Here is a 57,671-nt window from a genome sequence, read left to right as displayed (position 1 = left end):
ATCTTTATCAATCAAATCAAGAAGGAATAAATGATTGTCTGTCTTACCAGAAACCACTTTATAACCACGCTCTTGTAGCACTGCGACCATCGCTTGTGCATTTTTAACAACTTGCGTTTGGTACGCTTTGAACTCTGGCTCTAATGCTTCTTTAAATGCAACCGCTTTAGCCGCGATAACGTGGCACAGAGGTCCACCTTGGCCACCAGGGAATACTGCACTATTTAGTTTCTTGTAAATGTCTTCATCACCACAAGCTGAAACAATCAACCCGCCACGAGGACCCGCAAGTGTTTTATGCGTTGTCGTTGTTACAACATGAGCGTGAGGTACCGGGTTAGGGTAAACGCCCGCAGCAACCAAACCCGCTACGTGTGCCATATCAACTAATAAGTATGCACCCACTTTGTCAGCAATTTCACGGAACTTAGCCCAATCAACAATACCTGAGTATGCTGAGAAACCACCAATGATCATTTTTGGTTTGTGCTCTAGTGCTAATGCTTCTACTTGTGCGTAATCAATTTCGCCTGTCTCTTCATTTAGGCCGTACTGAATTGCATTGTAAGTTTTACCTGAGAAGTTCACATGTGAACCGTGTGTAAGGTGGCCACCATGCGCAAGGCTCATACCTAAAACAGTATCATGTGGCTGAAGTAATGCTTGAAAAACTGCAGCATTTGCTTGAGAACCCGCATGCGGTTGCACGTTTGCGTAATCTGCACCAAAAAGTTCACATGCGCGGTCAATTGCTAGTTGCTCAACAACATCTACGTGCTCACAACCGCCATAATAACGCTTGCCTGGGTAACCTTCAGCATATTTATTTGTAAGCTGTGACCCCTGAGCCTCTAGCACACGTGGGCTACAGTAGTTTTCAGATGCGATTAGTTCGATATGCTCTTCTTGACGAGTCGTTTCTGACTGGATCGCTTGATGTAATTCAGGGTCAAAATCTGCAATATTCATGTTACGTTCTAACATGGTTTCTCCTAGGTGCACGTATGATTAAGTTTATCGTCTGCAATTGTACGCAATTTATGGTCAGTTGCCTACGAAATCTGCGTGAGCATATTTAAGCAGGGATTGAATTTATTTCACAGTCTTTGTGGGATGATATTTTTTTATTTAAACATAAAATTTATTTATGAAATAACTGAATTACATTTGAAATTAAAATATGCATGCGCACGATTGGCGGTATTCTGCGCATGCATAAGTCAAAACTAAAAAGCCACAATTTACACTAATTTGTCGAATATACGCTGCTTAAGCTCCGCATAATTGGCATTAACTGTTTCCGCTAAGCAGGGCTTGACCAACGCATCAGACAACACTTTTGGCATGTCAAGCTGTTGTTGTAAAACGGTTTCTACAGACTCCTTAAACTTCGCCGGATGCGCCGTCGCCAAGAAAATGCCCGTTTCATCTGCTTTACTATTTATAGCAAGTCCTTCATAGGCTATGGCTGTATGCGGTTCAGCAACATACCCGGTTGAATTGATTTGTTGCATCACTTCACGGGTACGAGCCTCAGAGACAGAACTTGAATAAAAGTAATCTTTATCAAAGATTCCATTTTTAATCATACTTTCAACCCGAGGCCAATTATTAGGTTTACTCACATCCATTGCATTAGATAATGACTCTAATGTCGCATTAGGGTCCCAGTTTCCAGATTGTAAATACCGTGGAACAGTATCGTTTTGGTTGGTTGTCGCACTGAGTTTTTTCACCGGTAGACCGATTGCCGCAGCAATCATCGCGGCACACACATTACCAAAGTTACCACTGGGAACTGAAATGTGTACATTGTTGCGTTTGTCCTGAGGGACTTGTGCAAACGCCTCAAAATAATAGCAAACCTGCGCCAATAGACGGCTAATATTAATTGAGTTAGCAGAATTTAGTCCTAACTTTTCTTTTACCTCTTCATCTAGAAATGCTTGTTTAACAATAGCTTGACAATCATCAAAGCTACCTTCAACTGCATAGCAATGAATATTTTTTCCTAGCGTTGTAAACAACTTTTGCTGCGCCAGAGAAATCTTACCCTTAGGGTAAAGTATAACGACATCAACATTTTCTTTTTCATAAAATGCATGCGCGACAGCCGCACCTGTATCGCCGCTGGTGGCTGTCAATATAGTGACCCGCTCACCTTGACTGAATAAACTAATACACTCAGACATAAAACGCCCACCAAAGTCTTTAAATGCCAAAGTGGGGCCATGAAACAATTCCAGGCAATATTTATTTTCTTCAACTTGAACAAGTGGCGCTGGAAAGTTAAACGCACGCGTTACCATGTCATTAATAGTATCTTCTGGTAACTCATCCCCGATTAAATGTTGTAAAATCTTGCCGCTGCGCTGTGTAAAAGGAAGCGCCAGCAATGCCTCAATATCAGAGAGCTTGTGAAGCTCCGCTGGAAAAAACACACCCTGCTTACGGCCAAGCCCTACTTTAACCGCCTCTGTAAACGACACCTGTTGCTCTGGGTCCATTAAATTTACTAAATTCATATTAATTCCTTAGGCAAGTTCTCGTGTGCCTTGATTATCAAACTTACAGATATGGCTAAAGCCATTTTCGTTTACGTAGTGCTTGCTTAGCCAATCTTGGCAGCGTGTCGCAATCTCATATGATGTGCACAGCGCAAAAAGTGTTGGACCCGCACCAGAAATACTTACTACGTCAGCCCCTAGCTCTGGCAAACTAACCGCTGCATCTGCGTAGCCTTGTATTAAAGGCGCACGACTCGGTTCAGCTATCGCGTCTTGCATCAGCTCTACCGCATCGTTAAAACGCTGTTGTTGTAGTAAAGTAGTGTATGCTGCTAGTCGCTGTGCGAACTCGACACTTTGGCTAAGATCTAAAGACTCGGGTAACACAGCTCTGGCCTGTGCGGTATTCAATGCGAATCCAGGAAAAGCAACCACAATATGCCAATTTGGATCTGTCGGTAATGCGATAGCTCTGTCGGGCACTATCTCAGACGTCAATTGCAAGCCACCTAAATAACAAGGTGTAATATTGTCATAATGGCGCGCACCACTTACCTTTGCTTCGAAGTCCGCCATCAATTCTATCATTTGTACTTGAGACAACTGTGTTCCACTGTATGCATCAAGTGCAGCAAATGTTGCTACGACCGAACACGCACTCGACCCAAGGCCTGAGCCGATAGGCAAACGCTTTTCAAGAGTCAGTGCAACACAGGGCATATCCGCTTTTACATGAGACCTAAAATGTGCCAAACATTGATAAGCTAAATTATGTTCCTGATCACTGGGTAGTTTATGAGCATATTCGCCAATACACTTAAAGGTATCTTGTTCAGCTTCTTCAATATAAACAACATCTCCAAGTAACTGCTCGTCCAAAGGCGCAATTGCTGCACCTAACGAATCAAACCCAACGCAAAAATTGCCAATTGATGCTGGTGCAAAAAACTTTCTCATCGATTCTTCCTTACCTAGATAAAGTCTTCAATATGTCGGCAAAAACACCCGCTGCTGTCACTTCTGCACCAGCACCATAACCTCGGATAACAAATGGTTTTGGTTGGTAATACTGGCTTAAAATAGCCAAGGCGTTTTCTCCATCACGAATATCAAACAATGCATGCTGCGTATCAACCGCTTCAATACCTACTCTACACTTGCCATTTACAATGCTGCCGACATAACGGAGCTTTTTCCCTTCACTTGCCGCGCTCTGCACTCTATCTGCAAAGGTTGCGTCCAGCTCAGGTAAACGTGCCATAAATTCATCAACATTTGTTCCTTTGGCAAAGTCATCGGGCACCACAGACTCCACCTCAATGTCATCTAGCTCTAGATCAAGTCCAGCCTCGCGCGCAATGATTAGTAGCTTGCGCGCTACGTCAGTGCCGGACAAATCATCTCTGGGATCAGGCTCAGTAAAGCCATTTTGTTTGGCTTGTGCAGTCGCTTGCGACAAGGACAATCCGTCTTCAATGGCACCAAACATATAAGAAAGCGATCCAGATAGAATGCCACTGAATGATAACAGTTCATCACCAGCGCCAAACAAAAGCTGTAAGTTATCTAGTACAGGCAACCCTGCACCGACATTTGTTTCATAGAGGAACTTCCTACCAGAATTAACAGCTGCTTGTTTTAGCTCTCGGTAATAAGCCATATCGCCAGTGTTGGCTTTTTTATTCGCTGCTACGACATGGAATCCAGCTTGCAGAAATTGACTATATTGATCAGCGAGAAGCTGAGAAGAGCTACAGTCTACAATCACAGGGTTGATTAAATGATTGGATTTTACAAAGTGCTCTAGTCTATCGATGGAGAAAGAGACTTCAGAAGATTCAAGCAGGGCCTGCCAATCGTCAGATTGAATGCCCTCTGCAGACAACAAGCATTTTTTGGAGTTTGCAACACCGTATAAGTTTAACTTAATATTTCTATTAGCAAGCCACTCTTGTTGCTTTTTCAATTGTTGAACAAGCTCGGTACCTACCAGCCCACACCCCAATAAAAATACATCAATAGACGGTACATGTGTAAAGAAGTTTTCATGGCAAACCTTCATCGCATCTTTACAAAGCTCACCAGACACAACAGCAGAAATCGCGCTTTCAGTTGAATCTTGCGCTATCGCTACAATGTTCACTTGGGCTTGAGCCAAAGACGCAAAAAATTTAGCCGCGAGACCTTTATGCGAGCGCATGTTGTCGCCCACAAGCGTGACAATGGCAAGGTCTTTTTGAACTTCAATGGGCTCTATCAGGCCCGCTTTCGTTTCAAGTTCGAATGCAGACTGTAAAGCCTGCATCGCCAGTGGCAAGTCTTGCTCATACACACAGAAACTAATACTAAACTCGCAAGAGGATTGTGTGATCAGTACAATAGATACGTTGTCATTTGCGAGTGCCGAAAATACCCGTGCAGCCATCCCTACTTTGCCTTTCATGCCTGGGCCTGCGACCGTTAACATCGCTAACTTATCCAAACTAGAAAGCGCCTTCACTGGCGAATCATTATCGCTGTGAGCAGAAATCATTGAACCGGGGACATCCGGATCGTGCGTATTTTTAATTTCACAAGGTACATTTGCTTTGGCGCACGGTAAGATCGTTTTAGGATGCAGCACTTTTGCACCAAAGTACGCCAACTCCATTGCTTCTTTATAAGACAGTTTCGATACTTTCGTTGCCTTTTTGATAAGACGAGGATCTGCGCTATAAACGCCATCCACATCTGTCCATATTTGGCAGATCTCTGCATTAATGCTCGCCGCGATTACGGCAGCAGAGTAATCTGAACCATTTCGGCCCAACGTTGTAAGTTCGCCTAATTCATTACTACCTGTAAACCCGGCTATGATGTATATTCCAGAACCGTTTGCCTCTATTTGTTGAGCAAGCGCAACTTTTGTCTGTTCCAGTTGCACTTCTGAATCTAAGTATTGCGATTGCGTTTTAATGCATTGGGTCGCATCTAGTGCGCGTGCATTTTGGCTTTTCAACATGTTCACCATTAATGCAACGCTGATACGCTCTCCAAAACTGATTATAAATGCGTTAACTGCCTCGGGGCATTGCTTCAGTAATTTCACGCCAGCTAATTTGTCTTTTAATGACCCTAAATCAGGCCAACCAGCCAACGAACCGAATTTTGATTCAACGACTTCCTTTAGACTCAAACAACGAGACTCAAAAGCAGCCCAAAGCGGCTCATAATCTGCGCCTTTAGCCGCGCAGTCAGCTAAATCGACTAGCTGATCTGTCATGCCCCCCGGTGCTGAAAGTACGACAACTGCATTATCATTACTGTAATTTGATACTAGAGACTGTACTCGCTGCAGACAATCAAAGTCTGCTAAAGAGGACCCCCCAAACTTTAAAACTCGCATACTGTGTTTTTCCTCATTCCTAAAACGAAAAAAGGCCTGTGCTCTCGGTGAGCACAGGCCTTTATTAATACGCACGGACCTATGCCACTATCCAGTATGGATGGTGGTCGTAATAATAATTGTCACGTTACGTGTAATTTGGTTCATTGCTTCTTTGATTAACCTAATTCAAAATTGATTAAAAATTGCTTACCTAAACTAGACTGCCTGATCATTAGGCAATCTGTCAAGCAACAAGAAGTAAATTAAATATGCAAAAAGTTCAAGATACGTACTAGGAAAGGGAGAAGCTATCTAACGAATGCCGTATTCGCTCAATAAAGAGAGTAACTGTTCTGATTTGACGGGCTTTTCTAAAAACTTAATTGCACCAAGCTCTGCCACTTTAGTTTTCATTTGGGCTTGAATATCTGCTGAAATGACCACGACAAAAGTCTCTATTTTGTGAACTTTAATCGCTTCGAGTACACCCACACCATCAAGCTCTGGCATGGTGAGATCTAAACACAGCAGATCAATTTGCGATTTTTGCAATATTTCAACTGCCTCTCGACCATTTTTAGCCTGACACACATCTACATCAAGGTTTGATGTGAGACAGCGTACCACTTGCTTACGGGCAACAGTAGAATCGTCGCACACTAACACAGAATAGCTCATAAGAAGGTAAATCTTTATTGTTCTAGTAACAAATAAACGTTATTGTTGTTCTAATCTTATAACACAATAATCAACATCCAGTAAGTTTTTTATCTCTTCTTGTATGTTGTAAAGATAGCAAGATAAACATTTATTTTTAGCCATTTATTGGCTAACTTTAAGTTTAACACGCGCGCATTTATTTGGTTGTCAGGAGCTAAGAATACTCCATGCTACAAAAAAGTCTGTCGAAAAAACTGCTTACAAATGTTCTGTCAGTTTACTTCCTACTAACGTTTGTGGTGACTTGTGGACAAGTTGTCGCAGAATACGTAAATACCAAAGACTATATTCGCAATGAGCTGACCATGCTGCAAAAAACCTTCAGTCGCAGCTTGACTCGTGCCATTTGGGAACTCAATACCAAACAAACTGTTACCACAGCAGAGGGCCTTTTAGCTATCCCAATGATAGAGGGGATCATCGTCCGAGATGACAGTGGAGAAATCATCTCACAGCTCGGTCGCTCGCTGAATATCCACGAGCTATATAGTCAACAACTCGTGCAAGAAGAAGCCCTTATTGAGGATACCCCATCCGGCCTCTTTGGTTATACCTTTCCACTCATATTTGAATTTTCCGGCAGAGCTACGCAAGTTGGTGATGTGACGCTGTTCTCAAGTAGAGAAGTCGTCTTTAGTCGAATAATGATCTCAATTTACTTTTTAATTGGTAATGCGATGGTGAAAACCACCTTCTTGATCATCCTGTTTCTGCTTGCTTTTAGAAAACTACTGACCGAGCCGCTCACGGATCTCACCGAGCAAATCGAAGACTTCGAAGTGGACAATGTGGATGGCCACAAGATAGAAATTGATACCACCGAACGCAACGAATTGAAAGTTATGGAGGAAGCGTTCAATAAACTAATAGATAAAGTGGCTGAATACCGTAAGCAACTAGATCAAACCCAAAAAGAGCTCATAATCAGTAATGAAAAGCTCGATCAGCACAATATCCAGCTTGAACAAGAAGTCGCCCGAAAAACCTCAAATTTAAGTCAGGCTATGATGGACCTGCAACAACAAAAATACGAGTTAGAAAAACAAAAACTCACTTTGACAGAAGAAATTGACTTACGACGTCAAACGGAAGAAGAGTTGCTAACCAAACAAAACGAGCTTGAGAAGTATGTTGAAGAACTCAATATGGCCCAAGAACGCTTAGTTGGCTCAGAAAAAATGGCTGCGCTCGGTGGCTTAGTTGCCGGTATAACACACGACATCAATACACCAGTTGGCATAGGAGTAACCGCCACATCGTTCTTGCAAGAGCGTTTAGATCAACTAGAGGCAGCCTACAAAGAGAAAACTCTGTCGCCCAAGGCACTCGAAGAATTTATGCATGAAGCAAAACAAAGCACGAGCTTGTTAACCAACAATTTAGCACGTGCATCAGAGCTGGTGGCTAGCTTCAAGCAAATAGCAGTGGATCAAGCCAGTGAAGCTGTCAGAACCATAAACTTTAACCAATATCTCGGTGAAGTATTACGTTCCTTACACCCCAAACTGAAAAAAACAGCCCATGAAGTTAACATTGATTGCCCTGCGGACTTAACTTTAAATCTCCCAGCTGGTGCAATCAGCCAAATATTTACAAACTTAATCATGAATTCCCTGATCCATGGCTTTGAGGGTATAAATAAGGGCGTCATAGATATTCAAATTACCGATGACAATGATGATGTAAAAATTGTTTACAAAGACAACGGTAAAGGTGTGTCACCCGCTCAGTTAGAAAAGCTATTTGATCCATTCTTCACAACCAAGCGCGACCAGGGGGGAAGTGGCCTCGGTACACACATCACCTTTAACCTCGTTAAGCAGACGCTAAATGGCGACATTGAAGTCAGCTCTGAGGAAGGAAAAGGGCTGACCTACTACATTCGCTTTCCAAAAGAGATGCAGGCACAGCAGGCTATGTTTAGTTAACACACTTTAGGTGAGTCTTAAATATGAGGCTCACCGCATTCATTCCTTTTGAAATTTTCAAATAAGTCAATTTAACCATTTTAGTCTTTGCTCGCGACATTAGAGATTTGCTATGATGCAATTCGTTTTTTCACACTCGGATTTTAAATGATATGTGGTTCAGCAACCTAATCTGTTACCGTTTTAAGCAAGATGTTTCGTACACACAAGAAGACTTTGAAAAAGCACTAGAGCAAGATATTTTTCGCTCTTGTGGCAGCCAAGATATGAGCACATTTGGCTGGGTAAACGCATTAGGCAAACATGGACAGACTTTGTCTCACTTTTCACAGAACAGTATTCTACTGTGCGCAAAGCGTGAAGAAAAAGTATTACCTGCAGCTGTTATTAACGATATGGTCGCTGAAAAAGTTGAGCAGATTGAACGCGAAGAAAACCGTCCAGTTAAAAAGAAAGAAAAAGACGAGTTGAAAGAAAATATTCTCGCAACTTTACTACCTCAAGCATTCAAGAAATCGAGCCTACAATTCGCTTTTATCGATCAAGAAAGTGGCTGGGTAATCGTGAACAGTGCAAGCTTTAACAAAGCTGAAGAAATGATGGCATTACTACGTAAGTCATTGGGTACATTGCCAATCGTACCGGCATTTGCCAACTATGATTTAGATGTATTTCTCACAGACTGGTTAACTAAATTCGAGGCTCCTGAAGGCTTTGCCATTGGTAATGACGCAGAATTGCAAGACGCTGCTGATGAAGGCGCACAAGTTAAACTCAAACAGCATGACCTTGCAAGTGACGAAATTAAACTGCATCTAGAGAATGGTAAACGAGTCACCAAACTCGCGCTAGACTGGCGTGAGCGTGTGCAATTCTTATTGCAGAACGATGGGTCAATCAAACGAGTCAGTTACAACGACGCGTTAAAAGAGCAAAATGCAGATATTCCAAAAGAAGACTTAGCGATTAAACTCGACGCTGACTTTATTTTGGTTTCAGAAGAAGTCAAAGAGCTATTGGAAGATTTAACCAAAGAGCTCGGTGATAAAGACGACTTATAAAAAAAGGGCCTATTGGCCCTTTTCTCAATTTACTTTGACTACGCAAACATGGATTTCACGTCCGCGAGCAACTCAAGGTAAGCATCATCTGTAAACGTGTCGATTGAGCGCAGTACGCCCTTTTCTTCATAAACTCCCAATGCAGCAGCTTTGTCTGACACCTGCAAAATGCCCTCTACAATGGCACCAGCACGAATAAAGTCCACATAGCAAACATGTTCTGGTTTGTAGTTGGGGTTAGCCCAACTTTCAGCAACTTCAACAAACTCATCGGTGAAGCCCCACTCGCGCATTATCGCCCCACCAATTCTGCCTGCGAGTTTTTGTATCGCGTGTGCCAAAAAGCTTGGATTTGCAAACACTTCTGGGTGCTTCTCTGCTTCCGTTAAAATGGGTAGTACACCAATATTAAAGACCAACGACGCCAACGTAATCGTATCTTTGTTCAATGACGTATGTTTGTTAATCCGCAAGTAAAACTCCATGGTCGAAATTGCCTGACATGCCACTTTCAGCGTTTTTTGCCAAGCCTTATCCATGTAAGTTTTTATTAACTTATTATTTGAGACAAACAATTGCTCCATAGCCATCGCTGTTGCTATGTTTTTTATTTGCCGTAAACCTATTCGTGTAACCGCTTGATTGAGCGTGTTCACTTTAATCGACCGTCCCATAAAGCCGCTGTTTGCCACTTTAATCATACGTGCGGCAAGTGCAGGGTCATGCGAGATCACATCCGCCATTTGAAGTAAGTTTACCTCAGGATCATCAGCAGCTTGGCGGACTCGCACTGCAACTTCAGGTAAAGTCGGTAAGACAAGTGTATCGTTATTAATTTTATCGACAAGAATGGTAAGTAATGCGTTTTCTGTAGACATATGGTCAAGTCCTTTAAATTCGCCACTTAGCTATGGCCTTATAATTTTTAGCTCATTTAAGTATCGTCTAACTTCTCGATAAAGTTAAGAAAAGTATAAAAATTATTCTTACAAAAAATTATAAAATAATACTTTGCCTCAACTGTTTGCTCAAAACGCCTTTTTTCAGCATCATAGAGCCTCACAATCATAATAACTAAAAACTCAAGGGTAAATGATGAAACTTTCTAAACTATCCAGTGCGATTTTAGTCGCCTCAGGCTTGCTTGTAAGTGCTTGCTCACAGCAAACAGAAGAGTCAACAAAAAGTCAGCAAACATCGGCAGATAGCGTAAGTTATACACTGCAGAACATAGATAAACAGCGCTTAGATATTTATACCGAAGTCACACTAACAAGCGACTTAAGTCACCTTAATGACAATCAAAAGAAAATGATTGGGATCCTAATAGATGCCTCGAAAATTATGGATGATTTATTCTGGAAACAAGCTTTTGGTGAGGACAAAGCAGCGTTTTTGTCGCGGATCGAAGACCCTGATGTACGCCGCTTTGCGGATATTAACTATGGCCCTTGGGACCGTTTAGATGGCGATAAAGTATTTCTCAGTACTTTTAGTGAAAAAGCACCGGGTGCCCAATTTTATCCAGATAACATAACCAAAGCTGAGCTCAATAATGCTGATTTCAAAGACAAGCAAGGCTTATACTCGATGGTCAAGCGAGATCAGCAAGGTAACTTGTATAGCAAAGCTTATGCCTCAGAGTTTAGAACCGAGCTAGACGAGGCTGCAAAATTACTGCGTCAGGCAAGTAACCTAGCCGTTGATAAAGACTTTGCAAACTACCTAAACATGCGCGCTGATGCGCTGTTAAATAACAGCTATCAGCCGTCAGACTTCGCTTGGATGGACATGAAGAATAACCCAATCGATGTAGTGATAGGGCCAATTGAAACTTATGAAGATCAGCTGTTTGGTTACCGTAGCGCTTTTGAATCATATGTCTTAGTTAAAGATCTTGCCTGGAGTGAGCGTCTAGCAAAATTTGCTGCGTTTTTACCAGAGCTGCAAACAGGCTTACCCGTTGACCAAATGTATAAGCAAGAAGTACCGGGGTCTGATGCCGATCTCAATGCATATGATGTCGTTTACTATGCAGGTCATTCGAATGCAGGCAGTAAAACCATTGCAATTAATCTACCAAATGATGAGCAGGTTCAACTAGAAAAAGGCACTCGTAGGTTGCAACTCAAAAATGCGATGCGCGCGAAGTTTGACAAAATTTTGGTGCCTATCGCAGATCAATTAATTGTGCCTGAGCAGCGCAAGCACATTACCTTCGACGCTTTTTTTGCCAATACAATGTTTCATGAAGTCGCCCATGGCTTAGGTATCAAAAATACCATTACTGGAAAAGGCACTGTAAGGCAGTCACTTCAAGAGCACGCCAGTGCCATAGAAGAAGGAAAAGCCGACATTCTTGGTCTGTACATGGTCGAGCAGTTGCTGAAAAAAGGAGAGATTACCGAAGGCACACTGGAGGACTACTACGTCACATTTATGGCAGGTATTTTCCGTTCAGTGCGCTTTGGCGCTTCTAGCGCACACGGTAAGGCCAACATGATCCGTTTTAATTTCTTTAAACAAGAAGGTGCGTTTTCTAAAAATGCACAAGGGCTATATCAAGTTGATATGGAAAAAATGGGTGCTGCAATGGCGAAACTATCTAACCTAATTCTGACTTTACAAGGTGATGGTGATTACCAAAAAGTCGATCAGCTCATCGCCACCCATGGTGATATCAAAGCTGAGTTACAAGCAGATTTAACTAAGCTTGCTCAGGCGAACATTCCTGTGGATGTCACCTTTAAGCAAGGTAAAGCGGTGCTTGGACTTTAACTTCTCGAGGGCGCTACAAAGCTAGCGCCTTTTTTAGCTCCGCCAATTGTGCTTCTGTATAAGCCTTGGCTGGGTTTACACCCCATACAGGCTTAGGCCATGCCGCATCATCCTCAAAACGTGCGATATGATGAACATGTAGTTGAGGTACCATATTACCCAGAGCAGCTACATTTAGCTTATCTGGGGTGAATACAGACATTAGCAGTTCGCTTAACTGCTTCGACTCTTGCCAAAACTGAGTTTGCTGCTGCTCGTCAAGGTCGATAATCTCTCTCAGCCCAGGCACTGTTGGCACCAAAATAAACCATGGATACTGACTATCATTCATAAGTAAAACTTTACAAAGGGGCCAATTAGCCAGCTCTATGCAATCTCGTTGTAATTCTGGGGCCAATTCAAAAGTCATCATTAAACACTCCAAAGAGAAAAGCAGATACCAATGATATCTGCTTTTGAATTAAAAGTAGTGACTGAATGTGTTTTCAGACACTAGATTTTGCTTACCTTATAAGCAGTAGCGAGCGAATAAGCTACTTACTGTTGCTGCCGTTGGTTTACCATGTTGCCAATCGCCCCCTTCAACACCACTACCTGCAATGTCCATGTGAACGTATGGTATCGGCTGTTCAGAGTCACAACCATGTTTGTCTAAACCGCCAACGATGGCTAAAAATGCCATTGGGAACTGGTGACCACGTGCGGTTACCGCTGAAGGCGCATTATTGCTAGATAACACATCATCAGCCAAAGTGCGTGGTTTAACAAAGTCATAATCTTCACGGCGACTGCGTGACACTTCAGCACAATCAGCCCATAGATCACCTTGGTCAGCGATTAAACGAGATACGGAATTTGCACGTGCCGGTCCATTTTCAACATATGCGCTATAAGGACCCATTGCGCGTGCGGCATGGCCCGTCAGTGTCGCCACGGTAAATAGCTCAGGGTTAATTTCAGATTTAGCGAGGTCTTTTACTTCGCTTAATAGGTCACCCATTGCCAAGCGCCCTTCCGCATCAGTATTACCGATACGCACGCGAACCCCTTCACGTGTCTCTATGATCTCATCTGGTACAAAACAATCTGAACCAATCGAGTTTCTCACTACAGCCAAGTAGGCAATCACTTTGACACCTTTAGGTTGATACTGGGCAACTGCTTTCATAAAACCTGCCACTGAAGCTGCGCCGCCCTTGTCACGGCTCATACCAGCCATAAAACCACCCACTTTAAGGTCAGCACCACCAGTGTCATATACAAGGCCTTTACCGACAAACATTAACGTGCGCTCCACGTCACCCTCTGGCACGTATTCCATTTTAACAACACGAGGGTGATGACGCTCAACAGCGTAAGATGCACGCGCAACAGTGCCAAGCATCGGGTAGTCTTTATCGATTGTGGCCCTGTCAGAAATCACTTCAACGCTTACCGAGGTACCTGCAAATAATTCAACACAATAATCAGCAAAACGAGGAGGTGCCATACGCTCCGGCTCAGTACCGCATAAATCGCGTGCTGCATATTGGCCTGCTGCAATCGCATTTAACTGTGAACAAAGTGCTTCGTCTGCACCAACCAAAAACGCGTGTTCTACCGGCTCTATCTGCGCACCACGATACTCTCGCGCTTCAAGTGGTTGCCAAAGCATTTGACAAGCACCTAAAAAGGCTACCTGTAGTGCATTTGCATAGCGAGTCTCTTGCGGTACACCAGCAAGCACAATAACAGGTTTAACAGCGCCCGCCGCTTTAGCTTGCGCAATACCAGCTTGGCCTGCTTCAAAAAAGCGACGTACATCGTCGAAGTCTCTATTTAATGGACCGGTGGGTGCCACAATTAAACGCTTTCCAGGAACACCTTCGGCAAGTAAAACATTCGCTTGGTTACTGAGTCTTGCGTCAACAGCCAGATAAGGTGCTACAGCTTCATTAAGCTGCTTATCACCTAAGTCAGCTACATTTGAAGCGATCACAATCACGGCATCCGCGTCATTTTGCTGCCAGCTAGATGCTGGCAGAGCGAGAGGAAAAGACATAAAAAAGGCCCTTTTTCTTATAATGAAAGGGCCGATTATCGGTTATTTATCTCAAAGAACCAAGTTAGACACTGGATTCTTTGCTGTCCGGTGCGCTTTGCGGTGTATTTTTCAGTTTACTTACCACACTCCAAGCTTCAAGCATAACTAGTACACTCACAACAAGTACCACAATATCTAACCCAACGAGTAACCAATTACCTTTTTCATAGTACTCACCTAATTTAATTAATCCCGCAAAGAAGGCCATCAAAATCACAAAAATCATGGGAATGAGCGTAAACTTCGCAGGCCGGCCTAATTTGATGAGATAGACTGAAATAACCAGCAAAGTTAAGCTGGCCAAAATTTGGTTAGTAGAACCGAACAACGGCCAGATGATCATACCGCCGCTACCAGAGGCGCCACCAGCCCCAAACGCCAGTAGTAAACAACACCCCACAGCAACCAAAGTTGCAATAATGCCATTTTTAAGGACTGGCAATTTGTATATATCACCCCACTCTTGAATGATATAACGCTGGAGTCGAACACCAGAGTCCATGGTTGTGCCGGCGAATAATACAACCATTACAGCCAATAGTGTGGAAGCAATTTCAGCGGATAGCCCCCAGCCTGTGCTAATTAAATTGGAACCGCCTTGGATGAATGCCCCCACAGAGCCTGCGCCTAAGTGGCTGTATATTTCATGCCACTCTTCAGGCGAAACAGCCAGCATAACACCACTCACAGCGACCAAAGTGATCAATGCCAAAGATCCCTCGCCTACTGCGCCAAGGTAGCCAACAAAGCGACCATCGGTCTCTTTGTTCAACTGCTTGGAGCTAGTACCAGACGAGACAATGCCATGAAAGCCCGATACTGCGCCACAGGCAATAGTGACAAATAAAAGTGGAATGATACTCGGTGTATCAATGGCTGTTTGAGTGTTAAAGGCAGGCGCTGTGATATCTGGCATAACGACAAATACCGCACCGTAAAGCAGTACCAAGCCTACTAACAGCTGCATACCATTAATAAAATCACGGGGTTGAAGTAACATCCAGACAGGTAATAATGACGCAATAGCGGCATAAACAAAGAGTATTAAAATCCAACTCGCTTTATCAGTTAAGCCAAACACTTCACTCGGCAAAGCGATGGGCATGTCACTACCGGCGTAGATGGTCGCATACAAGATAATGACCCCTACCAAACACAGTGGAACCAAGGGTACTTTGCGTTTAAGCAGCTGACCAATAATCAGCGCAACAACAATGGCAGCCCAAGCTGCAAAAACAGCATTGGGGTTTGCGACAAAAGAGTTGGCAATGACCACGCCAAATACCGCATTCACCATCAATAATACCAAAAACACCACAATCATAAATAACGCGCGAGTACGTTTGCCTATGACGCTCTCAGACAGTGCGCCCATTGACTTACCTTTGTGGCGAGCACTGGCCCACAGAGCTCCCATATCATGTACACCGGCAAAGAATATAGTGCCAATTACGACCCAAAGTACGGCGGGGACCCAGCCCCAATAAACAGCTATCGCAGGACCAACAATAGGCGCCGCACCAGCAACAGAGGTAAAATGATGCCCCCACAACACCACTTTATTGGTAGGTACATAATCAACACCATCATTGAATTCGTGGGCAGGTGTGACAAAGTCGTCATCCATTTTGAAGATTTTTGTGGCAATAAACTTGGAATATACAAACCAGCCAAATAGCATACCCAAGATACCAAACAACACTATCATAATAGATTGCATGGGATGTCCTCTGTGTTATTTTTGTATTAACATCACTTTAACACGGATAAACATAAAAGCAGTTATATTTTAGTCGCAGTGTACCATTTCTATAGTTATTAAATGCTTGTAATTCGGCTGTAATCAATTGAACAGTCCCATTTGCACCTGATTGCTTGGCGAATCTCCCAAACCAATTTGTACACCTACAAGCCTCACTGGTTTACTTCCGTGTCGAGCCACCGCTTGCTCTAGTAAAGTGCACAATATATCTTGGTCAATTTCATGACATTGGCACTCTTTAGTAGTTTGAGTAAAGTCGTAAAACTTTACCTTCACACCCAATTTAGTAAATTCTCGTTCAGCTTGATAAGCAGCGCTACGGCGGGTTAGTTCAGGAATAAGTTTGTCACACAAAATGGACTTTAATTGGCTGAGGTCTTGAATATCCTTTTCAAACGTGGTTTCAACTCCGACGGACTTGCGTACTCGCTCCGTTTCGACGCCCCGTTCATCTATGCCCTGGCAGCGGCGCCACAATACCCTGCCAAACTTACCGAAACGATTTGCCAATTCATCTAAGCTCAGAGCTTTAACGTCTTTACCGTGCACCAAACCACAAGCCAGTAGCTTTTCATGGGTAACCTTGCCAACCCCGGGGATTTTTTTCAGTGGCAATGAGTCGATAAATTCATCTACTTGAGACGGCGTGATAACACACTGACCATTTGGCTTATTTTCATCGCTGGCAATTTTGGCGAGAAACTTTATTGGCGCAATGCCGGCAGACGCGGTAAGGCCGGTTTGGTGGTAGATCTCAGCTCTTATCTGTTGGGCAATTAGAGTCGCGCTTCCCTGACACGCATCGCAATCAGTCACATCCAAATACGCTTCATCCAGCGAAAGCGGTTCGATTAAGTCAGTATACTTTGCAAAAATCGCACGGATCTGTTGCGACACTTCTTTATAAACTTGCATCCGCCCCGGAACGATTATCAACTGAGGACATAATTGTTTGGCTTTGTAGTTAGACATAGCGGAGCGCACGCCATACTCGCGCGCAATGTAATTCGCAGTAGATAACACTCCGCGATGACTACGGCCGCCAATGGCCATTGGAACATTCGCCAGAGATGGGTTATCGCGCATTTCCACCGCAGCGTAAAAACAATCCATATCAATATGAATAAACTTTCTCACAGGTGCGCTCAACAAATAAAACTGTTTATATATACAGTATAGTGACAGTTCAAGGTACGTTTGTCCAGCTCTGTGCGTAATGTTAGCATTGCGCCAAATTTAGCCCTGTACAAATGCAAATTTATGAGTCCCTAAAGATTGTTCGATACAAAGCTCTGCAGATCACCTTGAAATGCTCTACACTGCTGTTAGAACATTTTTGTATGTAGCGCAATTACATTGCTGCATCACCAGTTTTAACCTGTCCACCTTTGCAAGGAGTATGTATGAAGTACAGCCAACTAGGCCACACGTCAATTGAGATTTCGCGTGTCTGTTTGGGGAGTATGACTTGGGGGTTGCAAAACAATCAGCACGATGCTGACGAACAAATAAACTATGCGCTAAGTCAAGGGATCAACTTTATCGATACTGCTGAAATGTATGCGGTACCACCGTCGCCACAAACCTACGGTAAAACAGAACAAATAATCGGCGATTGGATAAAGCGTCATTCTGAGAAACGTCAAGATATTGTATTAGCAACTAAAATTGCTGGTGCTGGGCTTGATTGGATAAGAAATGGACAACCTATTAACAAACAAGCTGTAATAGATGCTGTTGATCACTCTCTGGAGAGACTAAACACCGACTACATCGACGTATATCAATTACACTGGCCCAATAGGACCTCACCTCATTTTGGCAAACATTGGCACGGTATGTTGGACTTACATGCCGTGAGCAAAGCGCAACAACTTGAAGAAATGGCAGACATTTTAGAGGGGATAAAAACGTGTATCACCGCAGGAAAGATTAGGCATTGGGGGCTGTCGAATGAAACGCCCTGGGGCTTAAATACCTATCTGAACCTCTGCCACCTGCAAGGTTTGGAAAGGCCAGTTTCGATTCAAAATGAATTCAACTTGCTCCATGAAAAAGATTGGCCCTATTTACTGGAGAATTGCGTAAATGAAGACATTGCCTACCTCCCGTGGTCTCCGCTCGCAGGAGGACTACTCACTGGCAAATATTTGGGGGGCGCAAGACCTGCTGGCAGCCGCTGGACTTTGATGCAACGACACGGGCTATTCAGAGATACCCAGTATTCTCAGCAAGCCACTGCTGCATACCAAGAAATTGCCCATGAGCACCATTTAACGACCGCACAGTTAGCCCTTGCGTGGTGCGATCAGGTTGATGGGGTAGCGTCAACAATAATCGGTGCAACCAGTATGAGTCAGCTGAAAGAAAACATTACTGCTTTTGACAAGCCTTTACCACCGGAAGCACTTGCAGAAATAGACACCATTCTAAAAACCTACCCAGTGCCTTTTTAGGACTCAATCGCATGTAGGTGTGATAGTATCATCACCCTGCATGTATTCGATATTTCAGTAATTTATGAGACAACTCAATTTATCTCCAGCTCAGCCTTTGTCAGGCTCGTGCTTTGAAAGACTGGCTGCCCGAGCAATTGTCCTGCGCGGTAATGACATTCTATTACTTTACACGGCTAGGTATGATGATTACACGCTCCCAGGAGGCGGCGTAGACAACGGCGAAGACATGGAAGACGCCCTAGCAAGAGAGCTCTTAGAAGAAACCGGTGCAAAATCCGTTACCAATATTAAGCCATTTGGGGTTTATGAAGAATATCAGCATTGGTACAAGCCTGATTTTGACAACGTAAAAATCGTTTCACATTGCTATTTAGTTGAAATCTGTGGTGAATTCACCACACCACAAATGGAGTCTTATGAACAAGCCAATGGCATGCGCCCTGTGTGGTTACCAATCAAAGACGCAATCGCACACAATCGCAGTGCTTTGGCAAATAGCGATAAAAAAGGTCAATCATTACAAAGAGAAACCATTATTTTAGAAGCCATCGCAGATGAGTTTGGATTGAACTAACCCGAATATTTTTGGTCTTAAGCACTGCCCCATGCCACCATTGATTGGTTGATAATAATAACACCGGGAAAGGGAAGCCAGTGCATAAAACACTATCAACGATATTACTATCTATCACAGCCCATTTATTGTTGCTGTTTTTACTGAGTAAACAGGTAGTAATATCACCCCAACCGTCCCCAGCTCCCGCAATGAAGACTTATCTTGTTTTTGAGGATAGCGAGCCTGAACGCCAAACCACAACAGTACGAACAGCACCACCCCATTCTGACGTGCGATCTAAACCCCAAGAATCTAAACAGGTATCAGCGCCTCAGGCTAACCCAAAGCAAACGATTGAAAGGGCCGCACCTCATCATGCATCCCCCCCTCAACATAAACCAGAGCCAGAAGCACCAAATGAGATTGACGCAACTTCAAGCAAGGCTTCAAAAAGCCTGACCAACGAACCTCATTTTAAGCAGCTAGATCCCTATTTGGGGTTAGAGTCTTTTAAGGCGCAGCAAGCGAAGCTCAGCACAAACTTTAGCAGTCGCGATATAAGCCGAAATAAGTATTCAGAGTCACGACTAACAGTCCCTACTGAGCATAAAAACATCCAGATGCAAGGGCCCAAAATGGTAACAAAAAATCTGCTTTTTACGGAATACCAAAAGGGAGACACTTGTTTCAAGGTCATGCATGCGGATCCAAGTACCCCTGCACCAGAAGGCTTTTCGAATGAGTGGGTTTCTCTTGGGTATAAATGTAACAAAAGTGTAATAGATAACACTTATGACGCTGTAATGAACAAGTGGTTAGACAAATAATTTCAATAAATCTGGCTTCGCATTGGTAATTTATAAATTCTGTTCTAAGTTTTGTTGTTAGGAGCAACAAGGTTAAAGGAGTAGAGAATGACCATTCGCCAGACTTTTATATTACTTTCCTCGTTAGTTATGCTCGCCATGTTTTGTATGGTAGGCGTTTTGTGGTACGAGACCACGCATATTGCATCTCTTGGGCAACGCCTTGCCAAAAGCAAAGAAATTAGTAACGACCTACTCATGCTAAGACGCCATGAAAAAGATTTTTTACTCCGTAAAAAGGAAAAATACGTCAGTAAATTTGATGTGCGGATCAAGCAAATGCGAAATAATATTCGGATATTAAGTACGCAATTACCTGAACCTTTACAGCAAGAGCTTCAAATCGCAGCAAATGATTTATCAGACTACGAACTCAAGCTCAGAAACTTAGTCGCTTTAGATCAAAAAATAGGCCTCACACCCACGCAGGGTCTTCGCGGAGAATTTAATCAAGCTGAGCTAGCACTGCATGAATCTCTTACCAATATTGGTGACATTACCGCAATGAGTAAAGCCCTTAGGCTTGTCTTATTAGAAAATGACTTTCAAACCAATTTGAACATGTCAACCAAACAGGAAGTAACCCAGCAGTTGGCTGTCATGAAAGTCTATTTCAACGACCAGTTTAGCGAAGGACAAAACGACCTCACCCAATTTGAAAATACCGCCCGCGCACTAACTGTCGCACTGATGGAGCGTGGCCTTGACGCTGAGTCTGGATTACGTGGAGAGCTGAGAAACAGCATTCACAAAGTTGAAAATACAATGACGCAATTGTCCGGCCAAATCGACCAAAATATTCATCAAGAATTAGGCACTGCCAAAACCCAAGGGATGGCGCTGGCCACTATTCTGACTGCAATTATCGCGGGACTGCTATTGTGGAAGGGCTATAAAATAGTCAGCCGACTAAAAGTAGCCAATGACAATATGGCCACTATTAGCCATGGTGCCGGTGATCTAACCCATCACATTGAACTAAGAGGGCAAGATGAAGTTACAGAGTTTACTGGTTCGGTTAATCAGTTTATTGACACTACCGCCAACATAGTACGCGAAATTAAGCATACTGGTGAAAATGTCGAAACAGGCGCACATCAATCGGTCGAAGTGACAAAGCGCTCACAACAGGCCATTGAGGAGCAAAAAAATAATACACATGCGGTTAAAACAGCCGTAAGCGAGTTAGTCCAAGCTGTATCACTCATCGCTGAAAATAGTGTTGCTGTGCAAAACAATGTCAATGAAGCAGACGAAAACATGGCTAGAGGCTCCGACATTATGCATAAAGCGCACAACAACATGTCAGAATTAACTGGCCATATAAATCAGAATAGCCAACTTATGCAGCAGCTATCGTCTGCAAGTGGTGAAATTGAAAGTGTCACTTCTGTAATACGTGGGATAACAGAGCAAACCAACCTATTGGCGCTCAATGCCGCTATCGAAGCTGCTCGAGCAGGTGAAAGTGGTCGAGGTTTCGCTGTAGTCGCTGACGAAGTAAGAACATTAGCAAAGCGTACTCAAAGCTCTACTGTTGAAATTGAACGCATGATCCATAGCTTGCAAAGCTTGGTAACCGAGTCTGAGCAGGCGATGCAAACTAGCTTAAACTTGAGTGAAAAAATGTACGAAGGTATTACTGAAGCTCAGCAAAGCATGGACGAAAACAAACTCGCTATGGATAAAATTCGTGACATGGTCATTCAAATCGCTGGCGCAACTGAAGAGCAAATGGCTACAGTTCAGGGCGTTGAAGATGCCGCCGCCAATATTTCAGTGTCTGCTGAGCAGCTCTACGTAGACTCCTGTGAAAACTGTAAAAATTGCGAAGCATTAGAACATGATGCACACCGAATGCAGGAGGATGTTTCACGTTTTAAAGTTTAGCTGAAAGCTGGCAAGCATTTTTATCTATGCCAGCTCCTATTTAGTTGAGTAGGTAAGCGCCCTCACTTGTCAGATCAAAGTAATTCGCTTATCTGCTCGAATTATCCCGCAAAAATGTTAAAGTCATAGCCCAGCGCGTACATTGGTCGCTTTTAAATCAAAGGAGTAGGCATGAGTGTAAAACGCATAGGGCAATTTTTTAACCCTCATTCGGTCGCAGTGATTGGTGCGTCCAGTAACCCAGCTCGCGCGGGTAATGTGGTGATGCGTAATTTACTGCAAGGTGGTTTTAAAGGGCCTATTATGCCTGTCACGCCTAAATATACCGCAGTGCAAGGAGTGCTTGCTTACCCTAATATTAAAAGCCTCCCACATACGCCTGATTTGGCCATCCTTTGCACAAACAAAAATACAGTTTGTCAGCTTATTGAAGAGTTGGGCCACCTCGGATGTCGGCACGCAATTATTGTTGCTGCGGGTCTAGATACTCAGCAAAAATTAAAATTAAAAGAGACTGCACTCAATGCCGGTGTCACGATCCTCGGCTCAAATAGTCTTGGGCTGATATTGCCTCATATCGGCCTCAATGCAAGCTTCTCACATACCGTTGCAAGACCCGGAAAACTCGCGTTTGTTTCACAGTCAGCTGCGGTATGTTCAACAATTCTTGACTGGGCTCAAAATAAACATATTGGTTTTTCACACTTTGTTTCAGTGGGAGATTGCATCGACATCGATTTCGATGAGCTGCTTGATTACTTGGCAAGAGACGCTAAGACCTCAGCCGTATTGCTCTATATCGACAATATTAAAGATGTACGACGATTTATCTCCGCTGCTCGAGCCGCAGCATTTAATAAGCCTGTTATTGCTATTAAAACAGGGCGAACATTGGCTGGCGCTCAAGCGGCTTACAATCATACAGGCGGTAAGACTTCCGATGATGCAGTCTACGATGCAATGTTCCAACGCGCTGGTATGTTGCGTGTAAACGACTTGCGCGAGCTGTTTGCAGCAACCCAGACCTTAGCACTACACCCTAAGCTTCTAAAAGTAGAGCACTTAACCATTTTAACTAACGGCGGTGGCCCAGGTATTATGGCGGTAGATACGCTTTTGATGCGTTCAGGTAAACTGGCAACGCTCAGTGAACAAACTATCACGGCACTCAATAAAATCGTGCCACAGTCTTCACAAACTGACAATCCAGTGGATATTTTTGGCGATTCATCACCGCAGCGGTATCAGCAAGCATTGGAAATTCTTTTAAAAGCTGATGAAGTAAAAAACCTCCTTATCATCCATACACCTTCAGCGTTGGCACCAAGTAGCGCCTATGCCAAGATTATTGCTCAAACCCTCGAAAAACTCCCTAAAATGGCACGTCCTTTTGTTATGACTAATTTTATGGGAGAGGATGCTGCGCGCTCCGCTAGAGATATATGTGTTCTGAGTCACATTCCCACTTACCGCACACCGGAAGGTGCGGTGAGCGCTTTCATGCATTTGATCACCTATAGACGTAACCAAAAACACCTGACACAAACACCAGAATCAATCATTCAAGATGATCTAATAAATAGTGCAGCGGCCAAACAGCGTATATCGGCATGCTTAGACTCGGGACACCGCTATTTGTCGACTCACTCATCTCGTCAAATTCTCGCTTGCTATGGTATTGAATGTATTGAGACAGAAGTCGCGTTAACACCCAGTGATGCAAGAGAACAAGCCGATAAGATCGGTTATCCAGTTGCTTTAAAACTTATTAGCCCTGCTATCCCGTCAAAATCGGAAGTGGGTGGCGTCGTTTTAAATTTAAACGACGGTAACGAGGTTGAGCAAACCGCTTTTGCTATGCTGCTGCGTATCAAAAAAACCTATCCTGACGCAGAAATTGAAGGATTTTCATTACAAAAAATGGCGTCTAGGGCAGGTACACAAGAACTCAGAATTGCCATCAAAACAGAACCTGATGTCGGGCCGGTTATCCTGCTAGGTGAAGCTGGAACAGGCTTAAATTTTTCTCAAGCTGCCGTCGCCTTGCCTCCGCTGAATATGAATCTTGCCAAATACCTAATTGCAGCGGCGCATGACAAAGGTGTATTAAAAGAGCGCACCTTGCCCGATAAAGTTGATAAATACCGTCTCTGTGCACTACTCACTAGAGTGTCACAAATGATTGTGGAGCAGCCCGATATAAGCACGTTGGAGTTAAATCCAATCTTAGCGAGTTCGGGGCAGTTTCTAGTTTTAGACGCACAGATCACACTCTCGTCTTATACCCCTCTTGCTGGCAGAAAGCGCTTAGCTATTAAGCCTTATCCGAAAGAATTAGAGCGTAGTATTACCCTTAAAAATGGTCATCAAGCTATACTGAGGCCCATCAAACCGGAAGATGAGCGCAGCCATCAAGAGTTTGATCAATCACTTAGCCAAGAAGATCGATATAAAAGGTTCTTTGGCCAGTTGCCTCAATTTACCCATGAGCAGTTAGCGAAGATGACGCAGATTGACTACGACCGAGAAATGGCCTTCATTGTCAGTGAGCGGCATAAAAGTACCTATCGCACACTTGGAGTATCTCGAGTTTTGATGGATCCAGACAACATTAGTGCTGAGTTTTCGGTTATTGTCCGGTCTGATAGCCAAGGCTTGGGGCTAGGCAAGCTACTGATGAATGCGGCTATAGATTACTGCCGAGACAAAGGCGTAGGGACCATCGAAGGGATCACATTACCCGAAAATTCAGGCATGATCACTCTCGCAAAGCATCTGGGCTTTAAAGTAAGGCGTGACTTTGAAGAGGGCGCGACCATTATGACCCTGCCCTTACATGAAAGCACTGAACATAAGTAACTAATGTGAATAGCGAACAATGAGTTTGACTCTAAGACAAAAAACAGCTGCAATTTTAGAAGGCAGCGGACGATACAGAAAAGTGGCTCACACCCTAGATATATTCCTAATTGCACTGATCATATTTAATGTCATTGCAATTGTACTTGAGTCAGTGCCAGCATTAGCAAAGCAATATTATCGCTTGTTTTTTTACATTGAAATTGTTTCTGTTGGTATTTTCTGTGTCGAGTATTTACTTAGACTGTGGTGCTGTGTCGACAAAGTAAATTACCGAGATAAAACCAAAAGTCACCTTTCTATTCGGTTTAAATATGTGAGATCTCCCCTGGCTGTAATCGATCTCATCGCTATTTTACCTACCTTGTTGATGGTATTTTTTACCTTTGACTTGCGTTTCTTACGGGTAGTTAGACTGATGAGAATTTTCAAACTCACACGCTACTCACGCGCGATGCAATTACTGCTCGCAGCATTTAAAGAAGAGGCCAGTTCTTTGATGGCAGCGTTTTTTATTATGTCATTGGTGCTGATAGTCGCTTCCTGTGGTATTTACCTCATTGAACATGACGTCCAACCTGAAAAATTTGGTTCAATCCCCGCTGCAATGTGGTGGGCCATGGCAACACTTACCACTGTAGGCTATGGGGACGTTGTACCTATTACTCCATTAGGTCGCTTTTTTGGTGGCGTGATCACCTTATTGAGTATGGGAATGGTTGCTATCCCTACCGGCTTACTCGCTTCAAGCTTTGCAGACCAATTACGTAAACGACGTGATGCCTTTAATGAGGCTATTTTGCATGCGCTGGTGGATGGGAAGCTCGAAGAAAGTGAACTAGAACACTTAGAAGCACTGAGGATCCAACTTGGACTCAGTGCCACTGAGGCAAATCAAGCAATCAAGATCATGACATCACAGCGCGCACAAAATATGTATTGCAGGCACTGTGGTCAAAAGCTTTAATCACGAAACATTTCTTGCCAAGCGTTTTCCATCTGGTGTGAAATTAAATCACCAGGTAGCGGCGGACTGAATAAATAGCCCTGAAAACGCTCACAACCAAGCATCCTCAAAAATTTTAACTGCTCGGTACTCTCAACACCTTCAGCGATACAAAACTTGCCTAAACTGTGGGCCAATGACAGAGTGGAATGGATAATGGTCTCATGATCTTTGTCCACTCCTATATCGGAGATAAAGCTGCGATCTATCTTTAACGCATCCACCGGAAATTGCTTCAGATAAGTTAAAGATGAATACCCAGTACCAAAATCATCCATATACAAACGGCAGCCCAGAGCACGTAATGCATTCATTCGATCTATTGCCTGCTCCGCATCCGCCATCATAACCGATTCGGTGATCTCAAAGACTAAGCATCGCCCTGGTACATTGGCCTTCAAAAGAGCTTGCCTGATCCTAGCTATCAGCTCATCGTACTCAAAGTCTAACGCTGACAGGTTAATAGACAGGTACAGATCTGGCCAAGATAAATGCCACACCTTAAGCTCAATAAGCGCCCGCTCTAATGTTTGAAGCAATAACTTGGTAATTAGGCCCGTTTTTTCAGCTGCATTTGCGAATTCTTGAGCACTGAAAGTCGGATCTTCGGGCCACCGAAGTAATACCTCAAAACCTTCTATTTCACCCTTAGTCCCATTAAGAATTGGTTGATAATAATTACAAAACAACTCATCATTATAAGCTGTATTCAAGCGACGTTCGATTTCAATTGTTCTTTTAGCCTGCTGATTAATATCATGGTGATAAAATTGATAGCCACTCACCAAAGACTTTTTAGCATGGCTTAACGCTATTTCTGCCGCTTGATTTAATTCAAAGGCATCACTGGCATCGTCTGGATATAAAGCAACCCCCACATACACTTGCAAATGAACATGTTGATCATGTACCTCAATGCCTTCTTGGAAACGCTCCATCAAGCAATGAATGTAGCGGGTTACAGCATCTACATTGTCTAAATGTTCCATCAAAATAAAGAAATCTCGCTCATGACCAATTGCCAAGCTGTCAACTTCTCTAAAGCAGCATTGTAAAGTTTGAGCGACCCTTTGAATGACAGTTGAAACAAACTCGTTACCAAAGGTATCTGCTAATCGCTGCAATCTGCCAAACTTAATCGCCAATATCGCCATCGACTGGTCGGCATCTTTTGCCTGTTCAAGTGCATGCTGCACACGATCCATAAACAACACTTTATTGGGCAGCTTTGTCAACGAATCATAATTTGCTAATTGATAAAGTTCTTTTTCCGTGCGCTTTTGTTTGCTTATATCGGTCAAGACAATAATATAGTTTTGGCCGAGTGTAGCAGTCACCTTTACCAACACATGACGCACTTCGCCACTTGGTAAGCGCAGTGCCTCTTCAGCACTGTGATACTCGTCTTCACTCAACTCACTCATTGCACGTAAATAGTGCATCCGAACATGGCGTTCAAGACCTAAACTCACGCTAGTACTTGAAGTCGGGTTGGCCGGTACCGAAAAAGCCTCTTGAAGTGCTTTGTTACAAGCAAGGATCCGAAAACGCTTATCAAAAATCATTACCCAGTCGCGCGTTTGTTCAAATGCCTCGCCAAATAGGGAAGCACGCTCTTCAAATACACGCTCGCGGGTCAAGTTAGTATAAGTGCCTGCCACGCGCATTGGAACGGCCTCACGCCATGCCATCACCTTGCCATAGTCCTTGTACCAACGCCACTGCCCTACTCGGTTTCGCAAACGATAAGTACAATCTATGTAGCCTTTCGCTGTTGATACAAACTCAAGCCATTCAATACGGAATAATGCGCGATCTTGTGGGTGTATTAACTCTAAGTAATCATCTAGATTAATATAATCTGCTTTATAACCTAGTTCATTTACTAGCCGCGGTTGATAAACTAAATTTGAGCCCGACTGCCAGTCCCACACCCCTGAATTACTTCCTTCCAGAGCCATTTTTAAGCGGGTTTCACTGTTGCGAGTCTCTTTATGCGCAGCCATCAGCAATTGCGCTACGCGATTTTTACGATGTACCCATAGTGCAAAAAGCGCACTTGCTAGTATCAAATAACAGGCCAAAGCCATTGGCGAGCGCCAAAATGGATATTTAACTTTAATATTCAACTCAGCCGGCTGTGTATAATCCCCAGTCAAAGGATCTTTTGCCCATACTTTTAAGCGGTGATTACCGGGGTTAAGTTTTGGAAAAACAACCCGATTGCTATTTCGGCTTAAAATACGTTGTTCACCCGATAGCTGATACTCATACACAATCCGTTCTTGGGCAGTGAATGCCATAGCTGAAAAAGACACCTCTAGTCCAATATCATCATGATCCAACTCGATTGAAGAAAAAGATTTGAGCCCAGCTGGTTTTAAGTCCCGAGACATTAAATCAACATTGGTAATGTTGACACGGGTTAGTAAAGGCTTACTAGGACGGTTTACTTCAGGATCAAAGATAGTGATGCCCTGTAACGAACCATACGCAATTTTACCATCTTGCAATTTTACAGAAGACCCGCTATTGAATTCATTGCTCATCAAGCCGTCGTTAATTGTGAAACCTTGTAGGTGAAAATTATCTGGATCTAAGCGCCATATGCCTTGATGCGAAGACATCCATATCATGCCCGCTTCATCTTGCTGCATCTCATATAAGAGGAAGTTGGTCACTGAAAACGAGTCAGCCGGAAGCGGGAGTTCTTTGTACCCATCTGCTGTCAACCTCACTAATCCATGCGTCGCAAATGACAGCCACAGCACATTATTTTTGTCGATTGTATAGCTAAGTAAATCCACGGCTGACTGCTTGTGTGCTTTAGGAACTTGATAAATTTGAGTCAACGTATCCGTGCTATGATCATATCGGAATAAGCGCCCTTCACTATAAAAAACAGGTTGCGAGGGGTGACTAGATAAAGGTGGAAAAAAGCCATAACTGAGAAACGGGTCAAACTGTTCAAACTGAGTGCCAAGCGATTCAAGCCGCCCTTTTTCAATATCAAATAAGTAAAAGCCAGAATTGCCATCCACAAAGTAAAGTAACCCAGGCTCTACTAATGCGGCTCCTTTAACGAATCCAGCCAGCACTTGGGTGGCATTCTTGTCTTGAGCACTAGGTCGATAGATACGCTCTGATTTGGGTTCAAACACAAACAACCCTCGGTTGCTGATTAACCATAGTTTATCTTTATGAGGATAGAGCGAAATAATAGAGTATTCAGGTAAAAAACTCTCTCCCATGTAGCCCTGTAAAAGAGGCTTTGCTTCTCGTGTTTTCGGGTCATACCTTGTTAATCCGTCGCGCGTTGCAGCCCAGATATACCCTTGAAATTCGACAAGCCCCCATATGGTGCCATGAGACAATTCACCAACAATTGACTCTGCTTGCACATTATCAAAAATATGGTTTTCAGGTGGCAAATAAAAAGCGCCATCGGTCCGTGTGGCAGCCCATATTCCACCATTTTGGTCTTCGTTTAAATGAATGACACTGCTATCTGAGATAGGAAATCTACTCTGCGACAACCGCAAGTCTGGCGTAATTGTCAGCGACTCAGGGTCAAGCCGCATTAACCCTTTATCGGTGCCTAATAACAAATAGTTTTGCTGGCGTAACATATGCCAGATATTAAAGTCTTCAAGCAATGTTTTATAACTTGGGGTCGCACTAAAGTCCTTTTGCAATTCGCCTATGTCTAAAGCATACAGACCTAACACGGCACCGACTAATAAGGTGTTATCATCAAGTAATAACAAGGACTTTGTATTGTGTTCAAATGGATGCTCAGGAGAACTAAGATGCTGAAGTGGCTTTAATTGCTTTGTGGGAATATGATAAGCGAACAATTGTTCGGTCGTGGCTATGTACAGTATGTCGTCATACTGCAATAGCGCTCTCACTAAGCTGCGCTCAGTCATCCCAGGAATAGGGATCGCTTCTTTAATTTCACCCGTTTGTTTATTCAAAATTGATACATTTTGCGTGCGACCTAACCAAAGCTCATTGCTGTTCTTTTCCAACATTTGGAAAACGCTATTGTGAATGTAGTCCTGCTCAGAAGAAGGTGTTTTAATGTATTGTCGGTAAGTATCTTGCTCTGGATTATAACTGAAGAAACCCGCGCGGCCGGAGGCTATCCAAATCATACCCTGAGAGTCTTGATAGATCCGATCGATTTGCATCTTATCCAAGGCTCTATTAGGGCCCATTACCTCTAGTACTTGGTAACCATCATAACGATTCAAGCCCCCTTCAGTTGATAACCACAAATACCCTTTTTTATCAAATAGCAGAGTATTCACGTAACTCTGTGATAGCCCTTCTGCTGGAGATATACGCGCCACTTGCGCCGAACATACAGCACTAAATATGCAAACAAGTATAAGAATAAACTGAATCATTTGTGCACGTTCCCTGAATAACACATAGGTACGATATCACGTCCTTGCTTTACGTAACTTGCAAATTTTTTTTGTAGAGCGGAGGGGAGTGACACACTATCCACCGGCTCAAACGCTAGCTTTGAATACAACGCTGTGACATTTTTATAAGCAAATGTATAGACACACTGTTCAGTGCTTTCAGTGGCATGCGCAACAAGCATTTTTGCCATTCCTTGCCCTCTGTAAGCTGAGTCAACAAAAACGGTTGATAAAAAAAAGTTATTATCAACATTTTGTACTCTGCACGCGGCAACTAAATCAGTCTGTTTAATGACCCAAACTTGATCTTGTTTTGTTGCTCGGCCGCGCACGTTATGTTTCTGAAAAAACTTGTTTACCAAGGGCGTTTGAATCGCAGGAAGGCAATAGCAGCTTAACGTCATAATTACACTAACATTAGCCCAAGATATTGTTCAAACTTGGCTTTTAAGGTGTCACGCTCTGAAAGGGGTCGACTATTTATGGCATCGTAAACCGCTTCCCGGGTATTTTTCCCACGCTTAATTTGATATGCCCAAAAGGACGCTTCGTACTCTAATTGGATTTGGTATTTATCCGCTCGAGAAAGATTACACAGGTTGTAGGACATCAGACTGTACAATTATTGAAATTCTTGAAAACAGTGTATCATATATGAACTGGACAACGGCAGTACAGAATGACAAAGTTCTTGATGAAATACGCTACCTTGCGCATCAAGAGCGAAGTCAAAATCCAGGAGAATAAGATAACACGTATGATAAGGAGACTATGTGCGAAATCTAACAATTTTATGTATGCTGTTTCTATCCACCTGCACCGTTGCCAGCGCCAAAACGCTTTACTTCAATCGACCAGCCGACACCGCACAAGCTCGCTATGTTATTGAATTACTGAGCCTTGCCTATAAAGACATTGGCCATAAGCTCGAAATCATTGATTTTGACAGGCATAGTGCATTGATCGCAGCAAATGAGGGGGAGCTCGATGGCCAACTAGGTCGTATTGCAGGCGTCACAGACAGCTATGCTAACTTAATTTATGTGGACTACCCGCTGTATTCATTCAACCTTCAGTTAATAAGCCATTGTTTGGTTTGTACATTCAATCAACTGGATTCGCTCGTTGTACAAAGTGGCTATTTAGTCGCGTACCAATACATGATGGACAATCAATATAAAGGGGAGCTAATTGAAGTTAAAAGTACAGCCGCACAACTTAATCTATTGATGCAAAAAAAAGTGCAAGGCGCGCTTATCGTTGACTTCCACCTCAGAGAGCACCTTCCTTACATGGATATGGAAGCCGTTAAGATTGAAGACTTGATGACTATCGAAAGTTTTCACTATTTACATAAAAAACACTCCGCCCTAATCCCAAGATTAAAACAGACACTAAAGAAGTTAGAGAAAAAAGGGGTTACAGCCGTTTTAAAAGCTAAGTATCGGATTTAAACAAATCTTCTTGATGACCTGTGTTGGTTTCAGATGTCGCTTGTGCGTCAGCTTTCTGTTTTGCTAATACGCGTTTTTTCCTGCGTTGACATAACTCAACTACCGTCCGCTTTTGCTGTTCTGTCATTTTATTCCAGCAAAAACGCTCTTCCCTACTGCGAAAACAACCTTTGCAGTAGCCGCGATTATTCACTTCACAGATCCCTTTGCATGGACTTGGGATCGGAAAAATTTCGATTTGTTCCATACTTAAGGTCAATAAAGATTCCAACTATCAACAAAAAAGATCACTAAAGTCGATACTACATGACTAAACACACTATTCAAATTTTAGTTGATAATTACTCAAACTAGGAAGTAAGGCATGTGATAAGAGGACAACAATTGGATAAAGATGAAGCAAGCAATTAAAGCGGCTATCGCGAGTAATTTAGAAAAGGAGATGGTGCCGACTATCCGAGTCGAACGGATGACCTACTGATTACAAGTCAGTTGCTCTACCAACTGAGCTAAGTCGGCGCACCGGAAATGGTGCCCAGAGGCGGAATCGAACCACCGACACGAGGATTTTCAATCCTCTGCTCTACCGACTGAGCTATCTGGGCAATAATTAAATTTTACTTTTAAAGAATAAATATGGTGCCGACTATCCGAGTCGAACGGATGACCTACTGATTACAAGTCAGTTGCTCTACCAACTGAGCTAAGTCGGCGCACCGAAAAATGGTGCCCAGAGGCGGAATCGAACCACCGACACGAGGATTTTCAATCCTCTGCTCTACCGACTGAGCTATCTGGGCAATATTCTTTAAATTTTGAACTTCCACAAAGGACTTTCAATACAATTTATAAGTTTGACATCTCACCTAGGATTGCCACAAGTGCAAACCTTTGAGTTGTGTCAGGGTATATTTTTAGAAGTAAATGGTGCCGACTATCCGAGTCGAACGGATGACCTACTGATTACAAGTCAGTTGCTCTACCAACTGAGCTAAGTCGGCGCACCGAAATGATGGTGCCCAGAGGCGGAATCGAACCACCGACACGAGGATTTTCAATCCTCTGCTCTACCGACTGAGCTATCTGGGCAAAAATCTTTTAATAAAAAATCCTACCAAGGATTTTTATGCAATATGAATCGCTTCATTTTGAAAGCGTTCTAAGCATTAATTATGATTACTTCTAAAGAATAAATGGTGCCGACTATCCGAGTCGAACGGATGACCTACTGATTACAAGTCAGTTGCTCTACCAACTGAGCTAAGTCGGCGCACCGAATTATGGTGCCCAGAGGCGGAATCGAACCACCGACACGAGGATTTTCAATCCTCTGCTCTACCGACTGAGCTATCTGGGCAAATATTCTTTAAACACTGAAGTCCAATAACAGGTCTCAATGTTATTTTGTTTGTTTCCCATCTTAGAGATGGTGCCCAGAGGCGGAATCGAACCACCGACACGAGGATTTTCAATCCTCTGCTCTACCGACTGAGCTATCTGGGCAATGCTATTTATTGAAAGCTAAGCGCTCTCAATTCCATTCAAATAAGCTGTATTAAACAGATATTCGAATAAATTAATGGTGCCGACTATCCGAGTCGAACGGATGACCTACTGATTACAAGTCAGTTGCTCTACCAACTGAGCTAAGTCGGCGCACCGAAAATGGTGCCCAGAGGCGGAATCGAACCACCGACACGAGGATTTTCAATCCTCTGCTCTACCGACTGAGCTATCTGGGCGTGCGGCGTATTAAACGAGTTTTACCCTTTCAAGTCAACTATTTTTTTGCAATATAATTTGTTTGCGCACAATTCATGCAAAACTAACAAAAATCAGCTAAAAAAGGATGAAAATCATACATGCTTTTACACTTCATATTAATCACAAACCATAATAAAGAAGTAAAAACGTAGAGAAATCATCCACTGTAGGTGGTAGGATTAACACTTACTTATAAAAACTCGACTTGAAAGTTATTTGCTCGGATTATTTCAATGGAAAATTCTTCACAAGCACAGATTAAAGGCTTTGTGCCACTGTTTGTTTTTGTTACCTTAATAATTGCCAGTGTTTCTGCACTTGCAGCCTATTTATGGCCAAAGCAAACACAAACCACAATACATAGCCAGCCAGATCTCGTGTTACAGGCTCAAGATTTAGCAGCGCCGCTTAGCAATACGATGATGAAGCTTGGTTATAACTATGCCAAACAGATGCTGACGTCGGTCAAAGCAGGTAACCCTGACATCAATGCGTACTTATATGCTGACAGTGGCATGGGAAAACCTAGCCTCGTGTTTCAAACAGATGAGTTTCCAATCGCACCAATCAAGCAACGTAGCAAGCTCACGGTGAACGACCAAACGATTGTTCATCAACCATTGACCTTGGACAATATGCCTGTTGGTGAATTAATTTTGGTGTATACCGCCCCCCAAGTTGCGGCTCCCGAAGACAACCCTTTGAGTTACGTACTCGCCCTAATCGCGCTTATACTTACAGTCGCATTCGCGCTTTTCTTAAAAAAGCAGGTTGTAGGAAAACTAGCGAAAGAGTTGAAGCTGCTCAATTCCGAGCTTGATCATTTAGTTGCGCAAAAGGATTATGAGGTCCACATCACAGAAAACCTCAGCTTTGGTTTGTCGCAAACATCTATCGGTATCAATGCCTTGATCAATCAAATACGCGATATTATTAAAGGTAACCAGGCTGCACAAAACGAATTAAGACAGCTTCAAACCAGCTTAGAGACAGAAGTTCAAGCGCGGACACTTGCTTTAGAGAAGGCAACTCTAAATGCTGAACGAGCAAGTGAGGCAAAAACTACCTTCTTGGCAACTATGAGCCACGAGATCAGAACACCAATGAATGGGGTTATCGGCACCATAGACTTATTACGTCAAACCGAATTAGATGGCGCACAGCATCGTTTAACGACGATTATTCGAGATTCCGCTTTCTCGCTACTCGGTATCCTCGATGATATTCTCGACTTCTCTAAAATCGAGGCAGGTAAGTTACAAATTGATAGCAGTGCATTTTCGGTCTCCGAAACCATTGAAGAAGTGGCACGCGTTCTGTCCTCTGTGGCCAAGAAGCGTAAACTCGATTTACAACTCGCCATTGCTCCGGATATTCCTAGTAACTTGGTGGGTGATGCCGTGCGGGTTCGCCAAGTACTTTATAATCTTTGTAGCAATGCGATTAAATTTACCTCAACAGATGAAAGCAGGCAGGGCTTCGTAAAAATCTCTGTAGAAGTCGCACAAAACACTTCTGAGCATTACACGTTAAGATTTAAAGTCACTGATAACGGTAAAGGTATGACTCAAGCACAGCTTAGAGAAATATTTAATCCGTTTATTCAAGCTGAAGGCTCCATAACGCGCGAATATGGCGGTACCGGATTAGGCCTTTCTATATGTAAGAGTTTGGTAGAATTAATGCTGGGCTCAATCAATGTGCAATCTGATATTGGGATGGGCAGCGAGTTTGTTGTTGAATTACCATTTAGTATCACCGGCAAAGTTGAGTACGCCAATAAAGGCGTCTTAGAAGGCAGAAAAATTGTCACCTTTACCCATAATCCAAACCGCCGTGCAATTCTGGCACGTTACCTTTCGTTTATGGGCGCGAACTCTGTTGTTGTGCTTGAAGCCAGTGAGATGGGCGAACATCAATATGAACAAGATGTTGTCTGGGTGCTTGATGGCCTTGATGGAATGGATAAGGTAAATCAACAACTGCGCGATTTACTTTATTCTCTGGAGCACAATAACCAACAGGTTATCGTTCTAAGTACCATGGACGAGTCAGCACTTAACCACGGCCATATATTCTACTTGAATGCTGCACCACTTTGTAAAACCAGCTTTATGACAGCAGTGTTGGTCGCTGTTGGGTTACATAAACCGAAACAGCTTAAGCCTTCTCGCTCAATGAACAGTTATTTGAATACTGAAGACGCTAAAGCTGAAAACAAACTGGTACTGTTAGTAGAAGACAACGTACTCAACCAACAAGTGCTTACTGATCAGCTCCATCTGCTTGGCTATGGAGTTGAAGTAGCAGAAAATGGTGAGGAAGGTTTAAAAATGTGGCAAAAAGGCCACTATGCAGTTGTCCTTACTGATTTGCATATGCCGAAAATGTCCGGCTATGACATGGTAACCAAAATTCGAGATATCGCTGAACAAGCACCGGATATCAATGCACAGCCATATATCATTGCGATTACAGCAAACGCATTAAAAGGTGAACGAGATCGATGCTTGGCATCCGGCATGAACGATTACATAACAAAACCCGTTGAATTGAATGTTCTCGAGGCAACACTTGATAAATGGCAGTCTGCTACAGGGGCTCAAGTTGGTAAACCCGCTGAGTCACAGCCTACTGCTAAGCCGACACTGCCGGAAAAACCACCCGCAACAAACACAAGTCCTGAGCCTCAAGTTGAGACCAGTTTCTCACCTGATTCTGTTTACTCAGAAGCGCGTCAGATGACAGAGGAACCAGTTGCTATTGAGCCCAATTATGATATCGGTGAACCAGTGGCTCCTTCACATCAACCACTTGAGGAGCAACCTATTGTTGAGCCCCAAAGCTACGAACCTCCAGTAGAAGTTGAGGTAGAGGTAGAGAGCCCAATTGTTGATGAGGTACCAGCGGTACAAAAAGCAGAAGTAGAAATGCCAGAAAAACCTATCAACATGGATCAACTCAACAAGTATGTGAATGACGATGATGCCAAAAGGCTGCGCTTTTTCAGAATGTATTTAGAACAGAGTAGCGAGTTAGCAAGGGACATTAATGGCGCGGTAATCTCATCTAGCCAAAGTGAAATTATTGAAGCTTGTCATCAACTTAAATCTATTTCTAGGACCATAGGCGCGGAACAAGTGGCTTTGCTTGCTGAAGGCTTTGAAACACGTTGTAAAGAGGAAGAGCTTTCAAGTGATCAACTTATTCAGTTAAGAGATGAGTTAGAACTGGCTTATCAAAGAGCAACTGAGTTTATCCAGCAGTTTTTACAGCAATCAGCTATTTAAACCGCCAGACACACCTCACAGGGCAACATCATGTGTGTTGCCCTGCAATTGCGCAGGTTCAACCTTGAACCATTGAATAGATCATATTGACTACAATGCCCGCCATCGCCAAAGGGATTATATACTTAGAGTACTTCTCCATTTTATTGAGCCCGATTTTACTATTATATTTCTCAAGTAAGGGGATCAAAACCACTAATGCAATTACCAAACAAACTAAAATAACAATGATATTCATATAATCACTCGAGCCAAATTTATTCTATCAAGTTATACCACGAAGGCTTAATTTTGGCCCGTTATTTATACAGAAGCTCTAAGAAAGGAAGAAAAACTGTGGAGCCGAAGCCCCACAAAAAGGTTGGAGAGTGTTGTTAACCGACCAAAGCGAGCAGTATGCCTGCTGCGACTGCGCTACCTAGAACACCAGCAACATTGGGCCCCATAGCATGCATTAATAAGAAGTTATGAGGGTTCGACTCTAAACCCACTTTATTTACAACTCTAGCTGCCATAGGCACAGCTGACACTCCTGCCGCTCCCACCAAAGGATTGATAGGGTTAGAAGATACGCGATTCATAACTTTTGCCATATAAACACCAGAGGCTGTGCCAATACTAAATGCCAACGCACCTAACAGTAAGATGCCAAGGGTTTCCACAGTCAAAAACTGATCAGCAGCCAACTTTGACCCCACCGCTAAGCCCAAGAAAATCGTCGTGATGTTAATGAGCTCGTTTTGTGCCGTATTACTGAGTCTATCGACCACACCAGACTCTCGCATTAGATTGCCCAGACAAAACATCCCCACCAACGGTGACGCCGCCGGTAAAAATAATAGTGTTAGCGCCAATACCATCAATGGAAATAGCACTTTTTCCTTTTTCGACACCGGTCTCAGCTGTGGCATGGCAATACTTCTCTCCTCTTCAGAAGTCAGTAAGCGCATAATAGGTGGCTGTATGATTGGTACCAAAGCCATGTACGAATACGCAGCGACAGCAATCGCGCCTAATAGCTCCGGAGAAAGCTTTGAAGCTAGGAATATTGCTGTTGGGCCATCAGCGCCACCGATTATGGCGATTGCCGACGCATCCTGTAAGGTAAATTCAAAACCGGGAATAAAATTTAATAAAATCGCACCAAATAATGTCGCAAAAATCCCAAACTGAGCAGCTGCACCAAGTAATAACATGCGAGGGTTGGCAATTAGTGCACTAAAATCAGTGAGCGCTCCCACCCCCATGAAAATAAGTAATGGAAAAACGCCACTATCAATACCGATGTAATAAACGTAATACAGCAAACCACCCGGTTCCGCTAACGCAGCCACAGGGATATTTGTCAAAATAGCCCCGAATCCAATGGGTACCAATAGTAAAGGTTCAAAGCCTTTTGCTATTGCTAAGTACAGTAATCCACAGCCCACCGCTATCATGGACAGGGCTGGAAAAGTCAGGTTGGCAAGCCCTGTTGCTTGCCATAAATTTAATAATCCATCCATTTTACACCCTTATGCCATCTCGATGATCGCGTCACCCGCGGAAACTGAGTCACCTTCAGACACTAAGATATCCGCAATTTTCCCATTAGAAGTAGCGCGTACTTCAGTTTCCATTTTCATCGCTTCCATAATTAAAACGACATCACCTTGTACGACATCATCTCCAGGCCTTGCGTGTACTTTGAAAATATTACCTGCCAGGGGGGCGTTTAAGGTTTCCCCTGAACTCACCGAGGCCGACTGTGGTATAAGCTCACTGTCTTTGACCGCAACTTCTTTTAACTCTCCGCCTGCGGCGACAACAACATCATACACTTTGCCATCGACTCTCACGCTATAGCGCTCATTACCTTGTTTAGCCGTGGAGGAAGATTTAACATCTGCAGCAGCTTGGCTCTGCGCAGTAACTAAGCTCGGCTTTGGCTCAAATGCATCTGGGTTGTTGCGGTTTTTAAGGAATTTGAGTCCAATCTGTGGGAACAATGCATATGTTAAAACGTCGTCGACAATCTCTTCAGCCAGTTCAATGTTGTCTTGCTTTGCCAGTCCGAGTAGTTCTTGCTCTAAACTATCCAACTCCGGTTTTATTAAATCCGCAGGTCGACAAGTAATCGCGTCGGCACCATCTAAAACTCGGTTTTGTAAATTCTCGTCAACAGGCGCAGGCGTTGTGCCATACTCGCCTTTCAATACACCAGCGGTTTCTTTGGTGATAGTCTTATATCGCTCTCCGGTGAGTACATTTAATACTGCTTGCGTACCCACGATTTGAGACGTTGGCGTAACTAAAGGAATAAAGCCAAGATCTTTTCTAACGTGAGGTATTTCACTGAGCACCTCATCTAATTTATCGCCCGCACCCTGTTCCTTTAACTGATTCTCCATATTCGTTAGCATGCCACCAGGCACTTGTGCAGACAGAATACGTCCATCAACCCCTTTTAGGCTGCCCTCAAACGCTGCATATTTCTTACGTACGTCTCTGAAGTAAGCCGCTATCGATTCAAGTTTGTCTAATTCAAGGCCGGTGTCTCTATCCGTACCTTCAACAATTGCAACCAGAGTTTCAGTTGCACTATGGCCATATGTCATACTCATTGAGGAAATTGCCGTATCCAGCATATCGATTCCAGCATCGACAGCTTTTTGATACGTTGCGGTGCTTAAACCAGTAGTCGCATGGCATTGCATGGCAATAGGAATAGAGACAGTACGTTTTAGTTCTGAAATCAACACTTCGGCATCATAGGGCTTTAATAAGCCAGCCATATCTTTGATGCAAATAGAGTGGCAACCTAACTCTTCAAGCTGTTTGGCTTGGGTTAACCACTTCTCTAAATTGTGTACCGGACTAACAGTGTATGAAATTGTCCCTTGTGCATGGGCACCAACCTTAATTGCCGCGCGAATTGCTGTTTCAAGATTTCGAACGTCATTCATAGCGTCAAAAATTCTGAAAACATCAACACCATTTTGATGTGCACGAGTAACAAACTTTTCTACAACATCATCTGCATAATGGCGGTAACCGAGCAAGTTTTGGCCCCTAAGCAGCATCTGCTGCTTTGTGTTGGGCATGGCTTCTTTTAGCGCCCGAATACGATACCAAGGATCCTCACCAAGATAACGGATACATGCATCAAAGGTAGCGCCTCCCCAAGACTCTACCGACCAGTATCCAATTTTATCCAGCTCTTCAGCAATTGGTAACATGTCCTCCAAACGCATCCTTGTCGCAAGTAAAGATTGGTGGGCATCTCTTAGTACTAATTCTGTGAGTTTTAATTTTGACATAGTAGACCCCTTAATTATTTTGTCTAAACTGCGCTATCGCAGCGCTAATAGCTGCAACATGTGCGGCCGGTACACCCGCTGTGTCACCACGCTGAGATTTACGTTTAACTTTAGGTTGCTCAGGACTTTGCTCTGATGCGCTGATTTTCGATAACCCTTTCACCGCAAAAATTAGAATTGATAAGAAGATAAAGACACCAACCATGCCAGTTAACATGAGGTTGGCTGCCTGCATAAGCAATTCGCTGATCTCCATCTGTGCCCCCTTAGTTGTTATTTATTTGTTTATGAATACCCACCCAAAGAAATAGATAGGCAACTTTTGTAAATATTTATTCAAACATCATATCAAAACTTTTATTCATGTAAAGCGACTTGTAAATTGGTATTACCAATAAGTGTTTTTGTATATGATTCACACACTTAGTCTGCAAGCATGGCAAAACAATGGATTAAAAGCCTAATAAATATGAAAAATACTCAAGATATAGACAAAAAATAACCCAAAGAAAGGAGAAGGATTCAGCACCTTGGTATTAAAAACAGCCACCAAAAAATTGGTCATACCGAAAGTGGGAGTTTACTTTTCGCAATACTTTCACATCTAGTTAAATATCTATGAAAACTGCACTCTTACTAGTACTCTTGTCGCTTCTTTTTACTAAATAAGGTACTGGGGCTTTACCGATAATCACATTAGTGAACACCAAATAAGATTTAAACCAAGAAAATAACCACGTATAATTTGACGGTTATCAACTTGAGGATTACTCGTGTTTCAAAGTGAATTCATTTTAGACAAGCGCTATTTTCAGGAGTGCTTTGACGAATCTGTGAAAATGAGCCAGTACCATAAGCCAAAGTATGCGCTTATCGCGTTTCTTGTATCACTCGGCTTTGTAGCTCATTACTTACTTAGCCAAACCTACTTAGGTAACTTTCTATTTATACTTGCTGTAATAGAGGGAATCGCATTCTATTATAAACGCCCTTGGTGGGTTGCCAGACAAATGCTAAGTAGAGCAAGTGGCTCTAAAGTACTGCTCACCATTGATGATGAAGGCATAAAAGCTGAAAATCCTTACCGCGCATTTTCAGTCAAGTGGCATGACATTGAAAAGGTAATCAAAACAGAGCAAGGCCTTATTATTCAGCAACAGCGACACAATCAATATATATCGGGTACTGTTCTGAACCAAGATGTGTACGATTTTATATTTCACAAGACAAAAAAATAGCCACTTTAAAGCGGCTATTTTTCTATACCAAGCAATGAGGTAGTTTATTGTTAATTACATATTGCCTGAAGACGGACTAGATTTTTCCGCTTGAATTCGCATATATATTTCTTCACGATGAACCGAAACATCTTTAGGTGCATTTACGCCGATACGCACCTGATTACCTTTCACACCAAGTACCGTTACTGTAACTTCATCACCGATCATCAGGGTTTCGCCTACACGGCGAGTTAGAATTAGCATTCTCTTGCTCCTGTTATTCCAAAATTTAAAAGATTCCGCGTCAAGTTCATTTTAATTAAAAGTTCATGTAAAAGTAAGCAAAATTATTGCTTAATCAACATTTTCTAAGCCAAATGCACCATGAAGTGCTCTTACAGCTAGTTCAAGATAGCGCTCTTCTACTAAAACGGAAATTTTTATTTCGGAAGTAGAAACCAAAAGCGCTTGAATATTTTCATCCGCCAATGTTTGAAAAAATACACCAGCAGTACCGGAGTGAGACTTCATACCTACACCCACAGCTGAAATTTTTGCGACTTGCGCATTGCTCTCTATCTGAGCAGCTTGTAAAGCATCGCAATTCGTATTTAATACATCTAAGGCCTGAAAATATTCACTGCTATGCACAGTTAAAGCATAGTCTATTTTGCCCGCTTGATGATTAATTTGGCTGATCATGTCAATTTCAATGTCATATTCAGCAAGGAGAGTGAGTACTTTTGCCAAAGAAGAAGGCTTCTCAGGTATTTGACGAATAATAAGTAGAGATTCATCTTTCTGATAAGCAATACCTGACACAGTTTTGCTGGTCACTTTCGGCTCCTCATAGCTTATTAATGTCCCAGAATCTGGGTTAAAAGTTGATAATACACGCAATGGCATATTATATCGCCCAGCGGCCTCTACAGCGCGGATCTGTAAAACTTTCGCACCAAGGCTTGCCAATTCAAGCATTTCTTCAAACGTAACCTGCGACATGCGTCGAGCGCGTGGTTCCACACGAGGATCTGTTGTATACACACCATCAACATCAGTATAAATTTGACATTCATCTGCGGAAATAGCTGCCGCGATCTCCACGGCGGAGGTATCCGTGCCACCTCGGCCTAATGTTGTTAGGTTACCTTCAGAGTCCCGACCTTGAAAGCCCGCAATAATCGCTATGCGATTGTGTTCAAGCTCTTGTGTTAGGCGCTTCACATCAATATTTTTAATGCGCGCTTTGCCAAACATATTATCGGTATGAATTGCAATTTGATCCGCCAACAAGCTCACCGCTGAGTGACCTCGCCGGATAATTGCCATTGCAAGCAACGCTATCGCCACTTGTTCACCCGTTGCTAAGAGTACATCGAGCTCTCGTGCACTGGGCCTTTCATCAATTTGTTTGGCAAGGGAAAGTAAGCGGTTTGTCTCTCCCGACATGGCAGATAGCACGACCACAACTTGGTGGCCTTGCTGCTTTGAACGAATAACCAAGTCAGCGACGGCTTCGATACGCTCAATAGAGCCTACCGAAGTGCCACCAAACTTTTTTACAATTAAAGCCACTGGTTATTGCGTTTTGTCAGCCAACCAAGCTGGTACGCTAGTTAGCGCAGCGTCTAAATTCTCCGGCTGAGAACCACCAGCTTGTGCCATATCAGGACGGCCACCACCTTTCCCGCCAACTTGCGCTGCCATATGGTTTACTAACTCACCGGCTTTTACTGAACCTGTTAAGTCTTTTGTAACACCTGCGATCAAACTGACTTTATCGCCATTTGCAACACCAAGTGCAATTACGCCAGAGCCCATTTTGTTTTTAAGGTCATCAACCATGCCACGTAATGCTTTTGATTCTGTGCCAGCTACGTTAGCAACGAGCAATTTAATGCCATTAACCTCAACTGCTGACTCCAACAATGAAGAACCCGCAGCCGCTGCCAACTTGTCGTTTAATTGCGCAACTTGCTTCTCTAGGCCTTTGGCTTTTTCAAGTAGTGCAGCTACTTTTTCTAGTGCACTCGCGCTGTCACCCTTAACCAGTGCAGCGATGTCAGACAATGCTTTTTCCTGTTGAGCAACATACTTAATTGCATCTTCACCTGTGACAGCTTCAATACGGCGTACGCCTGCAGCAATACCACCTTCAGAAATAAGTTTTAAATAGCCAATATCACCGGCACGCTTAACATGAGTACCACCACAAAGTTCAATAGAGTAGTCACCGATAGATACAACGCGAACTTCATCATCATACTTCTCGCCAAATAGCGCCATTGCTCCCTTTGCTTTGGCTTCGTCAATATCCATCAACTGAGTCTCAAGCGCAAAGTTTGCTCTAATCTCTGCATTCACGGCTTCTTCGATGTCACGTAACTGCTCTTTTGTCACACCCTCAAAGTGAGAAAAGTCAAAACGAAGACGATCAGGCATTACTAAAGAGCCTTTTTGTGCAACATGCTCACCAAGGATTTGGCGTAATGCTTCATGCAAAATGTGCGTAGCTGTATGGTTTTTCTTGATACGTTCACGACGTTGCTCATCAATTTGCGCATCAACTTTATCGTTAATACCAATGCGGCCAACTACATATCCATGATGTGCAAAAGCATTGCCTAATTTTTGCGTATCAGTTACAACAAACTCACCACCAGACACCTTGAGCACACCGGTGTCACCTACCTGGCCACCAGATTCTGCGTAGAATGGAGTGCGATCTAATACCACAATACCTTTTTGCTGATCTGACAGCTCTGAAACATTATCACCTTCAGAGAATAGCTCTACTACAGTGCCGCTGTATTGAACCGCATCGTAGCCTTTAAAGTCTGTTACTTTTTCAGACTTCAACTGCTCATTGTAATCTGCACCAAATTTACCCGCTTGCTGCGCCTGCTTACGCTGTGCTTCCATTGCTTCTTGGAAGCCTCGTTCATCGATAGTCATGAAGCGTTCACGTGCAACATCAGCAGTTAAATCAGCCGGAAAGCCATAGGTATCATAAAGCTTGAATACGAGATCTCCTGGGATCACATCGCCTTCAAGACCAGCTAGGTTTTCTTCTAGAATCGCTAAGCCACGGTCCAGCGTTTTACCAAATTGCTCTTCTTCAATTCGCAGTACTTTTTCAATGATAGCTTGCTGCTTAACCAGCTCAGGATATGCTTCACCCATTTGCTCAGCCAATGCTGCGACTAACTTATAGAAAAATGCTCCTTGTGCGCCCAGCTTGTTACCATGTCTTACTGCGCGACGGATAATACGGCGAAGTACATAACCGCGGCCTTCATTAGAAGGCATCACGCCATCAGCAATAAGGAATGCACACGAACGAATGTGATCGGCAACAACACGAAGTGATTTATCTTCTAGGTCTAGTGCTCCCGTTACCGCAGCCGTCGCTTTAATAAGTGCTTGGAATAAATCAATCTCATAGTTCGAGTGTACGCCTTGCATGATTGCAGAAATACGCTCAAGGCCCATACCCGTATCAACGGATTGATTTGGCAAAGGTTCCATCGTTCCGTCTGCATGACGGTTGTACTGCATGAAAACGAGGTTCCAGATTTCGATGAAGCGATCGCCATCCTCTTCCGGGCTACCTGGTGGTCCACCCCAGATGTGTTCACCGTGATCATAGAAAATCTCAGAACATGGGCCACAAGGACCTGTATCACCCATTGACCAGAAGTTGTCTGACGTATCAATACGGATAATGCGATCTGCTGGAACGCCTACTTGATTTGCCCAAATGTCATATGCTTCTTCATCGGTGTGATAAACAGTCACCAATAGTTTTTCTTTTGGCAAGTTGACGACGTCTGTTAAGAATTCCCAAGCAAATTTAATCGCGTCTTGCTTAAAGTAGTCGCCAAAGCTGAAGTTACCTAGCATTTCAAAAAAGGTGTGATGTCTTGCAGTATAACCAACGTTTTCTAGATCATTATGTTTACCACCCGCTCGCACACAGCGTTGCGAGCTGGCCGCGCGATTATAAGGTCGCTTTTCAGCCCCTAGAAATACGTCCTTGAACTGTACCATACCCGCATTGGTAAATAGTAAAGTGGCATCATTGCCAGGGATCAAAGAACTTGATGGCACCACTTGGTGGTGTTGCTTGGCAAAGAAATCTAAAAAGCTCTGCCTTATCTGTGCGGTAGTCATTTGCTGCATGTGATCATTCACCCTTTATTGCTGCTTTGTGCCTCAGGTGACCAACGTGTTATGAAAACTAGTGGTCATTTTGTGCCTGAATTGCAAAATCTATTTGGTCAAAGCTAAATCCACGGTACATCATATACCTGACTCGCTTTGACTTTTCTTGATAGTCTAATTTGTCGTTTGAACAGCCGTATTTTTTTTCATACGTATGCTGTGCAATGTCGTACCAATCAACTTCTTTCTCTTCAATCAACTGAAGAAGTTGTGTACGTTCAACGCCTTTTTTGCTCGCTTCCATTAAGATACGTTTTTCACCTAACCCTTTGGCGAGCTGGCGATTCAAAAAGCTTTCGCAATGTCGAGCATCATCTACGTAACCGAGATCGCTCAACCATTCTATCAGCTCATCCGCATATTCTGCGCTAGCGCCTTTTAGCAACAGCTTATCGCCAAGCATTTTACGAGAATATTCTTGTCTGGATAACAGCCAAATGGCGTAGTTTTTAAGTTTTTGTTTTTCCTTGCTTTCCATCAAGCGTCGAACCGGCCTGTTTGTCCTACTTGCTCTTGCTCTGGCCCCTTATCACCATTTCCAGAGCTATTCTCATCATCTGATGCCTCTTGTGTCGCAAAGATGGCCTGAAAAGAAATAAAGAATCCGATGTACACAATCGGCATCACGAAGATTAAAGGAATTAAAGACAGTGGTGCTGATGCAATAAACATTAATGCGACAATACCACCGAATACGCTTAAAGGTCCCATATTATAATAAAAGACCTTTAGGGACTGCTTCATCGCTGCCAAAATATTCGCTTGTTTCTTAAAGTAAACAAGTGGCAGAGCATAAGCAAAGGCCATCATTGCCAACGACTGTAAAATAATAAAAATAGCGATATCTGAAAAGCTGATTGCCGCGGCTATTTCTGCCATTACAAGGTTCATATCTTGCTCTGGGTTATGATTTTGTAACGCTGTAGTGATTGGTTCAAACAATAAACTCATTACCACACCCAGTATCAAAGCGACACCCAGTTGGTACAAGCCTAACCGAAATAAATTAAGGCGACGCCCTTTGGCTGAAAACGGCTTTAAAATGTCGGCTAGCATAATCTTCTTACCTGACTGCAAGCTCACAACCGCATTGTAGAATCCTACGGTTAAGAAAGGGCCTGCTAGTGCACATGCCATTTGTACTATTGGGTTTGGTAAGACAAATGGAAACAACCCAACTACGACAAGGAAAATATACATCATCATAAAAGTCATAGGTTGAGTTTTAAAAATTACCCAACCAGCTTTTAGCCAATTGACTCCAAACCCGGCTTTAAATGTTCTAAATTCTGCAGACATAAATGATTAACTTAGTTCTAGATCACGTTGATTATACTGTGTCAGTGATGTACTTGAAAGGACGTTTATAAGGCATATCCCCACTAAATGGGCTTAAATCGACAAATACCCAAGAAAAGTGCGGTAATACAGGTAGTTTGCTTTGCTTGGTCACTCCCAAACAAAGCAACTTTGGCGCTATTCAGATTTTGGTTTATTGATCTTTTCAATGTCTAGCATGTGAGAACCATGTTCAACCTTAGTGGCTAAATAGTTACGGTTACCTGACTCACCCGCTTTGACATGTGCTTGAGTCCCCACCACGCTTTCGACTCGTATGCCCGCATTACGCAATGCGTTTAGTTTGCGAGGGTTATTTGTCATAAGTTTTACGTGATCTAAGCCGAGTGCTTTGAGCATCAATACCGCGTCTGAAAAATTTCGCAGATCGTCTTCAAAGCCCAAATGATTATTTGCCTCGTAGGTATTCATGCCCTGCGACTGGAGTACATAAGCATCAATTTTATTGTATAGACCAATACCACGACCCTCTTGACGAAGATACAATAAAACGCCGCCATGTTGGTGCATTTCTTCTATACATTCATTGAGCTGCTCACCGCAGTCGCATCTGGATGAATGAAACACATCGCCAGTTAAGCATTCGGAGTGCATTCTAATTAATGGTATTTCTTGGTTTGTATCTGCACCATTAAATACTAACGCAACATGCTCTTCGCCATCTTTGAGCCCCTCGAAAGATACGATTTCTGCAGGAATATGACTACGCTGCCCTACATTCAGCTCAACTCTTGCTCTTACTTCAGCCACGACTTGAAAATACCCAAATAAAAAATGTGATAGTATCACAAAAAATCATATATCTCTTTATATGGTGTCACTGCCTCTCTTTTACAAGTCATTTTAAGCAAAACTGGTAAATGTGAATATTGGCACTAATCTATACAAATAAGACGGGGTTATTTTATCTTATTGGACATTGATGCGCCTACTTTTACTCCTATATTTATGCATATCCTTCAATGGCGCTTGTAATGAGTTCAAGTTTGATGGTTTCGCTACTTTGGGAGTAACTCTCACAGACTCAGAAAATGCAGGGATCCGTCATCATATTACCCAGCCCAATGCAACCTACCAAGATGAAGTAGGGTTCGGTACATCGTCATTAGGGTTTCAGCTGGAGTGGCAAGCAACACCCAAACTTCAATTTGTGGGTCAGGTGCTACTCAAAGATCACGAAGAACAAAATATCGATAACGCCGTGCAAATGGCATTTCTACGTTATTCACCAACTGCAAATTGGCAAATGCGAGTCGGCAGAACTGGGCTCGACTTGTTTATGATGACTGAGCACAGGGACATCGGCTATACCTACACTTTTGATCACCCTCCAACCGAGTTTTATGCCATTGTACCGCACCAAAATATAGACGGTGCAGATATCAAATACACTTTCTCTCAAGAACATGGCTTATTCAGTGCGAAACTATTTGCCGGTCGCTCTACAGCACCGATTGTCAGTGATGAAAACTTTTTTTGGGATGTTGAGATAAAATCTCTATATGGGGTCGTCCTACAATGGGAATCTCTTGATTGGACTCTTAGAGCCAATCATACCATTACCAAGGCGGGTAACGAAAATGAACAACAACTACAGTTGCAAGCAGCACTGTCACAAGTACCGGATGAAGTTTGGCCCAATAAAGCCAATTTGCTAGACTCTCTAAATATTATTGGCAAACGCTTTGACTACACAGCAATTGGGGCTCGATACGATAATAATCAATGGTTTTTTCAAACTGAAGCTTCATATATAGATTCAAATTCACAGGTATTGAATGAGCTGACAGCGGGATATATTGGTGTTGGCACATATTATAAAAACCATACATTCATGACGACATTTGCCACGGCAAAGTCAAACAATAAAACACCTCAAAGGCCTCTTATTTCAACCCCTCAACTAGACTTACTTTATAACACGCTGATAAGACACACTAATTTCTATCTCATAGATCAAAGCACAGTATCGGTGACGCTGCGCTCAGAATTATCAGAGTCTCTTGCGGTAAAAGTCCAACTTGAGCATACCAGTACAACAAGCTTGCCATCTGCATTCTATCTGCATCGAGGTTTAACTGGATCTCATCTTGATACGGACTTCAATACATTAGGCATAAGCCTAAACTGGGTATTCTGATGAGAGCCTATATCTCGTCTCTCTGTTTTTTGCTCATAGTGAGTATGAAACTAGAAGCCTCTGAACCACAAGACATCGTGATTGTTGTCAATAAGAACAACCCTATTGAACAGGTTACCCATCGGCAGTTAATAGATATGTACATGGGTAAATACTTGGCATTTCCAAATGGACATATGGCCATAACATTGGATTACCGTAAAGAGCATCCACTCAGAAGCGCATTCTTTAAAGCATTAACTGGTCGGAATATTTCTCAAATCAATGCATATTGGTCGCGGGTAAAGTTTAGTGGTAAAGCTTCCCCACCCCAAGCATATCCTTCAACAGAAGCTATAATAGATAAAGTTATTACAACACCTAGTGCGATTGCTTACTTACCTGCAAGCGCTGTAACTGATGAGCTAAAAGTAGTGTACCGTTTTGTTCAATAGACACAGTTTAATTTTTCGGTTGATGCTTATTCTAAGTTTATCAACGTTCGCGTTTTCAGTCGTATACGCAAAAATATACTATCACCACGTGTTTGATACCGAACTCAAACGCTTAGAAAGCACAGTACGACAAATAAGCCAAACCGTTTCTTCTACGGCGTCTATTGCTGCCTATTTAGAAGACAAAGACCTCGCTAATGAAGTTGTTAACGGCTTAGTCAGTAATGACATTATTCTCTCTGCTGCACTGACCAATAAACAAACCGTACTCGCGAAAAGCATCCTCTATAAAGACCAAGGAGCCTTACCGTTTTACTTGCCTAACCCTTTTATACTGCAAGAAAATATCGGTATTATCTATGTGGTTCCAAACACTTTATATATCGAACAAAATGCGAGAGACAGTGCATTTTCGTCAGTACAAACACTACTGGTGGTGGTACTTCCTATGCTGCTCTTGTTTGCCGTTTTGGCACTTTTCTTAATATCTCGCCCACTAGGACATCTAAGTAAACAACTAGCCAGCGTTCTACCTGGTAGCGCGCAGCGAATATACGTGGACCCACTAAACGACCAGAATGAAATAGGCAAAATTGGTAAAGATATAAATGTCATGCTAGCCAATACCGAAACGCTATTTGAACAAGAGCGTAGTCTTAGAGTCGAAGTAGAGAAGCTAGAAAAACGATTTCGCTTGATGTTTGAGCGCTCTTCTTCACCCACCGTGCTGGTAAAAGAGCACGGAGAAGTCATTTTAGTTAATGATGCGGCTAAAGACCTACTAGCCGGTATGGGGATTGACAGTGAAGAACGCTTTCCAGAAAACCTTGGACAGTTTTGTAAAACGCCCGATATTCTTTATACGTTCACTGAAAATAGCATTAAGTTAAAACAGGTCATGCAGTCAGAATTTGAATTCACCAACCCTTTAACGCTCTCTTCTGTATGGCTGAGTCTCATTATTCTCAATACAAAAAGTGACGGACAGTGGTACTTTCAGGTTTTTTTAGCAGATATTACCGCCCGTAAAACAATGTTAAATCAGCTTAGCCACCGAGCTCAGCGAGACAGTTTAACCAGTTTATATAACCGATATGGCGCAGAGCTCACGTTAATGGAGTGGATTGACTCTGAAACACAGTTTAGCCTGCTACTCATTGATCTCGATAAGTTTAAACCCGTCAATGATATATATGGCCATAATGCTGGCGATGAGGTATTAAAGCAAATCGCCAAAAGGCTCGCTCAGCTTGTGCCCAATACAGAACTGGTCAGTCGCTGGGGCGGGGACGAGTTTGTAGTTGCAATTAAAGATGTAAACATCGTGAAGGTAAACCATATGGCTCAACAAGTCCTCGACGAAATAAATACGTCCATAACTTATGAAAAAAACGGTCACCGAATTGAGTTAAATGTCAGCGCGAGCATAGGTATTGCACACTTCCCAATGCACGCTGACAGCTTAAAAGGTCTGGTCGAATGCGCAGACGTTGCAATGTACTCCGTTAAAAAGACCTCTAAAAATAATTTCACGATTTATTCTACCTAAAACGCTTTTAGCATTTCCTCACGGTATTTAGATAAGTCTAAGGTAACTTGATATTGAGCCGCTAAAGCGTCTAACTCAGCTTGCCAAATGGCGAGATCTTCCATCGTAATAGTATTATCGTCCAACGTCCAAAGCTGACGGGATCCCGCGTAACTATAATGTATTGCGAGCATAGCATTAACATTGCCTTGTTGAGCCGCTTTTTTGAGCTTAGGCATTTTTCTCGTAATCCGATTCAAGGTTTGCTTTAACTCCCAAACATATACGACTTCAACCATAAAGGGATGAAGCTTGATTCGCCTCAATATCGTGGCAATGATTATACAAGTGACGACTACCCCAAGTAGATTCCAATGAAAATGACTGCCATCACTATCAGGGAAAAACAGGATTAACACTTGCGCGATACCTAAACTGCCGACAGTTAACGCTGCGATACATACACCTATCACCCAATTCAAGTGCTTGCGATAACGACTCTTATTTATTTCTTGTAACTGCATTAACCTCGTCCTAAACCAAAATCGATCAACATTCTAAATGGATAAAAATTAAAATTAAAAAAAAATCACCCCTTTTTTTGACCTAGCGCGTTATATCTGTAAAAAGGGGAGACGAACTATGACAATGACAATTAATACAAATCAGCCAGCGGCACCTTATCACAAGCTAAACAAGTTAGTGTTGTCTTTTATTGGCGCCATGGTAGTTACGTTTGGCTTATTTGCTTTCATGCAGCAACTGATCAGCCAAGAAAGACAGCTGATTGATTCACCACCACCCGACATCGATGTTTTTATTTCTCAGGAACTCAAAGATTCGCCCGTTAAGGAGCGTAAAACCTTACCACCTAAACCAAAGCCATTACCCAAGGCTCCGCCAAAACCTGTAACTCAACATGTAAGTACACCCGGCGTTAATGTAGACATAGGCATAGAACATCAATTTACCAGCGCACCTATCACTATCAACAACACTTTACAAGCAACAGATACGCAGGCAACACCACTGGTAAGAGTCGATCCTAGCTACCCGGTACAGGCTGCTAGAGACGGAATTGAGGGCTGGGTACAACTTGAGTTTAGTATTTCTTCAACTGGCCAAGTAATTGATGCCAAAGTTGTAAGTGCAGAGCCGAAACGCATCTTCAACCGCGCAGCGTTAAAAGCATTGAAGCGCTGGAAATATCGTCCTCAAATGGCAGACGGCAAAGCAATAGTTCAAACCGGCCAGTCAGTTATGCTAGAGTTTAAATTAGCTAATGGGTCATAAATACGACCTAAAGCTGCTGATCGTATGGACAGCAGCTTGCACACGCACAATGGAACAGTCGATTACAATTAACAACAATCCAGGAGAGTGCATGCTACTAGCGATAAAAAGTTGGTTTATCCAGCACAAAACAGATGCAGAAGATCCGCTTTATGAGTTTAAGAAATGCGGCGAAAACCGTTACCTTGAGCAGGCGATCGATAATTTTAATCCCGACTTATATCATTTTCTGTGTACACAAAGTACACCTGAGGTAGCAGAGGACATTTGCCAAAAAACTTGGCTAACCATTGTAGAAAAGCGGCATTTTTATCAAGCAAATAATACACCTAAAGCTTACATATTTAAAATTGCTCGAAATGCCTTAATTGATGAGCTGCGTAAACAAAGTAAATTAGTATTAGATGAGAATGTGACAGCGCAAAGCGAAGTCACCGCAGAAGCGTGTTTTTCAGAGGCAAGCTCTGAGCGACTCTATCAAGCTATTAAAAAGCTACCTCATAGCCAAAAAGAAGCGCTGAGTTTGCAATTAGAAGGGTTTTCGCTAAAGCAGATCGCACAAATCACACAAACCAATGCCGAGACTGTTAAAACGCGTTTACGCTATGCAAAGCAGCAACTTAAATCGATTTTAGGAGAGTGACAAATGAATGAGCTCGAGCAGGCATATTCAAATGCAAAACGCCAACAGAAAATGTCGGCTAAGCAGACTCGTCGTTTAAAGAGATTGGGTCGATTAGAAAATCGCAAACACACTCGTCAATTTTGGTTAAGGACCACAGCCTGGGCGACCTCTTGTTGTGCAATAGCGTTAGTTGGTAGCTTGACTTTGCAAAACACGCTCAAAGATTTTGAGTTATTTCTTACCAAAATCGAACCAACTGAGTTGAACCTAGAACACTATGAGTCTATCGAGACTCACAATTTAATTGAAGGTGAATACATGACCACGATTCAACAACAAAAGCAGTTGTTGGACACCTCACTTGAGGGGGCAAAAGAAACACTGAATCAAGTCCACCAGTCCTATGGCAAGCTCATTCATAGTGAGGAAGGCACATGGTTTATAGCGGACTGTCAAAATGAAACATTAATTGAAGTACGCAAAAGTGTACTCGATGAATTAAACGCACCCAGAATGCTCGATACACAGGCTGACCAAGGTGTACTGCTAGCACTGAGCAGAAATAACAAGGGCCAGCTATTAAAAATAGCGACCCCTATTGAAGGCAAAAACTTATATGCGTGCCCTTAGAGCATAACGAGGCTGGCAATAAAGAAGCCAGCCAATGCCAATGCACCTCCCACCAATGCATAAGGCAGCTGTGTTTTGACATGAGTCAGCAAGTCACACCCTGAAGCCAGCGCAGAAACTGCACTCGTATCAGAGATTGGTGAACAATGATCTCCAAACACACCGCCACTTAAGATAGCCCCCACAACCAACGAAGGTGGTAACCCAAGTGTTTGAATCAGTGGTACTCCAATCGGAATTAAAATCGCAAATGTTCCCCAAGATGTTCCGGTAGTGAATGACATTACGGCACCGGTTAAAAACAACACCGGAACAATCAAGTAAACCGGTAAGTAATCACCAACTAACTGCGCTACAAATACACCCGTACCAAGCTCTTTTAAGCTAGAACCCAGCGTAAGAGATAGTAATACAATAGTCACTAAGGGAAGTAGTTCACCCATACCTTTAAAGCCTATATCTACAAGTTGATGGTGGGTAAACTGCTTTTCATTCAAAAGTAAAAAATATGCGACGCTACAGGACAAAATAGTGGCATATAATACAGACTTTGAACCACTGCCATTTGCCAGTACACCATCCCCTGTCCAAACCATAAAACCAACCATACTAACAATCAGTGTTATCAAAGGTACTAACATAAAACGAGCCTTCGATGCAGCAGGACCAGCACTTAGCTCTACTTCTTGACGCGTCAATGCTTCTTCAGCAGATTTCATCGGGCCGTGTACCTTATCAAAGACGATGGTGTATAACACGATAAGTAAAGCGATAATGGCGTAATAGTTAAATGCAACACTACCCCATAAAATACTCACCGCAGACTGCTCTAACTCATAATTGCTCAGCAAGCCCAATACATATGCCCCCCACCCATTTAACAAAATGAGAATGCATACCGGTGCACTGGTGCTGTCAATAATATAGGCGAGCCGGGCTCGACTCATTTTAAACTTATCGAAAAGGCCTCTAGAAACAATGCCTGAAGTCAGTACACTCATATTCGACTCTATAAAAACAACCGTGCCCGTAAACATAGTGAGTAGACCAACTTGTTTTTTATTTCTAGCTACGCCAATATTCATTAACTTTTGCACTGTTGCTGAAACACCGCCCGATTCGCGAATATAAGCCAATAAAGCCCCTATCACGATGCTAAATATTAAGATCCGACTGTTGCCGGCGGATGTCGCGACGTCAATAATACGTTCAATGCTATTGATAAATGTGGCAAAAACACTTTGTTCATCATCGCTTAATACCAATAAAAACTCAGATGAAACAAGGGCTAAGATTAAGGCCAAGATGACCTCTTTTCGCCAAAACACGACCGCGATAGCGATCAAAGGCGGCAAAATAGAATACCAAGACATAGCTTCCCTTTTGTAATTTTTTGGCTCAGAGTAATCGCAGTGATATCAATAGCTGGGCAAATCTTATAGTTCTCTGCTAACTATTTTTTCACTCAAAGTTTAACCAATTCAGCTTAAGTTCTCGTGCCGGAAAAACCAAGCTTTTCCTCTAATCAAATTCACAAATGCAACAAAAGTACCTCAACCAGTACCACATAAATCAAAAAACGCAATAATATTCCTAAACAATCTATCACATCGTTCCAATTGAACCTATAATATGGACAGTTTAAGTTAGTTTTAGTTACCAGGTGATCCTCATGTCTACTTTTGTAAAAATAAAGGCCTTAAAGCCGACGCTCTCGCAGAGCGAGGCCAAGTTAGCAGACTTTACATTGAAGTCAGGTGCAAAAATACGCGGTTTATCTTCGATTGAACTTGCGAAATCGGCAGGTGTTAGTCAATCCAGTGTCGTTAAGTTTGCACAAAAGCTTGGCTACAAAGGGTTCCCAGCGTTTAAACTCGCTGTGGTTGATGCGCTGAACGAACAAACGCAAGAAGACACCCCCCTGTCTAATGAAATTGATCAGAATGACTCTATCGCGCATATTTCTGAAAAATTAATTGCCAATCAGCAAGCTACTTTGGTTGCAACCAGCAAATTAAATACGCCTGAGCTATTTGAACAGGCAGTGCAGTCGATTAAAGCAGCGAAGAAAGTGATGGTCTGTGCGATTGGCACAACTCATACAATGGCACAAGACTTGACCCTAAAGTTACAAAAATTAGGTGTATGTGCTGTCACCCACGTCGATGAGCTTAGTGCTGCAAGTTACATGGCTACAATGGGGAAAGATGACCTCGTTATCTTTTTAAGTAACTCAGGTGTTGTAAAGAGTGTCGTCAAATTAGCTCAGCAGGCTAAAAGTAATGAGTGTCAAATTCTTGCACTTACACGTTACGGTCACAGTGAGTTAGCAAACTACGCAGACAACTGCCTTTACTGTATCCAAGAAACAGAAGCGATTAAACACTCAGCCGTGTTAACTCGCGCATCCTTAGGCTACTTAATTGATGTATTATTCATCTCATTAGCGCAGTCGAACTTACATTGGCAACGTCGTGCCGACCGCTCTAACGAGTACATGGATGATATCCTCAGCGTCTAAAAAATATGCGCCTTATCTATCGTACAGCAGATAAGGCGCCCTCTTTTGTTTAAAACTACTCAATTCACTTTCCCAAATCGCTTCGATTTGGTGCGCTTTTAAACCTTGCTCTACAGCTAAACGCAAAATATCTGTACCAGCCAATTTATCTAAAAAGTCTGCATGAACAATATAACGTACATTCTCTCGTTGGAACTGCGCGTAAGCTGACACAAACCAAGTTAAATCAAACCCCCTGACTGAACTATGCTTTAAGTCCTTCCCCCAAACTTGTTGCCCTTCCAATTTAGGATAGCGTGAAGCTCCAATAATAGAGCGGGGGGAAAATTCATAGTCTCCCAACTTTACTTGGTCGTGCCCAAAAGCTTGGAAAGGAAAATCAGTCCCTCTGCCAACAGACACCGCAGTTGCCTCAAATAAACACAAAGACGGATATAAATAAATTGCCTGTTGATTAGGTAAGTTGGGACTAGGTGCAATAGGCAGAATATAATCCACTGACGCAGTGTAATTAGCCACAGTGATTACTTTTAAATCTAGCCGCTCTTTACCCGGTAACCATCCTTCTCCCTCAATCATCATAGCCAGCTCGCCGACTGTCATACCGTGTAAAATTGGGATCGGATGCATGCCAACAAAAGATGTGAATTCACTCTCAAGTATCGGGCCTGCGACAAATCGAATATTAGGGTTAGGCCTATCTAGAACAATGAACGCTTTGCGATTCTCTTTTGCAGCTTGCATCATGTAATGCATCGTACTGATATAAGTATAAAAACGTACACCAACATCTTGAATATCAAAAACTAAGACATCGAGATCTTCCAGTGCTTTCTGGGAGGGACGTTTCTGCGTACCATATAAGGAAACGATGGGAAGCCCGGTTGCCACATCCACACTATTATCTATGTGAGCGCCCGCGTCTTGATCGCCTCTAAAACCATGTTCTGGAGAAAATATACGGACCACTTCAATTTCATGCGCCATCAAAACATCAACAAGATGTTCACCATTAACTTCTGCTGATTGGTTCACTATTAGTCCGACTCGTTTTCCTTTCAGCATTGGTAAGTACTTATCGAGTTGTGCCGCACCAACTTCAACTGTGTCAGAGGCACCTACTTTAAACAAGGGTAGCAACAGGACAAATATAAATAGAACAAAACGGCATTTAAACATGGATAAATCACTGCAAACCAGATACATAGGGTGAATATGCCCGATCCGAATCCAAAAAAAAATCTTTTTCTATTTTACTTGTTTTTCACGGCGCTTTTTTCGCCAGAATAATCGAAACGGACGCGGGACGTGCTTTATGGAGAGTGAACCTCTGAGTGTCTGGTTTATGACCTTTCATCTAAACAGCTTGCACACAATCGAAATCTTGTGAGAAAGCACTATATTCAGGCACAAAAAAACCGACTTTCGTCGGCATTTAACCCATGTTTTATTACTTAGGTGAAGTAAGCTCGCATCTCAAAAGGGATGGCGGACGTGGGACGTCCTTTATGGAGAGTGAACCTCTGAGTGACTGGTTTATGACCTTTCATCTAAACAGCTTGCACACAATCGAAATCTTGTGAGAAAACACTAAATTCAGGCACAAAAAAACCGA

46 protein-coding genes and 11 tRNA genes (1 of these 57 running past the window's edge) are annotated in these 57,671 nt (G+C 42.9%); 19 read left to right on the top strand and 38 right to left on the bottom strand.

From position 1 onward, the window contains the following. The 5 genes from glyA to N480_RS01685 all read right to left on the bottom strand — a co-directional run. A protein-coding gene (gene glyA / locus N480_RS01705; RefSeq protein WP_063370805.1) for a serine hydroxymethyltransferase crosses the window boundary here: on the bottom strand, positions 1 to 984 show its 5' portion. It extends 273 nt beyond the left edge of the window; 984 of the gene's 1,257 nt are visible here — the first part of the coding sequence; it begins with the start codon at positions 982 to 984; its stop codon lies off the left edge, out of view. 257 nt (positions 985 to 1,241) lie between these two features. Then, positions 1,242 to 2,525, bottom strand: a complete 1,284-nt coding sequence (thrC, locus tag N480_RS01700; protein ID WP_063370804.1) for a threonine synthase — start codon at positions 2,523 to 2,525, stop codon at positions 1,242 to 1,244. Between the two features lie 9 nt (positions 2,526 to 2,534). Next, positions 2,535 to 3,464, bottom strand: a complete 930-nt coding sequence (gene thrB, locus N480_RS01695) for a homoserine kinase (protein ID WP_063370803.1) — start codon at positions 3,462 to 3,464, stop codon at positions 2,535 to 2,537. A gap of 10 nt (positions 3,465 to 3,474) precedes the next feature. Further along, positions 3,475 to 5,892: a bifunctional aspartate kinase/homoserine dehydrogenase I gene (gene thrA / locus N480_RS01690; protein ID WP_063370802.1), complete on the bottom strand. Its 2,418-nt coding sequence runs from the start codon at positions 5,890 to 5,892 to the stop codon at positions 3,475 to 3,477. A gap of 294 nt (positions 5,893 to 6,186) precedes the next feature. After that, positions 6,187 to 6,552, bottom strand: a complete 366-nt coding sequence (locus N480_RS01685) for a response regulator (RefSeq protein ID WP_063370801.1) — start codon at positions 6,550 to 6,552, stop codon at positions 6,187 to 6,189. A 209-nt stretch (positions 6,553 to 6,761) separates the two neighbouring features. On the opposite strand from N480_RS01685, the gene N480_RS01680 reads away from it, so the two are divergent. Together N480_RS01680 and rdgC are read left to right on the top strand one after the other, a co-directional pair. Then, positions 6,762 to 8,522 carry a sensor histidine kinase gene (locus tag N480_RS01680; RefSeq protein WP_063370800.1) on the top strand — a complete coding sequence of 587 codons (1,761 nt, stop codon included), beginning with the start codon at positions 6,762 to 6,764 and terminating at the stop codon, positions 8,520 to 8,522. Between the two features lie 152 nt (positions 8,523 to 8,674). Beyond that, positions 8,675 to 9,583 (top strand): recombination-associated protein RdgC, encoded by a 909-nt coding sequence (gene rdgC, locus N480_RS01675; RefSeq protein ID WP_063370799.1) that lies wholly within the window; start codon positions 8,675 to 8,677, stop codon positions 9,581 to 9,583. Positions 9,584 to 9,621: 38 nt separating this feature from the next. Here rdgC and N480_RS01670 read toward each other — a convergent pair whose 3' ends face one another. Further along, positions 9,622 to 10,461, bottom strand: a complete 840-nt coding sequence (locus tag N480_RS01670) for an HDOD domain-containing protein (protein ID WP_063370798.1) — start codon at positions 10,459 to 10,461, stop codon at positions 9,622 to 9,624. Positions 10,462 to 10,678: 217 nt separating this feature from the next. Here N480_RS01670 and N480_RS01665 point away from each other — a divergent pair, with 217 nt between their 5' ends. Then, positions 10,679 to 12,361: a dipeptidyl-peptidase 3 family protein gene (locus N480_RS01665; protein WP_063370797.1), complete on the top strand. Its 1,683-nt coding sequence runs from the start codon at positions 10,679 to 10,681 to the stop codon at positions 12,359 to 12,361. A gap of 13 nt (positions 12,362 to 12,374) precedes the next feature. Here the strand turns inward: N480_RS01665 and N480_RS01660 are convergent, their stop codons facing one another. The 4 genes from N480_RS01660 to dinB form a co-directional block, all read right to left on the bottom strand. Beyond that, entirely contained in the window at positions 12,375 to 12,770 is a 396-nt protein-coding gene (locus tag N480_RS01660) for an HIT domain-containing protein (protein WP_063370923.1), read from the bottom strand. 99 nt (positions 12,771 to 12,869) lie between these two features. Next, positions 12,870 to 14,402 (bottom strand): M17 family metallopeptidase, encoded by a 1,533-nt coding sequence (locus N480_RS01655; protein ID WP_063370796.1) that lies wholly within the window; start codon positions 14,400 to 14,402, stop codon positions 12,870 to 12,872. A 64-nt stretch (positions 14,403 to 14,466) separates the two neighbouring features. Continuing rightward, positions 14,467 to 16,164 carry a carbon starvation protein A gene (locus N480_RS01650; RefSeq protein ID WP_063370795.1) on the bottom strand — a complete coding sequence of 566 codons (1,698 nt, stop codon included), beginning with the start codon at positions 16,162 to 16,164 and terminating at the stop codon, positions 14,467 to 14,469. Positions 16,165 to 16,287: 123 nt separating this feature from the next. After that, positions 16,288 to 17,343, bottom strand: a complete 1,056-nt coding sequence (gene dinB / locus N480_RS01645; RefSeq protein ID WP_063370922.1) for a DNA polymerase IV — start codon at positions 17,341 to 17,343, stop codon at positions 16,288 to 16,290. Positions 17,344 to 17,609: 266 nt separating this feature from the next. Between dinB and N480_RS01640 the strand changes: the two genes are divergently transcribed. From N480_RS01640 to N480_RS01615, 6 genes are all read left to right on the top strand, one after another. Continuing rightward, the gene (locus N480_RS01640) at positions 17,610 to 18,662 is read left to right on the top strand and encodes an aldo/keto reductase (RefSeq protein ID WP_063370794.1); all 1,053 of its coding nucleotides are present in this window, start codon (positions 17,610 to 17,612) and stop codon (positions 18,660 to 18,662) included. A 64-nt stretch (positions 18,663 to 18,726) separates the two neighbouring features. Continuing rightward, positions 18,727 to 19,239: an NUDIX hydrolase gene (locus N480_RS01635; RefSeq protein WP_063370793.1), complete on the top strand. Its 513-nt coding sequence runs from the start codon at positions 18,727 to 18,729 to the stop codon at positions 19,237 to 19,239. Positions 19,240 to 19,319: 80 nt separating this feature from the next. Further along, complete coding sequence (locus N480_RS01630; protein ID WP_155732732.1) at positions 19,320 to 20,048, top strand: hypothetical protein; 729 nt, start codon at positions 19,320 to 19,322, stop codon at positions 20,046 to 20,048. 87 nt (positions 20,049 to 20,135) lie between these two features. Further along, a complete protein-coding gene (locus N480_RS01625; protein ID WP_063370791.1) occupies positions 20,136 to 21,977 on the top strand; it encodes a methyl-accepting chemotaxis protein in 1,842 nt (613 codons plus the stop codon). 171 nt (positions 21,978 to 22,148) lie between these two features. Further along, positions 22,149 to 24,836: a bifunctional acetate--CoA ligase family protein/GNAT family N-acetyltransferase gene (locus tag N480_RS01620; protein ID WP_063370790.1), complete on the top strand. Its 2,688-nt coding sequence runs from the start codon at positions 22,149 to 22,151 to the stop codon at positions 24,834 to 24,836. A gap of 19 nt (positions 24,837 to 24,855) precedes the next feature. Further along, on the top strand, positions 24,856 to 25,803 hold the full coding sequence (locus N480_RS01615; RefSeq protein WP_063370789.1) for an ion transporter: 948 nt from the start codon (positions 24,856 to 24,858) through the stop codon (positions 25,801 to 25,803). Here N480_RS01615 and N480_RS01610 read toward each other — a convergent pair. From N480_RS01610 to N480_RS01600, 3 genes are read right to left on the bottom strand one after another with little or no spacing between them, the layout of a single operon-like run. Further along, on the bottom strand, positions 25,800 to 30,254 hold the full coding sequence (locus N480_RS01610) for an EAL domain-containing protein (RefSeq protein WP_196761435.1): 4,455 nt from the start codon (positions 30,252 to 30,254) through the stop codon (positions 25,800 to 25,802). The two genes, N480_RS01615 and N480_RS01610, sit on opposite strands and share 4 nt — an antisense overlap. Further along, positions 30,251 to 30,679: a GNAT family N-acetyltransferase gene (locus N480_RS01605; protein ID WP_063370788.1), complete on the bottom strand. Its 429-nt coding sequence runs from the start codon at positions 30,677 to 30,679 to the stop codon at positions 30,251 to 30,253. The genes N480_RS01610 and N480_RS01605 overlap by 4 nt, the downstream gene beginning before the upstream one ends. Positions 30,680 to 30,681: 2 nt before the next feature. After that, complete coding sequence (locus N480_RS01600) at positions 30,682 to 30,885, bottom strand: DUF3283 family protein (RefSeq protein WP_063370787.1); 204 nt, start codon at positions 30,883 to 30,885, stop codon at positions 30,682 to 30,684. A 163-nt stretch (positions 30,886 to 31,048) separates the two neighbouring features. On the opposite strand from N480_RS01600, the gene N480_RS01595 reads away from it, so the two are divergent. Continuing rightward, a complete protein-coding gene (locus tag N480_RS01595) occupies positions 31,049 to 31,729 on the top strand; it encodes a hypothetical protein (protein WP_081231709.1) in 681 nt (226 codons plus the stop codon). Here the strand turns inward: N480_RS01595 and N480_RS01590 are convergent. The 12 genes from N480_RS01590 to N480_RS01535 form a co-directional block, all read right to left on the bottom strand. Then, positions 31,713 to 31,976 (bottom strand): DUF1289 domain-containing protein, encoded by a 264-nt coding sequence (locus N480_RS01590; protein WP_063370785.1) that lies wholly within the window; start codon positions 31,974 to 31,976, stop codon positions 31,713 to 31,715. The two genes, N480_RS01595 and N480_RS01590, sit on opposite strands and share 17 nt — an antisense overlap. Before the next feature lie 196 nt (positions 31,977 to 32,172). Further along, a tRNA-Thr gene (locus N480_RS01585) sits at positions 32,173 to 32,248 on the bottom strand. A 10-nt stretch (positions 32,249 to 32,258) separates the two neighbouring features. Next, positions 32,259 to 32,334 (bottom strand) — tRNA-Phe (locus N480_RS01580). A 32-nt stretch (positions 32,335 to 32,366) separates the two neighbouring features. Continuing rightward, positions 32,367 to 32,442: transfer RNA gene (locus N480_RS01575), tRNA-Thr, on the bottom strand. A gap of 11 nt (positions 32,443 to 32,453) precedes the next feature. Next, positions 32,454 to 32,529 (bottom strand) — tRNA-Phe (locus N480_RS01570). Between the two features lie 125 nt (positions 32,530 to 32,654). After that, positions 32,655 to 32,730 (bottom strand) — tRNA-Thr (locus tag N480_RS01565). Between the two features lie 12 nt (positions 32,731 to 32,742). Beyond that, positions 32,743 to 32,818: transfer RNA gene (locus tag N480_RS01560), tRNA-Phe, on the bottom strand. A 105-nt stretch (positions 32,819 to 32,923) separates the two neighbouring features. Beyond that, positions 32,924 to 32,999, bottom strand: a tRNA-Thr gene (locus N480_RS01555). 11 nt (positions 33,000 to 33,010) lie between these two features. After that, a tRNA-Phe gene (locus tag N480_RS01550) sits at positions 33,011 to 33,086 on the bottom strand. A 70-nt stretch (positions 33,087 to 33,156) separates the two neighbouring features. Further along, positions 33,157 to 33,232: transfer RNA gene (locus tag N480_RS01545), tRNA-Phe, on the bottom strand. Between the two features lie 77 nt (positions 33,233 to 33,309). After that, positions 33,310 to 33,385 (bottom strand) — tRNA-Thr (locus N480_RS01540). Positions 33,386 to 33,395: 10 nt separating this feature from the next. Continuing rightward, positions 33,396 to 33,471, bottom strand: a tRNA-Phe gene (locus tag N480_RS01535). A gap of 255 nt (positions 33,472 to 33,726) precedes the next feature. Here N480_RS01535 and N480_RS01530 point away from each other — a divergent pair. Next, positions 33,727 to 36,783, top strand: coding sequence for a hybrid sensor histidine kinase/response regulator (locus N480_RS01530; RefSeq protein ID WP_063370784.1), 3,057 nt, complete (start codon positions 33,727 to 33,729; stop codon positions 36,781 to 36,783). Positions 36,784 to 36,841: 58 nt separating this feature from the next. Here the strand turns inward: N480_RS01530 and N480_RS25735 are convergent, their stop codons facing one another. The 4 genes from N480_RS25735 to N480_RS01510 all read right to left on the bottom strand — a co-directional run bounded on the left by N480_RS25735 (position 36,842) and on the right by N480_RS01510 (position 40,338). Next, a complete protein-coding gene (locus tag N480_RS25735; protein ID WP_063370783.1) occupies positions 36,842 to 37,021 on the bottom strand; it encodes a hypothetical protein in 180 nt (59 codons plus the stop codon). 136 nt (positions 37,022 to 37,157) lie between these two features. After that, positions 37,158 to 38,288: a sodium ion-translocating decarboxylase subunit beta gene (locus tag N480_RS01520; RefSeq protein WP_063370782.1), complete on the bottom strand. Its 1,131-nt coding sequence runs from the start codon at positions 38,286 to 38,288 to the stop codon at positions 37,158 to 37,160. A gap of 9 nt (positions 38,289 to 38,297) precedes the next feature. Next, on the bottom strand, positions 38,298 to 40,082 hold the full coding sequence (oadA, locus tag N480_RS01515; protein ID WP_063370781.1) for a sodium-extruding oxaloacetate decarboxylase subunit alpha: 1,785 nt from the start codon (positions 40,080 to 40,082) through the stop codon (positions 38,298 to 38,300). A gap of 10 nt (positions 40,083 to 40,092) precedes the next feature. Further along, positions 40,093 to 40,338, bottom strand: a complete 246-nt coding sequence (locus N480_RS01510) for an OadG family protein (protein WP_063370780.1) — start codon at positions 40,336 to 40,338, stop codon at positions 40,093 to 40,095. Between the two features lie 517 nt (positions 40,339 to 40,855). Here N480_RS01510 and N480_RS01505 point away from each other — a divergent pair. Beyond that, positions 40,856 to 41,320, top strand: a complete 465-nt coding sequence (locus N480_RS01505) for a YcxB family protein (protein WP_063370779.1) — start codon at positions 40,856 to 40,858, stop codon at positions 41,318 to 41,320. A gap of 54 nt (positions 41,321 to 41,374) precedes the next feature. On the opposite strand, the gene csrA is transcribed toward N480_RS01505, so the two are convergent. The 6 genes from csrA to N480_RS01475 all read right to left on the bottom strand — a co-directional run bounded on the left by csrA (position 41,375) and on the right by N480_RS01475 (position 47,635). Further along, on the bottom strand, positions 41,375 to 41,566 hold the full coding sequence (gene csrA / locus N480_RS01500; protein WP_063370778.1) for a carbon storage regulator CsrA: 192 nt from the start codon (positions 41,564 to 41,566) through the stop codon (positions 41,375 to 41,377). Positions 41,567 to 41,656: 90 nt separating this feature from the next. Next, positions 41,657 to 42,877, bottom strand: coding sequence for an aspartate kinase (locus N480_RS01495; protein ID WP_063370777.1), 1,221 nt, complete (start codon positions 42,875 to 42,877; stop codon positions 41,657 to 41,659). A gap of 3 nt (positions 42,878 to 42,880) precedes the next feature. Then, positions 42,881 to 45,484 (bottom strand): alanine--tRNA ligase, encoded by a 2,604-nt coding sequence (gene alaS / locus N480_RS01490; protein ID WP_063370776.1) that lies wholly within the window; start codon positions 45,482 to 45,484, stop codon positions 42,881 to 42,883. A 58-nt stretch (positions 45,485 to 45,542) separates the two neighbouring features. Further along, entirely contained in the window at positions 45,543 to 46,004 is a 462-nt protein-coding gene (locus tag N480_RS01485) for a regulatory protein RecX (RefSeq protein WP_063370775.1), read from the bottom strand. After that, complete coding sequence (locus N480_RS01480; protein WP_063370774.1) at positions 46,004 to 46,825, bottom strand: BPSS1780 family membrane protein; 822 nt, start codon at positions 46,823 to 46,825, stop codon at positions 46,004 to 46,006. The genes N480_RS01485 and N480_RS01480 overlap by 1 nt, the downstream gene beginning before the upstream one ends. Positions 46,826 to 47,002: 177 nt before the next feature. Then, positions 47,003 to 47,635 (bottom strand): GTP cyclohydrolase II, encoded by a 633-nt coding sequence (locus N480_RS01475; protein ID WP_063370920.1) that lies wholly within the window; start codon positions 47,633 to 47,635, stop codon positions 47,003 to 47,005. A 172-nt stretch (positions 47,636 to 47,807) separates the two neighbouring features. On the opposite strand from N480_RS01475, the gene N480_RS01470 reads away from it, so the two are divergent. The 3 genes from N480_RS01470 to N480_RS01460 all read left to right on the top strand — a co-directional run bounded on the left by N480_RS01470 (position 47,808) and on the right by N480_RS01460 (position 51,008). Then, a complete protein-coding gene (locus N480_RS01470) occupies positions 47,808 to 49,025 on the top strand; it encodes a hypothetical protein (RefSeq protein ID WP_063370773.1) in 1,218 nt (405 codons plus the stop codon). Between the two features lie 44 nt (positions 49,026 to 49,069). Beyond that, positions 49,070 to 49,459 (top strand): hypothetical protein, encoded by a 390-nt coding sequence (locus N480_RS01465; RefSeq protein ID WP_231102208.1) that lies wholly within the window; start codon positions 49,070 to 49,072, stop codon positions 49,457 to 49,459. A gap of 88 nt (positions 49,460 to 49,547) precedes the next feature. After that, a complete protein-coding gene (locus N480_RS01460; protein WP_231102207.1) occupies positions 49,548 to 51,008 on the top strand; it encodes a sensor domain-containing diguanylate cyclase in 1,461 nt (486 codons plus the stop codon). On the opposite strand, the gene N480_RS01455 is transcribed toward N480_RS01460, so the two are convergent. Next, the gene (locus tag N480_RS01455; RefSeq protein ID WP_063370770.1) at positions 51,005 to 51,511 is read right to left on the bottom strand and encodes a DUF3087 domain-containing protein; all 507 of its coding nucleotides are present in this window, start codon (positions 51,509 to 51,511) and stop codon (positions 51,005 to 51,007) included. The two genes, N480_RS01460 and N480_RS01455, sit on opposite strands and share 4 nt — an antisense overlap. A 118-nt stretch (positions 51,512 to 51,629) precedes the next feature. Here N480_RS01455 and N480_RS01450 point away from each other — a divergent pair, with 118 nt between their 5' ends. The 3 genes from N480_RS01450 to N480_RS01440 all read left to right on the top strand — a co-directional run bounded on the left by N480_RS01450 (position 51,630) and on the right by N480_RS01440 (position 53,535). Beyond that, a complete protein-coding gene (locus tag N480_RS01450; RefSeq protein WP_231101513.1) occupies positions 51,630 to 52,280 on the top strand; it encodes an energy transducer TonB in 651 nt (216 codons plus the stop codon). A gap of 91 nt (positions 52,281 to 52,371) precedes the next feature. Continuing rightward, positions 52,372 to 52,923: a sigma-70 family RNA polymerase sigma factor gene (locus N480_RS01445; protein WP_063370769.1), complete on the top strand. Its 552-nt coding sequence runs from the start codon at positions 52,372 to 52,374 to the stop codon at positions 52,921 to 52,923. Positions 52,924 to 52,926: 3 nt separating this feature from the next. After that, complete coding sequence (locus tag N480_RS01440) at positions 52,927 to 53,535, top strand: hypothetical protein (protein WP_063370768.1); 609 nt, start codon at positions 52,927 to 52,929, stop codon at positions 53,533 to 53,535. On the opposite strand, the gene N480_RS01435 is transcribed toward N480_RS01440, so the two are convergent. Continuing rightward, positions 53,532 to 54,908, bottom strand: a complete 1,377-nt coding sequence (locus N480_RS01435; RefSeq protein ID WP_063370767.1) for a Na+/H+ antiporter NhaC family protein — start codon at positions 54,906 to 54,908, stop codon at positions 53,532 to 53,534. The genes N480_RS01440 and N480_RS01435 overlap by 4 nt on opposite strands. A gap of 299 nt (positions 54,909 to 55,207) precedes the next feature. Between N480_RS01435 and N480_RS01430 the strand changes: the two genes are divergently transcribed. Beyond that, complete coding sequence (locus N480_RS01430) at positions 55,208 to 56,056, top strand: MurR/RpiR family transcriptional regulator (protein ID WP_063370766.1); 849 nt, start codon at positions 55,208 to 55,210, stop codon at positions 56,054 to 56,056. A 12-nt stretch (positions 56,057 to 56,068) separates the two neighbouring features. On the opposite strand, the gene N480_RS01425 is transcribed toward N480_RS01430, so the two are convergent. Then, entirely contained in the window at positions 56,069 to 57,235 is a 1,167-nt protein-coding gene (locus N480_RS01425) for an exo-beta-N-acetylmuramidase NamZ domain-containing protein (RefSeq protein ID WP_063370765.1), read from the bottom strand. Between the last annotated feature and the right edge of the window lie 436 nt (positions 57,236 to 57,671).

This window comes from Pseudoalteromonas luteoviolacea S2607 (assembly GCF_001625575.1).
Lineage (GTDB): Bacteria > Pseudomonadota > Gammaproteobacteria > Enterobacterales > Alteromonadaceae > Pseudoalteromonas > Pseudoalteromonas luteoviolacea_E.
The sequence above is the reverse complement of the archived record's forward strand: the minus strand, read 5'-3'. Positions and strand labels throughout refer to the sequence as shown.

Bases quoted from the DNA above. Each gene is read 5' to 3' on its own strand.
- thrC (WP_063370804.1), bottom strand. From the start codon at position 2,525: ATGAATTTAGTAAATTTAATGGACCCAGAGCAACAGGTGTCGTTTACA.
- thrB (WP_063370803.1), bottom strand. From the start codon at position 3,464: ATGAGAAAGTTTTTTGCACCAGCATCAATTGGCAATTTTTGCGTTGGG.
- thrA (WP_063370802.1), bottom strand. From the start codon at position 5,892: ATGCGAGTTTTAAAGTTTGGGGGGTCCTCTTTAGCAGACTTTGATTGT.
- N480_RS01685 (WP_063370801.1), bottom strand. From the start codon at position 6,552: ATGAGCTATTCTGTGTTAGTGTGCGACGATTCTACTGTTGCCCGTAAG.
- N480_RS01680 (WP_063370800.1), top strand. From the start codon at position 6,762: ATGCTACAAAAAAGTCTGTCGAAAAAACTGCTTACAAATGTTCTGTCA.
- rdgC (WP_063370799.1), top strand. From the start codon at position 8,675: ATGTGGTTCAGCAACCTAATCTGTTACCGTTTTAAGCAAGATGTTTCG.
- N480_RS01670 (WP_063370798.1), bottom strand. From the start codon at position 10,461: ATGTCTACAGAAAACGCATTACTTACCATTCTTGTCGATAAAATTAAT.
- N480_RS01665 (WP_063370797.1), top strand. From the start codon at position 10,679: ATGAAACTTTCTAAACTATCCAGTGCGATTTTAGTCGCCTCAGGCTTG.
- N480_RS01660 (WP_063370923.1), bottom strand. From the start codon at position 12,770: ATGACTTTTGAATTGGCCCCAGAATTACAACGAGATTGCATAGAGCTG.
- N480_RS01655 (WP_063370796.1), bottom strand. From the start codon at position 14,402: ATGTCTTTTCCTCTCGCTCTGCCAGCATCTAGCTGGCAGCAAAATGAC.
- N480_RS01650 (WP_063370795.1), bottom strand. From the start codon at position 16,164: ATGCAATCTATTATGATAGTGTTGTTTGGTATCTTGGGTATGCTATTT.
- N480_RS01640 (WP_063370794.1), top strand. From the start codon at position 17,610: ATGAAGTACAGCCAACTAGGCCACACGTCAATTGAGATTTCGCGTGTC.
- N480_RS01635 (WP_063370793.1), top strand. From the start codon at position 18,727: ATGAGACAACTCAATTTATCTCCAGCTCAGCCTTTGTCAGGCTCGTGC.
- N480_RS01625 (WP_063370791.1), top strand. From the start codon at position 20,136: ATGACCATTCGCCAGACTTTTATATTACTTTCCTCGTTAGTTATGCTC.
- N480_RS01620 (WP_063370790.1), top strand. From the start codon at position 22,149: ATGAGTGTAAAACGCATAGGGCAATTTTTTAACCCTCATTCGGTCGCA.
- N480_RS01615 (WP_063370789.1), top strand. From the start codon at position 24,856: ATGAGTTTGACTCTAAGACAAAAAACAGCTGCAATTTTAGAAGGCAGC.
- N480_RS01610 (WP_196761435.1), bottom strand. From the start codon at position 30,254: ATGATTCAGTTTATTCTTATACTTGTTTGCATATTTAGTGCTGTATGT.
- N480_RS01605 (WP_063370788.1), bottom strand. From the start codon at position 30,679: ATGACGTTAAGCTGCTATTGCCTTCCTGCGATTCAAACGCCCTTGGTA.
- N480_RS01600 (WP_063370787.1), bottom strand. From the start codon at position 30,885: ATGTCCTACAACCTGTGTAATCTTTCTCGAGCGGATAAATACCAAATC.
- N480_RS01590 (WP_063370785.1), bottom strand. From the start codon at position 31,976: ATGGAACAAATCGAAATTTTTCCGATCCCAAGTCCATGCAAAGGGATC.
- N480_RS01530 (WP_063370784.1), top strand. From the start codon at position 33,727: ATGGAAAATTCTTCACAAGCACAGATTAAAGGCTTTGTGCCACTGTTT.
- N480_RS25735 (WP_063370783.1), bottom strand. From the start codon at position 37,021: ATGAATATCATTGTTATTTTAGTTTGTTTGGTAATTGCATTAGTGGTT.
- N480_RS01520 (WP_063370782.1), bottom strand. From the start codon at position 38,288: ATGGATGGATTATTAAATTTATGGCAAGCAACAGGGCTTGCCAACCTG.
- oadA (WP_063370781.1), bottom strand. From the start codon at position 40,082: ATGTCAAAATTAAAACTCACAGAATTAGTACTAAGAGATGCCCACCAA.
- N480_RS01510 (WP_063370780.1), bottom strand. From the start codon at position 40,338: ATGGAGATCAGCGAATTGCTTATGCAGGCAGCCAACCTCATGTTAACT.
- csrA (WP_063370778.1), bottom strand. From the start codon at position 41,566: ATGCTAATTCTAACTCGCCGTGTAGGCGAAACCCTGATGATCGGTGAT.
- alaS (WP_063370776.1), bottom strand. From the start codon at position 45,484: ATGCAGCAAATGACTACCGCACAGATAAGGCAGAGCTTTTTAGATTTC.
- N480_RS01485 (WP_063370775.1), bottom strand. From the start codon at position 46,004: ATGGAAAGCAAGGAAAAACAAAAACTTAAAAACTACGCCATTTGGCTG.
- N480_RS01480 (WP_063370774.1), bottom strand. From the start codon at position 46,825: ATGTCTGCAGAATTTAGAACATTTAAAGCCGGGTTTGGAGTCAATTGG.
- N480_RS01470 (WP_063370773.1), top strand. From the start codon at position 47,808: ATGCGCCTACTTTTACTCCTATATTTATGCATATCCTTCAATGGCGCT.
- N480_RS01465 (WP_231102208.1), top strand. From the start codon at position 49,070: ATGAAACTAGAAGCCTCTGAACCACAAGACATCGTGATTGTTGTCAAT.
- N480_RS01455 (WP_063370770.1), bottom strand. From the start codon at position 51,511: ATGCAGTTACAAGAAATAAATAAGAGTCGTTATCGCAAGCACTTGAAT.
- N480_RS01450 (WP_231101513.1), top strand. From the start codon at position 51,630: ATGACAATGACAATTAATACAAATCAGCCAGCGGCACCTTATCACAAG.
- N480_RS01445 (WP_063370769.1), top strand. From the start codon at position 52,372: ATGCTACTAGCGATAAAAAGTTGGTTTATCCAGCACAAAACAGATGCA.
- N480_RS01440 (WP_063370768.1), top strand. From the start codon at position 52,927: ATGAATGAGCTCGAGCAGGCATATTCAAATGCAAAACGCCAACAGAAA.
- N480_RS01435 (WP_063370767.1), bottom strand. From the start codon at position 54,908: ATGTCTTGGTATTCTATTTTGCCGCCTTTGATCGCTATCGCGGTCGTG.
- N480_RS01430 (WP_063370766.1), top strand. From the start codon at position 55,208: ATGTCTACTTTTGTAAAAATAAAGGCCTTAAAGCCGACGCTCTCGCAG.
- N480_RS01425 (WP_063370765.1), bottom strand. From the start codon at position 57,235: ATGTTTAAATGCCGTTTTGTTCTATTTATATTTGTCCTGTTGCTACCC.